The sequence below is a fragment of the Glycomyces tritici genome (assembly GCF_030403505.1).
Window position 1 is genome coordinate 1 of record NZ_JAUEMJ010000013.1, and the last position, 56,940, is coordinate 56,940.

The 56,940-nt window shown below is 67.2% G+C and carries 47 protein-coding genes, 2 tRNA genes, 1 rRNA gene and 1 pseudogene (1 of these 51 only partly in view); 25 read left to right on the forward strand and 26 right to left on the reverse strand.

Annotated elements, in window-relative coordinates; genetic code table 11:
* Together QWI33_RS26920 and obgE are read right to left on the reverse strand one after the other, a co-directional pair.
* A 16S ribosomal RNA gene (locus QWI33_RS26920) occupies window positions 1-903 on the reverse strand; the annotation flags it as partial.
* A gap of 493 nt (window positions 904-1,396) precedes the next feature.
* Window positions 1,397-2,860, reverse strand: a complete 1,464-nt coding sequence (gene obgE / locus QWI33_RS26925) for a GTPase ObgE (RefSeq protein ID WP_289959783.1) — start codon at window positions 2,858-2,860, stop codon at window positions 1,397-1,399.
* 115 nt (window positions 2,861-2,975) lie between these two features.
* Between obgE and QWI33_RS26930 the strand changes: the two genes are divergently transcribed.
* Window positions 2,976-3,051: transfer RNA gene (locus tag QWI33_RS26930), tRNA-Lys, on the forward strand.
* Between the two features lie 92 nt (window positions 3,052-3,143).
* Here the strand turns inward: QWI33_RS26930 and QWI33_RS26935 are convergent.
* Window positions 3,144-3,923 (reverse strand): hypothetical protein, encoded by a 780-nt coding sequence (locus tag QWI33_RS26935; protein WP_289959784.1) that lies wholly within the window; start codon window positions 3,921-3,923, stop codon window positions 3,144-3,146.
* A gap of 159 nt (window positions 3,924-4,082) precedes the next feature.
* Between QWI33_RS26935 and phoU the strand changes: the two genes are divergently transcribed.
* From phoU to pstA, 4 genes are all read left to right on the forward strand, one after another.
* Window positions 4,083-4,730, forward strand: a complete 648-nt coding sequence (gene phoU / locus QWI33_RS26940; RefSeq protein ID WP_289959785.1) for a phosphate signaling complex protein PhoU — start codon at window positions 4,083-4,085, stop codon at window positions 4,728-4,730.
* Between the two features lie 218 nt (window positions 4,731-4,948).
* Window positions 4,949-5,998: a phosphate ABC transporter substrate-binding protein PstS gene (gene pstS, locus QWI33_RS26945; RefSeq protein ID WP_289959906.1), complete on the forward strand. Its 1,050-nt coding sequence runs from the start codon at window positions 4,949-4,951 to the stop codon at window positions 5,996-5,998.
* 94 nt (window positions 5,999-6,092) lie between these two features.
* The gene (gene pstC / locus QWI33_RS26950) at window positions 6,093-7,067 is read left to right on the forward strand and encodes a phosphate ABC transporter permease subunit PstC (RefSeq protein ID WP_289959786.1); all 975 of its coding nucleotides are present in this window, start codon (window positions 6,093-6,095) and stop codon (window positions 7,065-7,067) included.
* Window positions 7,064-7,966, forward strand: a complete 903-nt coding sequence (pstA, locus tag QWI33_RS26955) for a phosphate ABC transporter permease PstA (RefSeq protein WP_289959787.1) — start codon at window positions 7,064-7,066, stop codon at window positions 7,964-7,966. The genes pstC and pstA overlap by 4 nt, the downstream gene beginning before the upstream one ends.
* A 143-nt stretch (window positions 7,967-8,109) precedes the next feature.
* Here pstA and pstB read toward each other — a convergent pair whose 3' ends face one another.
* Window positions 8,110-8,994: a phosphate ABC transporter ATP-binding protein PstB gene (gene pstB / locus QWI33_RS26960; RefSeq protein WP_289959788.1), complete on the reverse strand. Its 885-nt coding sequence runs from the start codon at window positions 8,992-8,994 to the stop codon at window positions 8,110-8,112.
* 201 nt (window positions 8,995-9,195) lie between these two features.
* Here pstB and QWI33_RS26965 point away from each other — a divergent pair, with 201 nt between their 5' ends.
* Complete coding sequence (locus tag QWI33_RS26965) at window positions 9,196-9,582, forward strand: phage holin family protein (RefSeq protein WP_289959789.1); 387 nt, start codon at window positions 9,196-9,198, stop codon at window positions 9,580-9,582.
* Between the two features lie 72 nt (window positions 9,583-9,654).
* On the opposite strand, the gene QWI33_RS26970 is transcribed toward QWI33_RS26965, so the two are convergent.
* A complete protein-coding gene (locus QWI33_RS26970) occupies window positions 9,655-10,128 on the reverse strand; it encodes a hypothetical protein (RefSeq protein ID WP_289959790.1) in 474 nt (157 codons plus the stop codon).
* Window positions 10,129-10,425: 297 nt separating this feature from the next.
* Between QWI33_RS26970 and QWI33_RS26975 the strand changes: the two genes are divergently transcribed.
* Window positions 10,426-11,337 carry a cation diffusion facilitator family transporter gene (locus tag QWI33_RS26975; protein WP_289959791.1) on the forward strand — a complete coding sequence of 304 codons (912 nt, stop codon included), beginning with the start codon at window positions 10,426-10,428 and terminating at the stop codon, window positions 11,335-11,337.
* A 122-nt stretch (window positions 11,338-11,459) separates the two neighbouring features.
* Window positions 11,460-11,633 (forward strand): DUF397 domain-containing protein, encoded by a 174-nt coding sequence (locus tag QWI33_RS26980; protein ID WP_289959792.1) that lies wholly within the window; start codon window positions 11,460-11,462, stop codon window positions 11,631-11,633.
* Window positions 11,634-11,699: 66 nt separating this feature from the next.
* On the opposite strand, the gene QWI33_RS26985 is transcribed toward QWI33_RS26980, so the two are convergent.
* Complete coding sequence (locus QWI33_RS26985; protein WP_289959793.1) at window positions 11,700-12,638, reverse strand: helix-turn-helix domain-containing protein; 939 nt, start codon at window positions 12,636-12,638, stop codon at window positions 11,700-11,702.
* A gap of 363 nt (window positions 12,639-13,001) precedes the next feature.
* Between QWI33_RS26985 and QWI33_RS26990 the strand changes: the two genes are divergently transcribed.
* The 3 genes from QWI33_RS26990 to QWI33_RS27000 all read left to right on the forward strand — a co-directional run bounded on the left by QWI33_RS26990 (window position 13,002) and on the right by QWI33_RS27000 (window position 16,474).
* Window positions 13,002-13,310 (forward strand): hypothetical protein, encoded by a 309-nt coding sequence (locus tag QWI33_RS26990; RefSeq protein ID WP_289959794.1) that lies wholly within the window; start codon window positions 13,002-13,004, stop codon window positions 13,308-13,310.
* A 236-nt stretch (window positions 13,311-13,546) separates the two neighbouring features.
* On the forward strand, window positions 13,547-15,337 hold the full coding sequence (locus tag QWI33_RS26995; RefSeq protein ID WP_289959795.1) for a serine/threonine protein kinase: 1,791 nt from the start codon (window positions 13,547-13,549) through the stop codon (window positions 15,335-15,337).
* Between the two features lie 297 nt (window positions 15,338-15,634).
* Entirely contained in the window at window positions 15,635-16,474 is an 840-nt protein-coding gene (locus QWI33_RS27000) for an NAD(P)H-binding protein (RefSeq protein ID WP_289959796.1), read from the forward strand.
* A 166-nt stretch (window positions 16,475-16,640) separates the two neighbouring features.
* Here QWI33_RS27000 and QWI33_RS27005 read toward each other — a convergent pair whose 3' ends face one another.
* Window positions 16,641-19,613 carry a UPF0182 family membrane protein gene (locus QWI33_RS27005; protein WP_289959797.1) on the reverse strand — a complete coding sequence of 991 codons (2,973 nt, stop codon included), beginning with the start codon at window positions 19,611-19,613 and terminating at the stop codon, window positions 16,641-16,643.
* Between the two features lie 135 nt (window positions 19,614-19,748).
* Window positions 19,749-20,720: a YlbL family protein gene (locus QWI33_RS27010; protein ID WP_289959798.1), complete on the reverse strand. Its 972-nt coding sequence runs from the start codon at window positions 20,718-20,720 to the stop codon at window positions 19,749-19,751.
* A 112-nt stretch (window positions 20,721-20,832) separates the two neighbouring features.
* Between QWI33_RS27010 and QWI33_RS27015 the strand changes: the two genes are divergently transcribed.
* Entirely contained in the window at window positions 20,833-22,101 is a 1,269-nt protein-coding gene (locus QWI33_RS27015) for a zinc-dependent metalloprotease (RefSeq protein WP_289959799.1), read from the forward strand.
* Window positions 22,102-22,128: 27 nt separating this feature from the next.
* Here QWI33_RS27015 and QWI33_RS27020 read toward each other — a convergent pair whose 3' ends face one another.
* Window positions 22,129-22,659 carry a M48 metallopeptidase family protein gene (locus QWI33_RS27020; protein WP_353895563.1) on the reverse strand — a complete coding sequence of 177 codons (531 nt, stop codon included), beginning with the start codon at window positions 22,657-22,659 and terminating at the stop codon, window positions 22,129-22,131.
* A 145-nt stretch (window positions 22,660-22,804) separates the two neighbouring features.
* Window positions 22,805-22,969 (reverse strand): DUF5679 domain-containing protein, encoded by a 165-nt coding sequence (locus QWI33_RS27025; RefSeq protein WP_205327395.1) that lies wholly within the window; start codon window positions 22,967-22,969, stop codon window positions 22,805-22,807.
* A 338-nt stretch (window positions 22,970-23,307) separates the two neighbouring features.
* On the opposite strand from QWI33_RS27025, the gene QWI33_RS27030 reads away from it, so the two are divergent.
* Window positions 23,308-24,606 carry an ABC1 kinase family protein gene (locus tag QWI33_RS27030; protein ID WP_289959800.1) on the forward strand — a complete coding sequence of 433 codons (1,299 nt, stop codon included), beginning with the start codon at window positions 23,308-23,310 and terminating at the stop codon, window positions 24,604-24,606.
* A 66-nt stretch (window positions 24,607-24,672) separates the two neighbouring features.
* Here QWI33_RS27030 and QWI33_RS27035 read toward each other — a convergent pair whose 3' ends face one another.
* The 4 genes from QWI33_RS27035 to QWI33_RS27050 all read right to left on the reverse strand — a co-directional run bounded on the left by QWI33_RS27035 (window position 24,673) and on the right by QWI33_RS27050 (window position 28,146).
* Window positions 24,673-24,894 (reverse strand): hypothetical protein, encoded by a 222-nt coding sequence (locus QWI33_RS27035; RefSeq protein WP_289959801.1) that lies wholly within the window; start codon window positions 24,892-24,894, stop codon window positions 24,673-24,675.
* Window positions 24,891-25,250, reverse strand: coding sequence for a WhiB family transcriptional regulator (locus tag QWI33_RS27040; RefSeq protein ID WP_353895565.1), 360 nt, complete (start codon window positions 25,248-25,250; stop codon window positions 24,891-24,893). The genes QWI33_RS27035 and QWI33_RS27040 overlap by 4 nt, the downstream gene beginning before the upstream one ends.
* Window positions 25,251-25,406: 156 nt before the next feature.
* Complete coding sequence (locus QWI33_RS27045; RefSeq protein ID WP_289959803.1) at window positions 25,407-25,811, reverse strand: hypothetical protein; 405 nt, start codon at window positions 25,809-25,811, stop codon at window positions 25,407-25,409.
* A 184-nt stretch (window positions 25,812-25,995) separates the two neighbouring features.
* Window positions 25,996-28,146: an ATP-dependent DNA helicase UvrD2 gene (locus tag QWI33_RS27050; protein ID WP_289959804.1), complete on the reverse strand. Its 2,151-nt coding sequence runs from the start codon at window positions 28,144-28,146 to the stop codon at window positions 25,996-25,998.
* Between the two features lie 146 nt (window positions 28,147-28,292).
* On the opposite strand from QWI33_RS27050, the gene QWI33_RS27055 reads away from it, so the two are divergent.
* Complete coding sequence (locus tag QWI33_RS27055) at window positions 28,293-28,526, forward strand: mycoredoxin (RefSeq protein WP_289959805.1); 234 nt, start codon at window positions 28,293-28,295, stop codon at window positions 28,524-28,526.
* A gap of 180 nt (window positions 28,527-28,706) precedes the next feature.
* Window positions 28,707-29,660: an EamA family transporter gene (locus QWI33_RS27060; RefSeq protein ID WP_289959806.1), complete on the forward strand. Its 954-nt coding sequence runs from the start codon at window positions 28,707-28,709 to the stop codon at window positions 29,658-29,660.
* On the opposite strand, the gene nudC is transcribed toward QWI33_RS27060, so the two are convergent.
* The 3 genes from nudC to QWI33_RS27075 are packed head-to-tail and all read right to left on the reverse strand — an operon-like array spanning window position 29,657 to window position 33,143.
* Complete coding sequence (gene nudC / locus QWI33_RS27065) at window positions 29,657-30,538, reverse strand: NAD(+) diphosphatase (RefSeq protein ID WP_289959807.1); 882 nt, start codon at window positions 30,536-30,538, stop codon at window positions 29,657-29,659. The two genes, QWI33_RS27060 and nudC, sit on opposite strands and share 4 nt — an antisense overlap.
* Window positions 30,535-31,845 carry a M16 family metallopeptidase gene (locus QWI33_RS27070; protein WP_289959808.1) on the reverse strand — a complete coding sequence of 437 codons (1,311 nt, stop codon included), beginning with the start codon at window positions 31,843-31,845 and terminating at the stop codon, window positions 30,535-30,537. Before QWI33_RS27070 ends, nudC begins: the two co-directional genes overlap by 4 nt.
* Window positions 31,842-33,143: a M16 family metallopeptidase gene (locus tag QWI33_RS27075; RefSeq protein WP_289959809.1), complete on the reverse strand. Its 1,302-nt coding sequence runs from the start codon at window positions 33,141-33,143 to the stop codon at window positions 31,842-31,844. Before QWI33_RS27075 ends, QWI33_RS27070 begins: the two co-directional genes overlap by 4 nt.
* A gap of 276 nt (window positions 33,144-33,419) precedes the next feature.
* Between QWI33_RS27075 and QWI33_RS27080 the strand changes: the two are divergent.
* The 6 genes and pseudogenes from QWI33_RS27080 to QWI33_RS27105 form a co-directional block, all read left to right on the forward strand.
* Window positions 33,420-34,139, forward strand: a pseudogene (locus QWI33_RS27080) (methionine ABC transporter ATP-binding protein); the annotation flags it as partial.
* A gap of 44 nt (window positions 34,140-34,183) precedes the next feature.
* Window positions 34,184-34,837 carry a methionine ABC transporter permease gene (locus QWI33_RS27085; protein ID WP_289959811.1) on the forward strand — a complete coding sequence of 218 codons (654 nt, stop codon included), beginning with the start codon at window positions 34,184-34,186 and terminating at the stop codon, window positions 34,835-34,837.
* A gap of 33 nt (window positions 34,838-34,870) precedes the next feature.
* Window positions 34,871-35,704, forward strand: coding sequence for a MetQ/NlpA family ABC transporter substrate-binding protein (locus QWI33_RS27090; RefSeq protein ID WP_289959812.1), 834 nt, complete (start codon window positions 34,871-34,873; stop codon window positions 35,702-35,704).
* 112 nt (window positions 35,705-35,816) lie between these two features.
* Window positions 35,817-35,889, forward strand: a tRNA-Trp gene (locus QWI33_RS27095).
* A gap of 139 nt (window positions 35,890-36,028) precedes the next feature.
* On the forward strand, window positions 36,029-37,066 hold the full coding sequence (locus tag QWI33_RS27100) for a hypothetical protein (RefSeq protein ID WP_289959813.1): 1,038 nt from the start codon (window positions 36,029-36,031) through the stop codon (window positions 37,064-37,066).
* Entirely contained in the window at window positions 37,063-37,848 is a 786-nt protein-coding gene (locus QWI33_RS27105; protein ID WP_289959814.1) for a hypothetical protein, read from the forward strand. The genes QWI33_RS27100 and QWI33_RS27105 overlap by 4 nt, the downstream gene beginning before the upstream one ends.
* A gap of 1,005 nt (window positions 37,849-38,853) precedes the next feature.
* Here the strand turns inward: QWI33_RS27105 and QWI33_RS27110 are convergent.
* Together QWI33_RS27110 and QWI33_RS27115 are read right to left on the reverse strand one after the other, a co-directional pair.
* A complete protein-coding gene (locus QWI33_RS27110; RefSeq protein WP_289959815.1) occupies window positions 38,854-42,021 on the reverse strand; it encodes an NACHT domain-containing protein in 3,168 nt (1,055 codons plus the stop codon).
* Between the two features lie 658 nt (window positions 42,022-42,679).
* The gene (locus tag QWI33_RS27115) at window positions 42,680-42,961 is read right to left on the reverse strand and encodes a hypothetical protein (RefSeq protein WP_289959816.1); all 282 of its coding nucleotides are present in this window, start codon (window positions 42,959-42,961) and stop codon (window positions 42,680-42,682) included.
* Between QWI33_RS27115 and QWI33_RS27120 the strand changes: the two genes are divergently transcribed.
* Together QWI33_RS27120 and QWI33_RS27125 are read left to right on the forward strand one after the other, a co-directional pair.
* Entirely contained in the window at window positions 42,950-43,459 is a 510-nt protein-coding gene (locus tag QWI33_RS27120) for a hypothetical protein (protein ID WP_289959817.1), read from the forward strand. The genes QWI33_RS27115 and QWI33_RS27120 overlap by 12 nt on opposite strands.
* Window positions 43,460-43,832: 373 nt before the next feature.
* On the forward strand, window positions 43,833-45,734 hold the full coding sequence (locus QWI33_RS27125; RefSeq protein ID WP_289959818.1) for a DEAD/DEAH box helicase: 1,902 nt from the start codon (window positions 43,833-43,835) through the stop codon (window positions 45,732-45,734).
* A gap of 581 nt (window positions 45,735-46,315) precedes the next feature.
* Here the strand turns inward: QWI33_RS27125 and QWI33_RS27130 are convergent.
* Together QWI33_RS27130 and QWI33_RS27135 are read right to left on the reverse strand one after the other, a co-directional pair.
* On the reverse strand, window positions 46,316-47,833 hold the full coding sequence (locus QWI33_RS27130; protein ID WP_289959819.1) for a helicase domain-containing protein: 1,518 nt from the start codon (window positions 47,831-47,833) through the stop codon (window positions 46,316-46,318).
* Window positions 47,776-49,437: a helicase domain-containing protein gene (locus QWI33_RS27135; RefSeq protein WP_289959820.1), complete on the reverse strand. Its 1,662-nt coding sequence runs from the start codon at window positions 49,435-49,437 to the stop codon at window positions 47,776-47,778. Before QWI33_RS27135 ends, QWI33_RS27130 begins: the two co-directional genes overlap by 58 nt.
* A gap of 397 nt (window positions 49,438-49,834) precedes the next feature.
* Here QWI33_RS27135 and QWI33_RS27140 point away from each other — a divergent pair, with 397 nt between their 5' ends.
* Window positions 49,835-51,610, forward strand: coding sequence for a GmrSD restriction endonuclease domain-containing protein (locus QWI33_RS27140; protein WP_289959821.1), 1,776 nt, complete (start codon window positions 49,835-49,837; stop codon window positions 51,608-51,610).
* A gap of 51 nt (window positions 51,611-51,661) precedes the next feature.
* Here QWI33_RS27140 and QWI33_RS27145 read toward each other — a convergent pair whose 3' ends face one another.
* The 5 genes from QWI33_RS27145 to QWI33_RS27165 form a co-directional block, all read right to left on the reverse strand.
* A complete protein-coding gene (locus QWI33_RS27145; RefSeq protein ID WP_289959822.1) occupies window positions 51,662-52,795 on the reverse strand; it encodes a hypothetical protein in 1,134 nt (377 codons plus the stop codon).
* Window positions 52,792-53,322 carry a DUF4365 domain-containing protein gene (locus QWI33_RS27150; protein WP_289959823.1) on the reverse strand — a complete coding sequence of 177 codons (531 nt, stop codon included), beginning with the start codon at window positions 53,320-53,322 and terminating at the stop codon, window positions 52,792-52,794. Before QWI33_RS27150 ends, QWI33_RS27145 begins: the two co-directional genes overlap by 4 nt.
* 228 nt (window positions 53,323-53,550) lie before the next feature.
* Complete coding sequence (locus tag QWI33_RS27155) at window positions 53,551-53,847, reverse strand: hypothetical protein (RefSeq protein ID WP_289959824.1); 297 nt, start codon at window positions 53,845-53,847, stop codon at window positions 53,551-53,553.
* Window positions 53,844-54,125, reverse strand: a complete 282-nt coding sequence (locus QWI33_RS27160) for a hypothetical protein (RefSeq protein WP_289959825.1) — start codon at window positions 54,123-54,125, stop codon at window positions 53,844-53,846. Before QWI33_RS27160 ends, QWI33_RS27155 begins: the two co-directional genes overlap by 4 nt.
* The gene (locus QWI33_RS27165) at window positions 54,122-54,373 is read right to left on the reverse strand and encodes a hypothetical protein (RefSeq protein ID WP_289959826.1); all 252 of its coding nucleotides are present in this window, start codon (window positions 54,371-54,373) and stop codon (window positions 54,122-54,124) included. Before QWI33_RS27165 ends, QWI33_RS27160 begins: the two co-directional genes overlap by 4 nt.
* A gap of 488 nt (window positions 54,374-54,861) precedes the next feature.
* Between QWI33_RS27165 and drmD the strand changes: the two genes are divergently transcribed.
* Window positions 54,862-56,940, forward strand: partial view of a DISARM system SNF2-like helicase DrmD gene (gene drmD, locus QWI33_RS27170; protein WP_435367608.1) — the 5' portion only. 1,032 nt of this gene lie beyond the right edge of the window; 2,079 of the gene's 3,111 nt are visible here — the first part of the coding sequence; it begins with the start codon at window positions 54,862-54,864; its stop codon lies off the right edge, out of view.

The window sequence follows — 56,940 nt, forward strand, 5'->3', positions numbered from 1 at the left end:
TTTGAGTTTTAGCCTTGCGGCCGTACTCCCCAGGCGGGGCGCTTAATGCGTTAGCTACGGCACAGAATCAACCAACGTGACCCCACACCTAGCGCCCACCGTTTACAGCATGGACTACCAGGGTATCTAATCCTGTTCGCTCCCCACGCTTTCGCTCCTCAGCGTCAGAACAATCCCAGAGATCCGCCTTCGCCACCGGTGTTCCTCCACATATCTGCGCATTTCACCGCTACACGTAGAATTCCGATCTCCCCTAATTGCCTCAAGTCGACCCGTATCCACCGCAAAACCCCGGTTAAGCCGAGGCCTTTCACGGCGGACGCAATCAACCGCCTACGAGCCCTTTACGCCCAATAAATCCGGACAACGCTCGCGCCCTACGTCTTACCGCGGCTGCTGGCACGTAGTTAGCCGGCGCTTATTCAACCACTACCGTCAACCCCGCGAATACGGAGCCTTCGTGGTGGATAAAAGAGGTTTACAACCCGAAAGCCGTCATCCCTCACGCGGCGTCGCTGCATCAGGCTTTCGCCCATTGTGCAAAATTCCCCACTGCTGCCTCCCGTAGGAGTCTGGGCCGTATCTCAGTCCCAATGTGACCGACCGCCCTCTCAGGCCGGCTACCCGTCAAAGCCTTGGTGCGCCACTACCGCACCAACAAGCTGATAGGCCGCGGGCCCCTCCCCAACCGCAAAAACTTTCCACCTCGAACCATGCGGATCAAGGTCGTATCCGGTATTAGCCGCCGTTTCCAACGGTTATCCCAGAGATGGGGGCAGGTTACCCACGTGTTACTCACCCGTTCGCCACTCGAGTACCCGCAAGCGGGCCTTTCCGTTCGACTTGCATGTGTGAAGCACGCCGCCAGCGTTCGTCCTGAGCCAGGATCAAACTCTCCAACAAAAACCTGTTGCGCACTGACACCTCACGGCACCAGCGACTTTGGTATGTGTCGAAGCATGTCCTGACCGATTTTCTACGGGGCACCAAGCAAGTGCCCCAAGGAAAAGACAGTCAAAAACAGTACCAACCAGAAACCACCAGCACCTAGGCCAACAATTCCCGATCAGCCCGCACGCTGACCATCCAAACACCCTGTTGAGTTCTCAAACAACACGCACTAATCAGATCTGAAACTTCTTGGAAGTTCCTCTCCGACCGGAGCGGCTCCAGTAACTTACCAGACCGGTTTTCGGGCCGTTTTGGCCCCCCGATCGATTCGTTCGGAGTTTTACCCTTTTGGTTCCGGGTCAGGGCCTTTCGGCTTTCCTGTCCGTTTCCCCCTCGGGCAAAGACAAATTTACGGTACCTGGAAACGGGGTTCGCAAGGGGGGTGCGTGCTCGGCGCCACACCCTTGCGAACTCCACGTTTCCGCAGGTCAATCCGCAATCAGGGCTAGCGCTTGCGGCGTTTGCCCCTGGCTTCCTCTTCTTTCGCGACCCTTTCGAGCACCTCGGCGCGACGCTCCCTGCGCTCGGCGAGGCGTTCGTCGGCGCCCTTGCGGTCGCTGATCTCGAATCGGGCGTCGGTGCCGCGGGGCGCGACGGTCGCGACGATGTTCGGGTCGGTCGGCTGCCACTCGAACTCGTGGTCGGCGATGCGGACGAACGAGCCGGGCACCGCGCCTTCCTTCACGAGCGCGTCCTCCACGCCGATGGCGGCGAGCCGGTCGGCGAGGTAGCCCACCGCTTCCTCGTTCTCGAAGTTGGTCTGGCCGATCCAGCGCTCGGGCTTGCTGCCGGTCACGATGAACTCGACGTCACCCTCGTAGGCCGGCTTCACCCTCTTGACCTTGAAGCCGGAGTCGCCGATGGCGGCCGGACGGATAACGGTGCGGGTCGCCTCGACCGGCGGCTGCGCTTCGCGGTACTCGACCACTTCCTTGGCGAAGGCGAAGTTGAGCTCCTTCAGCCCTTCACGGCTGACGGCGCTGACCGCGTAGACGGGCCACCCGTACTTCTCGAGATCGCCGCGCACGTAGTCGGCGAGCTCGCGCCCGTCCGGAACGTCGATCTTGTTGAGGACGATGATGCGCGGCCGGTCGGCGAGGCCGCCGTACTCGGCGAGCTCGTGCTCCAGGGCGTCGATGTCGGAGACCGGGTCGCGGTCGGACTCGAGGCTGGCGCAGTCGACGACGTGCGCGAGCACCGCGCAGCGCTCGATGTGCCGCAGGAACTGGAGTCCGAGGCCCTTGCCGGCTGCGGCGCCCGGGATGAGGCCCGGGACGTCCGCGATCGTGTAGGTCGTCTCCCCCGCGGACACGACGCCGAGGTTCGGGGTCAGCGTCGTGAAGGGGTAGTCGGCGATCTTCGGCCGGGCGGCCGACATCGCGGCGATGAGCGAGGACTTGCCCGCGGAGGGGAAGCCGACGAGGCCGACGTCCGCCACGCTCTTGAGTTCGAGCACGATCGAGAGCTCGTCTCCGGGCTCGCCGAGTTCGGCGAATCCGGGGACCTTGCGCTTGGAGCTGACGAGGGCGCGGTTGCCGCGGCCGCCGCGGCCGCCGTGCGCCACGGTCACCTCGGCGTCGGCCCCGGTGAGGTCGGCGAGGATCTCACCCTCGGAGTAGATGACGGTGCCGTTGGGAACGGACACCCGGATGGACTCGCCGTTGGCGCCGTCCCGGTTGGATCCTGCGCCCTGCTTGCCATTGCCGCCCTGCAGGCGGGTCTGGAAGTGGAAGTCGAGCAGGGTGTGCACGTTCGGGTCTACGACGAAGACCACATCACCCCCGTGGCCGCCGTTGCCGCCGTCGGGTCCGCCGAGCGGCTTGAACTTCTCACGGTGGACCGACACACAGCCGTTGCCACCTTTACCGGCAATGACCTGGAGATTCACGCGGTCTACAAAACTTGTCACCGCCCAAGCGTAGCCACCTCGGGGACCCCGGGAGACGGAGCCTGCAGCACATGCTAAAGTTTCTCCTCGTGCGAGACACACGGGCGCGAAAGCGCGGTAGTGACTCAAACACCATGCGCCGCTAGCTCAACTGGCAGAGCAGCTGACTCTTAATCAGCGGGTTCGGGGTTCGAGTCCCTGGCGGCGCACCACACAAGAGGTCCTGGTCACAGGGCCTCTTTTTGGTTTCCCCGAAAGCGTGCGAAAAGGGGCCCGGCGGCCTGCGGCCGCCGGGCCCTGCTGCTTACGTGAAGTCGGCGAACAGCTCGCCGGACTGCTCGACGAGGTTCTCCATCGCGGCCTTGGCGGCGGCCTCGTCGATGTTCTCACCGTCCCACAGCGTTGCGGAGACGTAGACGACGAGACTGCCGACGGCGACGTTCATGTAGAGGGACTTCGTGCCACTGGTGGTGCTGGTGTAGTAGCTCCCGGCGTCGCCGTACGCGGTGTACTCGGTGTACTCGTAGTCGGAGTCGGTGCCGTAGTACTCGGCGTCCAGCTCGACCCAGTCCACTGCGCCCTCGGCGTCCTCGTAGTCGTTGATCCGCACGCTGAGCCCGGTCGCATTTTCGTTGTAGAAATTGCAGCTCAAGGAGCCGAGGCCGTTGGTGCTGGTCTCGGTCCGGGACGTCAGGTCCGGGTCGACCGCGCCGAACGCCTCCTCGAAGGCGGACATGTCGAAGGCGTCGCAGGCTTCCGACACCAGGCCCGAGGCCGGGGCGTTGCCGCCGTCGTCACCGCCGTCGTCACCGCCGTTGTCGCCGCCGTCGCCGCCTCCGTCGTCACCGCCGTTGTCGCCGCCCTCGGTGGCGCCTTCGCTCGAGTCGGTGCCGTCGCCGCCGCTGCCCTCGTTGTCGCTCGAGCCCTGCGTGCGCTGCACCACGAGGAGGATCACGGTCATGATGATGATGAGGACCGTCAGTACCGCCCCGCCGATCAGCCACAGGTTGTTCTGCTGTTGCGGCTGCGGGGACTGGCCGCCGTACTGCGGCGTCGGGTAGCCCGGCTGCGAGGGGTAGGTCATCTGGTCGGCTCCATAGGGATCGTTCGTGCGTCGACTTCACTCTAACGCCGCTCGTCCAGGCCTGTTCGCCCGGAGTTTGCCAGCGGGGGCGGCCTCCGGTGGGGCCCCGGTGCCTAGACTGGGCGCATATCCGACCCTTGCAACCTCGATTGGTCCATTATGGCGAATGTCTTCCACGTGCATCTCAACGAGCTGAACGAACTTCTGGTCGAGATGGCCCGCAGGGTCGGCGACGCGGTCGAGCAGGCCGGCGCGGCGCTGCTCGAGACGGACGTCGCCGCAGCCGAGGCTGTGGTGGCGGCGGACGACCAGGTGAACGCCCTGCAGTTCCAGGTGGATGACCGGATCGTGGAACTGATGACGCAGTACGACCCGGTGGCGACGGACCTGCGGTTCGTGCTGGGGGCCGTGCGGATCTCGGTGGACCTGGAGCGGATGGGCGACCTGGCGAAGCACGTGGCGAAGTCGGTGCTCCTGCGCGCGCCCGCACCGGTGATCCCCGATTCGCTGCGGGCGGACTTCGCGGCGATGGGCGCGGCGGCCGTGCACCTCTCGCAGAAGCTGGTGACGGTCCTCGAGGAGCGCGACCACCTGCAGGCCTCGCAGATGGGGCTCGACGACGACGAGCTCGACGCGATCCAGCAGCGCATCCACGACCAGTTGCCGACCCTGGGCTACGGGCCGCAGACGGCGGTGGACGTGGCGCTCCTGGCGCGGTTCTTCGAGCGCTTCGGCGACCATGCGGTCCGCATCTCGCATCAGGTGGTCTACCTCGTGACAGGGGATGTTCACCTGGACCGTTCATAACGGTCCGATCACAACCGGGGCGATACCCGGTAAAACCGCCTGTTCAGAGGGGTGTCCCCCACAGGTCTCTCTTCACTGTTGCGAATCGCGCTCAGTCGTTCACCTTGAGTTCAACTCCAAGTCAGCGGGTGAACACCGGGTCTGGCTTTGATGGTTGCGGACAGTGAAGCAGTAGCCCGGCCGAGCGCTGGGAGACGGAGTAGAGACCAGCTGTGAACATGAAACTGAACCGCAGAGCCATCATCGGCGGCATCACCGCCGGCACCCTCGCGTTCGGCCTGGCGGCCTGCGGCGGCGGCGACGACGAGGGCGGATCCGGCGACCTGGTGTCCGGTGACATCATCGGTTCCGGCGCGAGCTTCCCCGACGCGTTCTACGCCGCCGCGATCGAGGCGTACGCCGAGGTGAACCCCGAGCTGAACGTCACCTACAGCGCCGAGGGCTCCAGCGCCGGCAAAGAGGCGTTCGGGCAGAACCTGAACGACTTCGCCGGCACCGACTCGCTGGTCAAGGACGACGACGGCCCCGAAGCCGGCTCGTTCCAGTACATCCCCACCGTTGCAGCCCCGATCACGGTGTCGTACAACCTGCCGGGAATCGACGGCGTGCAGATCCCCCAGGAGACCCTGGCCGGGATCTTCCAGGGCGACGTCACCACCTGGAACGACCAGGCGCTCGTCGACGCCAACCCGGACCTGACCCTCCCCGCGACCGCGATCACCATCGCGCACCGCTCGGACGGTTCGGGCACCACCAAGAACTTCTCGACCTTCCTCGACGAGGCCACCGACACGTGGACCCTCGGCGCCTCGGACGAGATCGAATGGCCCGAAGGCTCCATCGGCGGCGAGAAGAACACCGGTGTCGCCACCGTCATCACCCAGACCGAAGGCGCGATCGGTTACGTCGACCTCGCCGACGCGAACGAGACCGGTCTCCAGACCGCGCTCATCGAGAACGCCGAAGGCGCCTTCATCGCCCCGAGCCTGGAGGCCTCCACGGCCGCCCTCGAAGGCGCCGAAGTGGCCGACGACCTCTCCTACAACCCGCTGAACGCGGCCGGTGCCGAGTCCTACCCGATCGTCGCGCCGACCTACATCCTCATCCGCACCGAGTACGAGGACGAGAACGTCGCGGCCGGTGTCAAGGAGTTCGTGAACTACCTGCTCACCGACGGCCAGGAACTCGCCAACGGCGTGGACTTCGCCCCGCTGCCCGAGGCGCTGCGCACCCAGGCCCTCGACGCCCTGAACGCGACGATTGCCTAAGCACACCGGAAACCCCGATGACCCCAACGGCCGCGAAGCCGATGGGGTTTTCGGCCGTTCCGCCGATGAAACCGGAGAGAAGATCTTGACCGCAATGGCACCCCCCGAAGCGCCCCCTGAGGTGAACCTCGGTGGCGAAGCCCGCTCCCGCCGCACCGACAAGGGGTTCACCGGCCTGGTGACCCTGGCCGGCCTCATGGTCCTCATCGTGCTGGGCCTGATCCTGGTCACCACCTCGGTCCAGGCCTGGCCCGCCATCAGCAAGGACCCGATCGAGTTCCTCACCGGCTCCCGCTGGTCGCCGAGCGACGAGGTCTTCGGCACGCTCGGCTTCCTGTACGGCACCATCGTCACCTCGGTCATCGCGATGGTCATCGCGGTGCCGGTGTCGATCGGCATCGCGCTGTTCATCACGGAAGTCGCACACCGCCGCAGCCGCAAGTACATCGTCACCATCGTCGACCTGCTCGCCACCGTGCCCTCGGTGGTGTTCGGCCTGGTCGGCAGCATCGTGCTGATCCCGTGGATCACCCCGCTCTACCAGTGGTGGGCCGGAGTGGTCGCCCCGATCCCGGGGCTGTCGGCGATCTTCGACGACACCAACACCGGCCGCAACTACTTCACCGCGGGCCTGATCCTCGCGATCATGTGCATCCCGATCATCACCTCGATCTCCCGGGAGGTGTTCGCGACCGTGCCCGACATCGACAAGCAGGGCGCCTACGCCCTCGGCGCGACCCGCTGGGAGATGATCAAGGGTGCGATCCTGCCCCACTCGTTCGGCGGCCTCGTCGGCGCCTCCATGCTCGGCCTGGGCCGCGCGATGGGCGAGACGATCGCGGTGGCGCTGGTCATCGGCGGCGCGATCGGCGTCAACCCGAACCTGTTCGCGCCGGGCAACACCATGGCGGCGGTCATCGCCCAGCAGTGGGGCGAGGCCGGCGGCCTCCACACCGACGCGCTCATCGGCATCGGCGTGCTGCTGTTCGCCATCACCGTCCTGATCAACTTCCTGGCCCGCGTCGTGGTCCGGCGCGCGGAGATCAAAATGAAGGGTGCCCACTCATGACGACGCTCTCGAACGGCGGCGCGACGCCTCCGGACCTGACGGGGCGCAACCTGTCGCTGCGGCGCTCGTTCGCGGACAAGGGCGCGACGATCCTCATCGGCCTCTGCGTCCTCATCGCCGCCCTGCCGCTCGCCCTGGTGGCCTACCAGGTCGTCTCGCGCGGCGCCTCCTCGTGGAGCCTGGACTGGTTCGTCGAGGAGATCCCGCGGAACTACCGCACGGCGGGCCCGGGCATGGGCCCGGCGATCCTCGGCACGCTGCTGATCACCGGCATGGCCGCGCTCATCTCGATCCCGATCGGCGTGCTCGGCGCGGTCTACCTCAACGAGTACGGCAAGAACAAGCCGCTCGCGCGGTTCATCCGGACGATGGCCGACGTCATGACCGGTGTGCCCTCGATCATGATGGGCCTGTTCATCTACGTCGGCTACGTGACCGTGATCGACGACCGGACCGGTTTCGCCGGGGCGCTGGCCCTGGCCTGCCTGATGCTGCCGATCGTGATCCGCTCCACTGAGGAGATGCTGCGGCTGGTGCCCGATGAGCTGCGGCAGGCCTCGGCCGGGCTGGGCGCGCGCAAGTGGCGCACGGTCATGGGCGTGGTGATCCCGGCGGCGTCCTCGGGCATCACCTCCGGTTCGCTCCTGGCGGTCGCGCGCGCGGCCGGCGAGACCGCGCCGATCATCGTCACGGTGGGCCTGACCTACATCTACAAGCCCGACCTGTTCGACGGCGCGAACACGACGCTGGCCGCGCAGATCTTCCGCAACGCGAGCCAGCCGTTCGCGGCCTCGCAGGACCGCGCCTGGGGCGCGGCGCTGACGCTGATCGCGATCGTCTTCCTGTTCACGATCGTCTCGCGCATCATCGCCTCGCGGTTCGCCATCGACAAGCGCTAGCACTGCCCGGTCTCTACGCCGCGGCCCCGCACCTCACGGTGCGGGGCCGTTGCTTTTTGGGCGCTGTGCGGTGAACGCGGCGTTCACCGCATAGGCGGAAGGCCCCGCCGGATCGGCGGGGCCCGGATTCGCGGCTCGTGCGTCTAGCCGAAGCGGCCGGTGACGTAGTTCTCCGTGCGCTCGTCCGAAGGCGTGGTGAAGATGCGCTGGGTGTCGTCGAACTCGACGAGGACGCCGGTGCGGGTGTCGCTCTGCTCGTTCACCTCGGTGGAGAAGAACGCGGTCTTGTCGGAGACGCGCGCGGCCTGCTGCATGTTGTGGGTGACGATCACGATCGTGAACTGCTTGGCCAGGTCGACCATGAGCTCTTCGATGCGGGCCGTGGCGATCGGGTCGAGGGCCGAGCACGGCTCGTCCATGAGGACCACCTCGGGCGCGAGCGCGATGGTGCGGGCGATGCACAGGCGCTGCTGCTGGCCGCCGGAGAGGGCCAGGGCGCTCTGCTTGAGCTTGTCCTTGACCTCGTCCCAGAGGGCGGCCTTCTTGAGGGAGTCCTCGACGATGGCCTCGCGCTCGGCGCGGGGGACGCCGTGGATCTTGGGGCCGTAGGCGACGTTGTCGAAGATGGACTTGGGGAAGGGGTTGGCCTTCTGGAAGACCATGCCGATGCGGCGGCGGACTTCGACGGGGTCGACGCCGGCGGCGTAGACGTCCTTGCCGTGGTAGGCAACGGTGCCTTCGACGCGGGCGCCGGGGATGAGGTCGTTCATGCGGTTGAGGGAGCGCAGCAGGGTCGACTTGCCGCAGCCCGAGGGGCCGATGAGCGCGGTGATCTCGTTCTTGGCGACGGTGAAGTTGACGTCCTTGACGGCGTTGTAGGCGCCGTAGTAGACGTTGACGCCGCGGATGTCGAAGACGGTGGGGGCGCCCTGTCCGACGGGTGCGTGCGGGACGCCGGGCGCGGTGTTCGCGCCGATGCGGCGGGGGTCGACGGTCCGGCCGAGCGCCGAGTACGACGGGTCGCTCATGGTTTCTCCTTCTGCGCCAGGCAGGTGTGGAAGCAAGCGGGGCTGCCGCGACTGTAGGCCCGGCGGGTGGCCCGGGGTTCGATCCCGGGTGAACCGGGGGTGAATCCGCGGGCCCGTCTCGGTCTCGTCGGTGACGGGTTCGTTTCCGCTCGTCTCGGCGGAAACTGGACGGAGGGCCTCTGGGGCGGCGATACTGGCCGGATGAGATTCCTGGTGCGCTTGGTCTTGACGGCGCTGGCGCTGTGGCTGGCCACGGCGATCGTCGGCGGTATTCACCTGTACGGCGACTCGGTGCTGGAGCGGTTCTTGTCGCTGGTGGTGGTGGCGTTGGTGTTCACGCTGGTGAACACGTTCGTGAAGCCGCTGATCATGCTGATCGGCTGTGCGTTGTACGTGCTGACCCTGGGTCTGTTCGGGCTGGTGGTGAACGCGCTGATGTTCTGGTTGACCGGCTGGGTCTCGGAAAAGCTCTCGCTGGGGTTCTACGTGGACGGTTTCTGGCCGGCGTTCTGGGGCGCGATCATCGTGTCGGTGGCGATGTGGGTGATGGACCTGCTGTCGCCGCGCAAGCCGGCCGAGGAGTCGTAGCGGGCATGGGCAACGGGGGCGGCCTGGCGGGGCCGCCCCCGTTCTCGCGTGCGGGCTCTTGGTCGGTGCCTGTTAGAAGGGCAGTCCGGTCGACGGGCCTGTGGCGGTGTCGCGGACGTTGGCGTCGCGCTTGGCGGCCTTGGTGGAGCCCGCGGCGTTGAAGGGCATGGGGCCCTGCGGTCCGGGGGCTTTGCCGAGGCGGCGGCGCATGATGTTGAGGTTGTGCAGTCCGGCGAGCGCGTAGGTGCGGATGCGCGCGTACTGCTTGGCCTTCTTGGCGGTCTTGAGTCGCTCGACCGCTTTGTAGTGGAGTTTCCTGGCGCGGTCGAGGGCCGCGGCGGCTTCGGTGTCGCCTACGGAGACCGGGGCGATCTTCAGCTGGCTGCCGAGGAGCTCGGTCCAGGCTTCGGCGTCGGTCTTGGCCCTGTTTTTTCGACGGCGCTTGGTGTCGATGATCGAGAGCAGGCCGAGAACGGCTGCGAAGACGAGGACGATCGCAACGATTGCGATGAACGCGATGGTAGAGGTTTCAATGGCGTCTTTCATCGTCACCCCCCGTGACCAGTGCTGATGATGTTGGTACGAATATTATTCCATTCCCGCCCGGCATTTGTGAAAGTCCCCCTGGTTCGGGCGTTTTCATGTGCGCCGCACAGAAATGCCGCGGATCGGACGCTCCGCGCGAGCGGATTTCCGGTTGAAGGTACCCGCTGCATGTGAAGTCGAATCGACCCTGTCGCCATACATGCAATAATGCGCATGTTAGCATTCGGATGCGGAGGGGACCCCACCGCCGAGGCCCGGTCCGCCGCGCCCGCACCGAGACGAAGGAGGCCGCCCTCCATGGGCCACGACCACTCGCACGCAGGAGCCGCCTCGCTCGGCGCACGCCACCGGGGCCGGCTCTGGCTCGCACTCGGCCTCGCCCTCGCAGTGGCGGCCGTCGAGGCGGTCGCCTCCTGGTACACCCATTCGCTCGCCCTGCTCTCGGACGCCGGGCACGTCGCCGGCGACGCCCTCGGGATCGCCATGGCGCTGGCCGCGATCATCGCCGTGCGCCGCTCCGGCGGGCGGCCGCGACGCACCTACGGGATGTACCGGCTCGAAGTCCTCGCGGCCCTGGCCAACACGCTGCTGCTGTTCGGCGTCGCCGGATTCGTCATCGTGCAGGCCGTGCGCCGCCTCGGCGAGCAGCCCGAGGTGCAGTCCGGCCCGATGCTCGCCGTGGCCCTCTTCGGCCTCGCGGCGAACGTCGCCTCCCTGCTCCTGCTGCGTTCGGCCGCCGCCGAGTCGATCAACGTGCGCGGCGCCTACACCGAGGTCCTCGGCGACGCGATCGCCTCCCTCGGCGTCATCGCCGCCGCCCTCGTCATCGCCTTCACCGACTGGTACGCGGTCGACAGCCTGATCGCCGTCGGCGTGGGCCTGTTCATCCTGCCGCGCGCCTACCGGCTGGGCCGCGACGCGCTCCGCATCCTCCTCCAGCACGCCCCCGTCGGCGTCGACCCGAAACGGGTCGAGCACGCGCTCGCTGCACTCGATGGGGTGAAAGCTGTGCACGATCTTCATCTGTGGACTTTGACTTCGGGTATGGAGGTCGCGACCGTCCATCTCGCAGTCGATCCGGGCGCCGACCCCGCCGGCGTGCTCGGCGACGCGCAGCGGACGCTGGCAGAACAATTCGACATCGCGCACGCGACCGTCCAGATCGAGCCCGGCAGCGCGGAGGCGTCCTGCGGCACACCGCATTGGTGAAGCGCGGCAGGGCTTCTGTCCGGTACCTGATATTGACGGATAGTCGACGTTTCTCTTGTCACGCAATGGTTAAGCTCGACACCGTCCTGGGGACTCGAATGCTCCTTGGAAGGAGGAGATCCATGTTGACCCACGCATGGAGGAAGAGCAGCAGGTCAGGCCCCAACGGGGCCTGTGTCGAAGCCAGGCTCGCGGAAGCGGCCGTGGAGATCAGGGACACCAAGCTGACGGTGAGCCCGATCCTGCGCGCCAGCCGAGCCGACTGGCGTTCGCTGCTGCGGACATCCGGCAGGTAATTGAGTAAGGACGGGTAAGGGGGCGGACACGGCGTCAGCGCCGTGTCCGCCCCCTTGCGTCCGGGTCTAGAGCGTCTTGAGGTGCTGGGCCTGCTGCTCGATGAACTCCAGGCTCCGGCCCGGGTCGAGCGCGGCCGACCGGAGGTAGCTGAAGATCTCGTGGAAGGGCTGCACGTCGGCGCCCTCCTCGTAGACGTCGCCGTTGTGGCCCTCGATGTAGACCACGTCGGGGTGGCGGTAGCCGGGGTCGACCTCGCCCTCCAGCGGTCCGAAGCCGAGGATCGTGAACGAGGACAGCATCCCCGGGTAGGCCCCGCCCTCGAAGGGCAGCACCTGGAGGTGCACGTTCGGGAGCGAGCCGAGCTCGAGCAGGTTCTGCAGCTGGTCGAACATGACCTTAGGCCCGCCGAGGACGCGGCGGATGGCGGCCTCGTCGATGACGTTCCAGATCTTCAGGTCCCCGCGCAGGCGCTGCTGGCGCTCCATGCGCAGGTCGATCCGCTCCTTCATGAACCGCTGCGACTGCTCCGGGACCATCCCGAAGGTGGCCGTGGCGTACTCGCGGGTCTGCAAGAGCCCGTTGATGATCAGGCCGTCGTACACGTTCAGGCTGGAGGCGTCCTGCTCCAGGCCGATGTACGTGGCGTACGGCGGGGAGATGGTGTCGGAGTACCGCGCCCACCAGCCGCGCTTGCGGCCGTCGCGGGCCAGGCGCACGAGCTCGTCCACGAGTTCGGAGTCGTCGACCCCGTAGACCTCGACCAGGGCCTGGACGTCTCGGGGTTTGATCCCGACCCGGCCGAGCTCCATGCGGTAGATCGTGGAACTGGTGACTTCAAGGGCTGCAGCGGCGTCGTTGGCGTCCTTGCCGGACTTCTCGCGCAGGTCCCGGAGGATCTTCCCGGCGCGGCGGCGGCGGACGGTGGGGCTGCCGGTCGAAGGCATCGCCTTGCCTCCCAACTTCTTCGGCAGATCGCTCTCAGCGTTGTCGTTCGATGTACCCATTTGACACCCTGATCTCTCCGGATTCGGTGAGGACGCACCGAGTGGTGGAGGACTTCTGGGCCGCTCACCCGGTAACGTCAGCTGTTCTCAAGTGCGGCCCGCCGGCGTCGCCGAGACCGATCGTCCGGGTCTCGCCTGCGCGGCCGCGGGGCGGGAGGAATCGCCACCCGATCCGGTTATACCTCTTGCATCCAAATTCTGCATGTGCAATTCTACTGTACGGAGGGGCTATCCGCCTCCCCTCGACTGTACCGATTCGACACCGCGACTCGGCATCGACCAGGTCACACCGGAGTCAGGCGCCCAGAAACCAAGGGCCACAAGGGATTCCAGCCCATCGAAAGACCGGAAAGGCAGCCCGCGTTGCGCAGTCCGTACACACTCGACAACCCCCCGCCGGATGAGCCGCCCAGCGAAGTGCTGGTGCCGAGCCTCTGGCGCGTGCAGGCGCGCTGGTGGAAACGCCACACACCCGCCCTCGACCAGCGCAGCGTCAAGCACCCCGTGTGCGGGCACTGCAGCCAGTCCTGGCCATGCCACTCGTGGGCGTGCTGGGACGGCCAGCTCGGCCAGGCCGTCGGCGGCCCGGCCGCCCCCCGCGCCCTTCCCGAGCCCGGCCCCGCGACTCCGATGCGCGCCATCGGCGCCGTCGTCGCCGCGGCGAAGTCCTGACGGCCGGCGCCGCGGGCGGACGCGGCGCCGAAAATCCCTCGATCGAGCCGAAGTTCGCCCGACCCAGCGCGTAGCCTCAGCGCCCGCCGTTCGTTAGACCCTCAGAACTGGTCCGACACCGGGCAGAGATGATGGCTCGCAAGCTTCGCCGGAGCTGCGGATCCACAGCTCGCGAGCTTCGCCAAGGCTGCGAATTCGCGGCTTGCGAGCTTCGCCGAGAAGGGGAAAGCCGCCGGATGCTGAGCACTCGCAACCTCAAGGCAGGCGTGGTCCTGGACGGGCGGTACCGGCTCGAACGCCGCATCGGCGGCGGCGGCATGGGCGACGTCTGGGAGGGCGTCGACACCATCCTCTGGCGCACCGTCGCCATCAAGGTGCTCCTCGCCGACCTCGTGGACGACCGGGGCTTCCGCGAGCGCTTCCGCCGCGAGGCCCGCGCCATCGCCGTCATGCAGGGCCCCGGGGTCGTGGAGGTCTACGACTACGGCGAGATCGAGGACGAGGACGCCCAGCTCGCGTACCTGATCATGGAGTACGTGGACGGCAAACCGCTCTCGCGCCTGCTCGGCCTCTGGGGCAAGCTCAGCCCGGCCGACTCGCTGCGCGTCATCGGCGGCGTCGCCGAGGCGCTGCACGTGGCCCACTCCGCCGGGATCGTCCACCGCGACATCAAGCCCGGGAACATCCTCGTGCGCTCGGACGGCTCGGTCGTCCTGGTGGACTTCGGGATCGCCCGCGTCAGCCACAACCTGACCCTCACCACCACCGGCGTCGTGCTCGGCACCGTCACCTACATGTCGCCCGAACAGGCCGCGGGCGAGAACCTCACGGCCGCTTCGGACCTGTACTCGCTCGGCGTCGTCGCCCACCAGTGCCTGGCCGGGTCGCCGCCGTTCAAGGCCGACACCCCGCTCGGAGTGCTCTCGGCCCACCTGCGCAACGCCCCGCCGCCGCTGCCCACCGAGATCCCGTACGAGGTCGCCGAGATCGTGCGGCGCTCGCTCCAGAAGGACCCCGCGGCGCGCTGGACCGACGCCGCGGAACTGGCCGAGGCCTGCAGCGAGACGCGCGCGGCGATGATCGGGGGCCGCACTCCCGCCCTGGCGCGCACCCGGATGCAGCCGGCGCGGGCGGCGATCGGCGGCACCACCGGGGCCGGCACCGTGGGCCCGCCTTCGGGCGCGCACCGGCGGCCGACGCCGGAGGGCGACACCGGGCTCCGCTCGTACCAGACCGGGCCGCAACCGGTCTCGAAGGCCATACCGCCGTCCCCGCCGCACGAGCCGCACCCGTCGTCACCGCCGCCGCACACGGGCGGGCACACGCTGCCGCCGTTCACCGGCTCGCACACCGGGTCGCACGCGGCGGCCCCGCCCGCCGGTCCGACCGGCCCGGGCCCCGTGCCCGCCGCCGAGCACTCCCGCTCGCGTCGGCGCGGACTGTGGCTGTCGCTCGCCGCCACGCTCGCCGCCGTGGGGACGATCAGCGCGATCGCGATCTCGCTGCCGTGGAACGAGCCGGATCGGGGCGGCGCACTGCCGACCGGTGAGACCGGGCTCCACGGCGCCGAGGTCCAGGGCCAGGACGGCGACGGCGGCGTCTGGGACGAAGGCGACTACGACGAGGGCGAATCGCCTTCGGCCGATCCGAGCGAGACCGCTTCTGACGCAGGGGCATCGGAGCCCGCGGCGGGTACGGCCTCGGCCGGTCCCTCGCTCATGCCGAGCGGGACGCCGAGCGCCGCCGAGAGCTCGTCACCGCCGCCGCCCGCGAAGACCTCGGTGCCGAACGTGGTCACGCAGTCCGAGTCCGACGCCCGCGCCCGCATCGAGGAGTCGGGCCTGACCCCTGCGGTCGACTACGAGGGCGAGGGCGAGGCCCGCTGCGGCGTGGTGCGCCAGTCCCCCAGTGCCGGAAGCGAAGTCGAGCCCGGCTCCACGGTGCAGGTGACCGTGAAGCGCGCCGCGGACGCGGAGGGGTGCAAGCCCGAGACCGGCGAGACGGAAGTCCCGCAAGAGGAGCAGTAGCGCTCGATGCCACCGCCGCGTTCGGCGGTGAGGCGAGCGCGGACGATGCCGCTGCCCGGCGTCGCAGCTGCCGGAGGCGCCTCGACTCGACCGCTGACTCATGCGCGGGCCGGCTTTCCGTGGAGCCGCGGCGTGACCGGGAGTCCGGCGAAGCGTTCGTCGGCCTCCCCGGGAGGCGACCAGCGGCGGCTCGTGAACGGACCGGATGCGACCGGGTTCACAGCGGCGTCCTGTCACGGATCGGGCCGGCGATCGATCTTGGAGTCGACACCTGTTCGACGCGAAGGGAACTCCCCCATGATCATCGTCATCGGCGCCACCGGCCCGGTCGGCCGTGCCGCCATCACCATCCTGAACGAGGCCGGGCACGGCGTCGCCGCCGTCACCCGCGACCCCGAGTCCGCGCGGCTTCCGGAGGGCATGCGCGTCATCGGCGCGGACCCGTCAGAACCGGGCTCGCTCGACGCCCACTGGGAAGGCGTCGAAGGCGTCCTGCTCAGCCCCCGAGCGGCCGGACCCGAGGCCGCGAACCTCCTGAAGACCGCTGCGGCCCAAGGCGTGCAGCGGGTGGCCGTGATCTCCTCGGCCACCGTGGTCCATCCCGCGGGCGAGCCGCGGTTCGCCGAGGGCTTCAAGGCCGCCGAACGCGCGGCCGAGGACTCCGGCCTGGCCTGGACGCACCTGCGCTGCACCGATTTCGCGACGAACACCCTCGCCTGGGCGGGGCAGGTCGCCAGCGGCGCGGTGCGCGGGGCGTACGCGAACGCGGCCTCGTCCACGATCCATGAGCGCGACATCGCGGCCGTGGCGGTCAAGGCCCTCACCGAGACCGGGCACGCGGGCCGCTCCTACGTGCTCACCGGTCCCGAATCGCTGACCCAGACCCGGAAGGCGCAGCTCATCGGCGAGGCGATCGGCCGCGACCTCGCGTACATCGAGCTCGATCCCGAGCAAGTGCGGGCCGCGATGCTCGCCCAGGGCCTGCCCGCGGAGATCCCGGCCCGGCTGCTCGGCTCGCTCGCCGACTTCGCCCGCGAGGCCGGGCCGCACACCGACACCGTCGAACGCCTGCTCGGACGCCCTGCGCTGACGTTCGGGCAGTGGGCGGTCGAGCACGCCGCCGCCTTCAGCCGATAGCGACCAGCGACCAGCGACCAGCGACCAGCGACCAGCGACCAGCGACCAGCGACCAGCGACCAGCGACCAGCGACCACAGCATCGCCTCGCCAGTCCGGAGATGCAAAAGCGCCCGGCGACCATCTGGTCGCCGGGCGCTCCTCGCTTCAGTTGCGGGGCAAGGCCGTTACTGGCCCGCCGCCTGCCTCGCGGCCTCGAGTTCGTCGAGCGCTGCGAGCAGTGCGTCAAGGGCCGCGCCCTCCTGCTCGTTCGAGCCGGAGGCCTGCGCCTCCTCGTACGCCGCCTGCGCCTCGAGGACCTGGGTGATGGCGGCCTCGACCTCCGGCGGGTCGGCGGGCGGGGCCTCGGTCGAAGGCGCCTCGCTCGGCGTCTCCGACGGCGTCTCGGTCGGCGTTTCACCGCCGTCCGTCTCGCCCTCGTTCTGCTCGGCCTCGCTCGGCGCGCCGGACACGTACTTCTCGACCACCATCTCGACGGCCTCTTCGAACGTCGGCGCGAAGCCGACGTAGCCGCCGTAGCTGATCGCGACGTTCGTGAGACGCGGCAGGTCCTCGCCCTGGCCGCCCGCCTGCCGTCGCAGGTACATCGGTTCGAGGTACAGGATGCCGTCGCCCACCGGCAGCGCGAGCAGGTTGCCCCATTCGATCTGCGTGCCGGCCTGCGTGGCGTCGCGGAGCGTCGTCACGACCTCCGGGGTGGACGTGATGATCTGGTGGATCTGCCGCACCGACTGGTCGTCGCCGCCCACCACGTCGTAGAGCTGCAGCTTCGGATCACCGTTCTCGTCGTAGTAGCCCGACAAGAGGCTCGCCAGCGCGTTCTCGCGGTTTCTCGGCGTGAAGGTGCTGGTGAGCTGGAAGTACGGCTGCGTCTGCTCCGGGTAGGTCGCGTACACGTAGTAGGCCGGCTGGATGACCGGCGACTGCTGCGACGGGTCCTCCGGGGTCGCCCAGGCCTCGCTGCCCTCGATGAAGGTGCGGGACTCGTCGACGTGGTAGCGCTGGAGCAGGCTGCGCTGGATCTTGAACAGGTCCTGCGGGTAGCGGAAGTGCGCTTCGAGGGACTCGGGGGTCTCCTCCTTGGGCGTGATGAGGTCGCCGCCGTAGATCTCGTTCCAGGCCTTGAGGATCGGGTCCTCGTCGTCGAACTCGTAGAGCTTGACGGAGCCGTCGTAGGCGTTCACCACGGCCTTGACCGAGGAGCGGATGTAGTTGATCTCCTCGGAGGGCTGGTTCGCGACGCCCTGGCCGGAGTAGGTGTCGTTCGTCGCGTCGGCGAGGTTGACCCGGTCGGAGTAGGGGAAGTCGTTGGTCGTGGTGTAGCCGTCGACGATCCAGACGATCTCGCCGTCCACGACCGCCGGGTACGGGTCGGCCTCGACGGTGAGGAACGGGGCGACCTTCTGGACGCGTTCGCGCACGTTGCGGTTGTAGAGCAGCTGCGACTCGTCGTTGATCTGGTCGGAGAGCAGGAAGCGGGGCTCCTGGAACTCCCAGGCGTAGAGGAGCCGGCGTCCGACGGAGCCGATGTCGATGCCGCCTTCGCCTTCGAAGGTGGTGTACCGGTCGGCGCCGATCTCCTCGGCGTCCTCCTCGGAGGAGTCCTCGTCGGCGACCGCGACGTCGATCGGCCGGTCGTACTCGCGCGGCGTCTCGTTCTCGGGGACGCCGACGATCGCGTACTCGTTGTTCAAGAGCCCGTAGTAGATCTGGGGCTTCTCGACGTCGATGATGTCGTTGCCGATCTGGCAGTTGCCCGGGTCGTCGGAGAGGACGCCGGAGGTGAAGCAGGGGGCGCCCGAGTCGCTCTCGGTGGTCGAGGCGGAGACGAAGCCCCAGCCGTGCGTGTAGACGGTGTGGGCGACGGTCCAGTCCTGCTGCTCGTCCGCGAGCTGGCTCGGGTTGAGTTCGCGCAGGCCCACGACGAAGTCCTGGGTGACCTCTTCGCCGTTCTCGTCGGTGTAGGTGTAGCGGTCGATGTCGAGCTTCTCGTTGAAGTCGTAGAAGCTGCGCGGCTGCTGCGCCTGGGTGAACGCGTCGGAGACGACGAACGGGTCGATGAGGCGCACGAACGGGACCGTGGACTGGTCGGCGGCCATGGTCTCGGCGTTGGGCTGGGAGGCGACCGGGTACGTGGTGGTCTCCAGGTCCTCCATGCCGTACGCGTACCGGGTGCCGTCGATGGTGTGCTGGGCGTAGGGGCCTTCGCGCTGGGGGCGGTTGGGCTCGACCTGGAAGTTGCGGACGACGGCGGGGTAGATGCCGCCGGCGGCGATCGCGGTGACCACGACGAGGCCGAGCGCGGCCGCGGGCAGCGCGAGGGAGCGGGTGAAGCCCCAGGAGAAGACGAGGATGACGACGGCCGCGATGAGGGAGACCCAGATGAGCGCGTTCTTGGCGTTCATGAGTGCGGTCATCTCGGTGTAGCCGCCGCCGACGATGCCGGTGACCTGGTTGTCCTGGGTGGTGAAGTCGTAACGGTCGAAGTAGTAGGCGACGGCCTTGAGCCCCAGGAAGAGGGCCACGAGCACCGAGAGGTGGATGCGCGCGACGTTGGTCATGCGGTCGCCGGTGCCGGAGAAGCGCAGGGCGCCGTAGAGGTAGTAGGCGCTGAGGGAGGCGAGGATGCCGACGACGACCGCGGCGAAGCCGAAGCCGATGAGGAACTGCCAGAACGGGAGTTCGAAGACGTAGAAGCCGGCGTCCATGTGCAGGACGGGGTCGCTCTCGCCGAAGCTGCCGCCCTGGCGGAACAGCAGCCAGGTCTCCCAGCGGCTCTGGGCGGACATGCCGGCGAAGATGCCGACGATGACGGCGACGCCGCCGATCCACCAGCCGGCCTTGGGCGAGATGAGCTCGCGGTAGCGCTCCAGGCCTTCCTGCTCGCTCGTGGCGGGCCAGGTGTCGGGGCGGAACCTGAAGGCGAGGTAGAGGTTGAGGCCGCACCAGGCGGCCATCGCCAGGGTGAAGACTCCGAAGAGCCCCAGGCGGGTCCACATCATGGTCGAGAACACGGCGGTGTAGCCGACCGAGTCGTACCAGAGGTAGTCGGTGCGCAGGCCGACGAGCCAGCCCAGTACCGACAAGAGGACTATCGCCCCCACAAGGAGTATCAGGACGTAGCGTCCTCGTCGGCTCATCCGTGGGGGGGTGGGCGTCCGGTTCGCCACTGCAGCAACTCCTTCACATCATGTGCGGTGCAAGCTTCGCCGAGGCTGCTCAGGTACGGCTCGCGAGCTTCGCCGAGGCTGCTTGCGGGTCGTGGATCGGCAGGGTCAGCAGGTCGTGACTTCGCCGCCGGCCGCTAGGGACTCGAGTGCCGAGACCGCGTCCGCAAGCGTCTCGACTCTGACAATAGTCATGTCGTCGGGGGCGACGGTGACGGCGTCCGAACAGTTCGAAGCCGGGGAGAGGAAGACGTCGGCGCCCGCTTCGGCCGATCCGGTGATCTTCTGCTGGATGCCGCCGATGCCGCCGACGTTCCCTTCGGGGTCGATCTCGCCGGTGCCGGCGATGACCTTCCCGTCGGTCAGATCGCCCTCGGTGACCCGGTCGACGATGCCGAGCGCGAAGATCAGGCCGGCCGAGGGCCCGCCGATGTCGAGGGCTTCGGTGTCGATCTCGATGCCGTACGGATCGTCGTGCGTGGACTGGAGATCGGCGTCGCCGAGCGTCACCGCGGGGACTTCGACCGGTGCTCCGGCCCGGGTGACGGTGACCGTGGTTTCGCTGTCGGCGTAATCGGCGAGGTCCTGGAGCGAGGTGACGGCGGTGCCGTCGACGGCGGTGATGACGTCGCCGGCGACGAGGCCGCCGGAGTCGGCCAGGACCTCGATGACGGCGGGCTCGCCGAGGTAGGCGAGGGCGGCCTGCTCGGCGTTCGACTGGGACTCGGCCCAGTCGGCCTCCTGCTCCTCGGCGATCTCCTCTTCGGATTCGCCGGGCGGGTAGACCAGGTCGCGCGGGACGATGGCGTACTCATTGGACGTCCAGTACTTCAGGGCCTGGACGAGGGTCACCGACTGCTTGACGCGCACGGTGGTGAGGCGCAGCTGGCCTTCCGAGGGGTATTCGGTGTCGGCCGTGATGATCTGGTGCTCGACGCCTTCGACCTCTTGGGCGCCGAGGACGTCCTCGGTGGGGCCGGGGCTGAAGACCACGTAGGCGACGTCCATCGTCAGGGCCTGCCAGGTCAGCAGCGCCACCAGGACCGCACCCAACAGGACGGTGATTCCTCGCCTTCGCATGCGCGGAAGCCTACATGCCCTAGCCCACAGGCGCGTTCGGCCCGCAGCGAACAGGGCGTTTCAGATCGGCGGGCCGTGGCCCGGGGCCCCTACTCTGACGTACGGTTGGCCCATGGGCTCCGACATTCCTTTCGGCTTCGGCAACCTGGGCGGCGACCTGCCCGACCCGAACGATCCGCGGGTGCAGCAGATGATGCAGCAGCTGCAGCAGATGATGGCGCAGTCGCTGTCCTCCGGTCCGGTCAACTGGCAGCTGGCCAAGCAGCTCGCCGAGTCCGAGCTGAAGGCCGAGAACACGGTCGGCCCCGCCGAGCAGGCGCAGGTCGCCGAGTCCGTGCGCCTCGCCGACCTCTGGCTCGACTCCGCCGTGAACTGGCCTTCGGGCGTCACGGCCACTGACGCGTGGACCCGCAAGCAGTGGATCACGCAGACCGAGAACTCCTGGAAGCAGCTCGCCGAGCCGCTCGCCGCCCAGATGGGCGAGGCGATGCAGACGCTCGTGCCCGAGGAGATGGCCGGGATGCTCGGCCCCATGGCCGACGTCATGAAGGGCGTCGGCTCGGCCCTGTTCGGGGCGCAGATGGGGCAAGCGCTCGCCAAGCTCGCCGGGGAGGTGCTGTCCTCCTCCGAGGTCGGCCTGCCGCTCGGCAAGACGGGCGTGGCCGCGCTGCTGCCGGGGAACCTCGCCGCTTACGCCGAGGGCCTGGAGCTCCCGGTCGAGGAGGTGCGGCTGTACGTGGCGCTGCGCGAGGCCGCGACGCACCGCCTGTTCACGCACGCCCCGTGGCTGCGCGCGCACCTGCTGGGGGCGCTGGAGGCGTACGCGCGGGAGATCCGCATCGACGAGTCCGCGATCGAGGAGGCCATGTCGGGCATGGACCCGATGGACCCCGAGGCCGCGGCGACCCTGGACCTGAGCGAGGTCTTCAAGACCGAGGACACCGAGCAGCAGAAGGCGGCGCTGTCGCGCCTGGGCACGACGCTGGCGCTCATCGCCGGCTGGGTGAACACGGTCGTGGCCGAGGCCGTGGGCGACCGGCTGCCGACGATCGACCGGCTCATGGAGGCCGCGCGGCGGCGCCGGGCCACCGGCGGGCCCGCCGAGCAGACCTTCGAGGCGCTGGTCGGGCTCGAGCTCGACCCGGCGAAGGTGCGGGCGGCGACGCGGCTGTGGCAGTCGCTCACCGAGGCGCGGGGCATCGAGGGGCGCGAAGCGGTCTGGGCGCACCCGGACCTCATGCCGAGCGCGGGCGACCTGGAGCACCCCGAGGGGTTCGCGACGGTCTCCGAGGCGCTCGAGGACCTCGACATGTCGATGTTCGACCAGCTCGCGGTCAACGACCCGAAGGAAGAGGACGACGAGGAGCCCGGGGACAAGTAGCCCCGGGGCGTGGTGCCGGCTCGCGGTCTACCGCGGGTCGCTCGCCTCGGCGTCCGCGATGCCCTCGAGGTAGCCGCGGGCCCGCTCGGCCTTGGAGTAGCGCGCGACCATGTCCCAGAACGGGCGCGAGTGGTCGGGGTGGACCAGGTGCGCGAGTTCGTGGAGCAGGACGTAGTCGATCACCCATGAGGGCATCATCATGATCCGGCGGGAGATGCGGATCGTGCCGTCCGAGGGCGTGCATGAACCCCACCGGCGCTGCTGGTTGTCGACCCATCGAACGCTCCTGGGGGTGGCGCATTCGGGGTGCTCGGGGTAGTACCGGCGGGCGAGCCTGACGGCCCGGTCTCGTAGGGCCGTGTCGGACGCGCGGCCGTCGCGGGCCTCGCGCTTCTGCAGCCTAGCGAGCATGTGGTCGATCCACTCCTGCTCCTCGGTCTTCGAGAAGGCGTCAGGGATCATGACGACCACGCGGCCTCGTTCTTCGTAGGCCGCTACGGTTGCCCGGCGTCGGGGAGAGCGCCGCACTTCAACGGGGGGATGCACTTTGCGCGCCATGAACGCACACTAAACCCGGGGGGTGACAATCGCATAACGCGGATGTCGCGATTGCGGTGAGAGCAGTGAAATGCCAAGAAAATCCCCCCGCCGATTTCCCGCAGAATGGGATCAGACGAGGGGTTGGGGCCGTCCGGCCCCGAGGTCACGATTCCTTGCCGAGAATCCGGTTCATCTTGGTGCCGCACACCGGGCACGTGCCCTTCGCCATCCGGCGACCCGAGTCCGAGACCACGACGGTGCCCTCGAAGTCACGCTTCTCGCGGCACTTGACGCAGTAGCCGGTGTAGGTCTTCGTCGCTTGAGCCACTGGTTTCCCCCTGTTGTGCGCGAGCCTGTGGTGCAGGCCCTGTTGCGACGATCACTCTGTGCGATCGTCCGGCCTCAGAATGCCACATATTTCACGCCTGTAAGCCCCGCCTCGCCGCTTCACCCGAAGGGTGACATGCGCGGGCTCCCAGGCGCGGGAGGTGTATGGGACGGCGGGGTCGTTTCGAGGGCGCCGGGCGGGAGCGGAGATGCGGCGACATGGCGTGCCCGTGCCGTCGCCAACAGCCGCTTCGCCGTGAGAGCATTGGGAACGTGAGCGACAGGCATGGACCGGCCCATTCGGGTGACGACCTCCCGCGCCGGGCGATCGTACGGGGAATGAAACTCGCCTCGCTGCCCCTGGGGCTGGCGGGCCGGGCGACCGTGGGACTGGGCAAGCGGGTGACCGGCCTGGCCGACGAGATCCTGAGCGAGCAGGCGCAGCGGCGCACCGCCGAGCACGTGTTCAGCGTCCTCGGGCAGCTCAAGGGCGGCGCGATGAAGCTCGGCCAGGCCCTCTCGATCTTCGAGGCGGCCCTGCCCGAGCACCTGGCCGCGCCGTACCGCCAGGCGCTGACGAAACTCCAGAACGCCGCTCCCCCGCTGCCGGTGGCCAGCGTCCACGGGGTGCTGGAGCGGCAGATGGGCGCCGACTGGCGCGACCGCTTCATCGAGTTCGACGACGCGCCGGCCGCGGCCGCGAGCATCGGCCAGGTCCACCGCGCGGTGTGGCGCGACGGGCGGCAGGTCGCCGTCAAGATCCAGTACCCGGGCGCGGGCGACGCGCTCCGCTCCGACCTGCGCCACCTCTCGCGCATGGCCCCCATGTTCAAAGTGCTGCAACCGAACTTCGACGTCAAGCGGATCACCGTTGAGCTGCGCGAGCGACTCCTCGAAGAGCTCGACTACGAGCTGGAGGCGGCCACCCAGCAGCAGTTCGCCGAGGCCTTCCTGGACGACCCGCTCATCGTGGTGCCGCAGGTCGTGCACGCGAGCAGTGAAGTGCTCGTGACCGAGTGGATCGCCGGGCGCCCGCTCTCGGAGGTCATCACCGAAGGCACGCAGGAGGAACGCGACGCGGCCGGCCTGCGGCTGGCGACCCTGCACTTCTCGGCGCCCAAGCGCGCCGGCCTCCTGCACGCCGACCCGCACCCGGGGAACTTCGCGATCGGCGAGGACGGGCGGCTCGTGGTCTACGACTTCGGCGCTGCGGCGCGCATGCCCGGCGGAATGCCGGTGCAGGTCGGGCGGTTGACGCGGCTCACGCTCGACGGCAAGGCCGACGACGTGGTCGCGGGACTGCGCGGCGAGGGCTTCGTCCCGCCGGGCCTGAAGATCGACGCGAAGGCGATGCTCGACCTGCTCCAGCCGATGCTCGAGCCGATCGCCGGCGAGGAGTTCCAGTTCTCGCGCGAGTGGCTGCGCAAGGAGAGCACCCGGCTGACCGGGCAGGGCTCGGAGGCCGCGAAGCTGAACAAGCAGATGAGCTTCCCGCCCGCGTACCTGCTGATCCACCGCGTGACCATGGGCTCGATCGGCGTCCTGTGCCAGCTCGGCGCGACCGCGAAATGGCGCTCGATCCTCGAGGAGTGGCTCCCCGGCTTCGCCGACCCGGAAGGCACCGACCCCAATCGCTGAGCACAACAAAAGGGGCCCATCCCCTCTCAGGGATGGACCCCTTCAGCCAACGCGGTTAGTGCGTCGTCAAAGTCGGCCCCGGCGGCGGTGCCGTCCGGTGTGTCGCGGTGTCCGGGCGTAGCCGGCTTCCTTCCACAGGCTCCGCATCCGGAGTCGTCCGACCCCGCTGAACAGCGAGCCCGTCTCAGTCAGCGGCCGGACCGCTTCGATCTCCCCGCTGAGGAGGACTTCGAGATCCGGAGCGCCGACATCCTTCTTGAGATGGCGGCTCAGATAGTCGACCGTCATGACACCGTCACCCCCGCGAGCGCGAGTTCCCGGGTCCGCTCGGCGAGCTCCGCCTGCGCGGCCTGCTCGATGAGCGCGGCGTCCTTGCGGGGCCGGCCGCGGGGCCGCTTGCGGGCCACGACGTTCCCCTTCTCGAAGATCTCGCCGCCCCACACGCCCCAGGGCTCGTGGCGCTCGAGCGCTCCGGCCAGGCAGGCCAGGCGCACCGGGCAGTCGGTGCACAGGGACTTGGCGAACTCCAGTTCGGTGGGCTGCTCCGAGAACCACAGGTCGGCGTCGTACTCGCGGCAGGCCAGGTCGCCGCCGGTCTCGCGGGCCTGGTCTCGCAGCTCGGGTCCGATGAGGGTGTCGGTCATGAACTCGGTCTCCTCTCTCATCTCGATGGTCTTCTCGACGTTCGGTCGCATCAGTGCTGTCTGCGGACTCAATTGCTTCGCAATCTGTCTCGTCTGTCTTCTACTGGCGGGCCGCGACCTCGTCGATTGATCCGCAAACGTCGTGTGACGTGCGTTTCAGCCATACAAAAAGGCCGCGATCCCTGGGGCGGGATTCGCGGCCTCGAGAGTTCCGAGCGGGCTTAGCTGTAAGCCCTTTCGATGATCTCGAGGCGGTCTCCCGCGGGTGGCGCCATGACGCTTCTCGGAGCCGTTGACCGGCTGCCAACCGAGGCCCGCGAATGCACGGCCACGTCCGAGGACGGTCTTGGCGCCCATATCGGTGTTGTCGATGGTCTGCACAGTGCTCAGCGTCGCGATCTGGACGGCGCCGGGCAGAGTGGTGCCACGAACCGGGGCGGAGACGGGCGCGATGTGCCGATAGACGGCGGCTGCGAACGCCACGCCGAGCGGCGTCGTGCTCTTGGTTTCGTTCATCAGATTCATGGTCAGTCCCCTCCCTTCGGGTTTCGTGGTCAACATGGCGTCTTCATCTCCTTGTACCGGGCGCGGTCACAGCTCGCAAGCTTCGCCGTTCTCTCGCCTTGAGGCGCACACCTCACCCGGCTCGAGCAACGCTACGCCCGTCTCGCTTGGGAGCGCAACGTCTTTTTCTGCGAGTCTCGCGAGAAAGTTTTTGCCGTGAGATTTACCGGTCAAGTGCCGGTCAGGACTCGCTGTTGCACATCGCGATGGCCTCCGTCACTTCTCCGCCGTTGACCAGGTGCAACACCGCCGGACCGTATTTGTCGAGTTTGGACTTACCGATGCCGTGGAGGGCGGCGAGCTCGGTGTCGGATCCCGGACATTGCTCGGCGATAGCGATCAAGGTCACATCCGTGAAGACCGTGAAGGCGGGTTTACCGTCCTGCTTGGCCACGCTGACGCGCCACTCGCGCAGCCGCTCGAACAGGCCTTCATCCATAGTGGCGGGACAATCGTCGCAATGCCCCAGCTTGCGGTCCCGCGCGTCGGTGAGCGGCTTGCCGCAGCCGGAGCAGTCGAGGACCTTGGCCTTCTTGCGCTCGCGCGGTTTCGGCGCCGCCGCACCGGGGTCGGACGGCCGCGGGAAGCCGCCGAGGCCCAGCGGCGCGAGGAAGCGGCAGAGCCGCCGCTCGCGCCCGCCCGCGTTCCGGGCGAGCCCGTAGGAGAGCTGCAGGCGCTCGCGGGCGCGCGTGATGCCCACGTACAGCAGGCGCCGCTCCTCCTCGAGCGCGGTCTCCGTGCGGGCGAAGGTGGTCGGCAGCGTGCCGTCGGCCAGGCCGACCAGGAACACCGCGTCCCACTCCAGGCCCTTGGCCGCGTGGAGGCTCGCGAGGGTGACGCCCTCGACGGCCGGCGCGTGCTGCTCGGCGGCCCGCCGGGAGAGCTCGGCGCAGAACGCCTCGAGGTCCGGATCGGGCTGGCCGTCCTCGTCGGGGTTCGCCCGGTGGTGCTCCAGGAACTGCTCGGCGAGGGCCGCGATCGCGGCGACCGCTTCGTACGCTTCGCGCTGCGCCCCACCGGAAGGCGCGGCGTCCGCACGCCAGCCGACCGCTTCGAGCGCGGCGGGCACCGCCTCGGCCAGCGGCATCGCGCCGATCTCGGTCTTGGCGGCCGAGCGCAGGGCGACCACGGCCTGGCGCACCTCGGGCCGGTCGAAGAAGCGCGCCGCGCCGGTGATCACCGTGGGCACGCCGTAGGAGGCCAGCGCCTCTTCATACGCCTGCGACTGGGCGTTGGTGCGGTAGAGGACCGCGATCTCAGAGGGGCTCAGGCCGTCTGCGATGAACTTGGAGCAGCGGCGGGCGATCATGTCCGCCTCCTCCGCCTCGTCGGCGAAGACCTCGGCGGTGACGGCGGGGCCGTCCGGCCGCTGGCCGACCAGTTCGAGGCGCATCTTCGCCTCACGCCCTTTGGACTCGCCGATGATCTGGTTGGCGAGGCCGACCACCTGGGGGGTGGAGCGGTAGTCGCGCACGAGGCGCACGAGCGAGGCGTTGCGGTACCGGCGGGTGAAGTCGAGCAGGTTCCGGGAGCTGGCGCCGGTGAAGGAGTAGATGGTCTGGCTGGCGTCGCCCACGACGGTGATGTCGTCGCGGTCGCCGACCCAGGCGTCGAGGAGCCGCTGCTGGAGCGGGGTGACGTCCTGGTACTCGTCGACGACGAAGAACCGGTACTGGCTGCGGATCTGGTCGGCGGTGGCGGCGTGGTCGGTGATGAGGTCGGCGGTGTACGCGAGCACGTCGGCGAAGTCCATGACGCCGGCGCGGCGCTTCGCCTCGATGTAGGCGGCGTAGACCTTGGCGACGTCTTCGGGGGCGGCGGGCGCGTCGCGACCGAGGGCGGCGATGGCGCTCACGTAGTCGTCGGGGCCGATGAGCGACGAAGCGGCCCATTCGATCTCGGTGGTGAGGTCGAAGTTCTTGGCGCGGGAGGTCTGGAGTCCGGCGCGGGCGGCGGCGATGGCCGTGAACTTGAGGGTGGAGTCGACGAGCTCGGGGAGCTGGCCGCCGAAGCGGCGGGTGCCGAAGTAGCGGAGCTGGCGCAGCGCCGCGGAGTGGAAGGTGCGGGCGTTGACGCCGGCGACGCCGAGGCCGCGGAGGCGGTCGCGCATCTCCCCCGCCGCGCGGGCGGTGAAGGTGACGGCCGTGACGTGCTGGCCGCGCATGTCGCCGCGCAGCACCCGCCAGGCGATGCGGTGGGTGACCGCGCGGGTCTTGCCGGTGCCGGCGCCGGCGAGGATGCAGACCGGCCCGGGCGGGGCGGTCACCGCCTCGCGCTGTTCAGGGTCGAGTCCGGAGAGGAGTTGTTCGATGGCCTGATCGCGTGCGGTCATCCCCCCAGTCTCCCAGAGGCGTCCGACAGGAACTGCCGGGCCGCTGGCCCTCGGTCGGGGAACGTGAGGACCGCCACGATGATCTGCGTCGGGAAGGAATGCCCCCGGGCGGGCCCGCGTTAGTGTCGATAGACGAAGGAGGATCGATGATCACCATGTACAGCACCACCTGGTGCGGTTACTGCAAGCGGCTGAAGTCGGCGTTCGACCGGGAGGGCGTGCTCTTCAAAGAGGTCAACATCGAGGAGGACCCCGAGGCCGCGGCGTTCGTCATGGGGGTCAACGGCGGCAACATGACCGTCCCCACGGTGCTGTTCGAGGACGGCAGCGCGCTGACGAATCCTTCTCTCGCGCAGGTGAAAGCGAAGATCGGCGCTTGACCTGTGCCACATGCCGAGACTATGGTCACGTTTAGGACACAAAGCCGGTACGATGCCCTATAGTTGACTCGTCAAGCTTGCTTAGCGACTTCGAGGGGTGGTCGCTAAGCATTCAAGGCCCGGGATGGATCCGTCCCGGGCCTTTTTTCATGTGCACTGTTCGTGAGCAATGGAGCCCGTATGTCGTCACCCCGCGCCGCCCTCGGCGTCACCCTCGTTCTGGCCGCATCGCTGTTCTTCGGCGTCTGCGGCCCCTTCGGCAAAGTCGTGATCCAGGCCGGACTCACCCCGATCCAGGTCACGTGGCTGCGCATCTGCGGCGTCGGCCTCATCGCGGTCGCCGCCGCCGTCGTGCCGCTCCTGCGGCTGCGCGGCAATGGCGAGCGCCTCCCCTGGCGCGCGCTGGTCCTGTTCGGCCTCACCGCCATCGCCGCGGTGCAGGCCTTCTACTTCATCGCGGTCGAGCGCCTGCCCGTCGGCATCGCGCTCCTGCTGGAGTTCATGGGTCCCATCGTGGTCGTCGCCTGGGTCCGTTTCGTGCGCCGCACCGTGCTGCCGCGCGCCGCGGTGATCGGCACGCTCCTGAGCATCGCGGGCCTGTGCATCGTCGTCGAGGTCTGGTCGGGCCTGCGGCTCGACGCGGTGGGCCTCGTCGCCGGTTCGGCCGCGGCCGCCTGCCAGGCCACGTACTTCCTCTCAGGTGAGCGGCTCACTGCGAAAGTAGACGTGCGGGTGCTGCTCGCGGTCGGCTTCGCCGTGGGCGCGGTCGCCTTGGCGCCCTTCGCCGCGCCGTGGGCGCTCGACTGGTCGGCGCTGTCCTCGCAGGTCGCGCTCGGCGGCGTCGAGACCACCGGGCTGGTCAGCGTGCTCCTGCTCATCGGCTGCACCGCGCTCGCGTACGGGCTCGGCCTGAGCGGGCTGCGCTTCATCACGGCGCCCGTCGCCGGCGGCATCGGGTACGCCGAGGTCGTGGTCGCCTCGCTCTCCGCGTGGGCGCTGCTCGGCGAGGCGCTGACGGTGCCGCAGGTCATCGGCGGGTTCGTCGTGATCGCCGGGGTGTTCACCGCGCAGCGCGCCGTGTCGGCCAAGACCGTCTCGGACGAGACGGCCGAAGCCGCGGTCACGAAGGTCTAACGTTCGGCCAGCCAGCCGTCGATCAGGAAGCGCGCGATGGAGATCCGCACGGCGCTCGGCGTCGTGTCCTCCGTGTCGACCCACATCTGCCGCACCTCGTCGCGGGTGAACCAGCGCGCGTCCGTGATCTCCTCCGCCTGGAGGAGCAGTTGCTGCGCGGGGTCGGCGGTGGCGCGGTAGCCGAGCATGAGCGACCGCGGGTAGGGCCACGGCTGGCTCGAGACGTACTCGAGCCGGTCGATCTTGATGCCGATCTCTTCGCCCACCTCGCGGTGCACGGCGGCCTCCGCGGACTCGCCGGGCTCGACGAAACCGGCGATGCACGCGTACCGGTTGCTGCGGACCGCGGCCGGGCCTGTCTTGGGGGTGCCGGAGTAGCGGCGGTGCTGGGCGAGCAGCACGCGGTCGGCGCCGTCGTCGATGAGGACGATCACGGCCGGGTCGGTGCGCGGGAAGACCGGGCGGCCCGACACGGCCTCGAGCTCCCAGCCCGCCTGGCGGGCGGTGAGGGGCTCGCCGGTGGTCGGGTGGAACCGGTAGGTCGCGTGCCAGTGGCCGATCGCGATGGCCTGCACGGCGATCGCGAGGTCGCGGCGGTCCCAGTCCGGCCTGATCCAGCGGCCGGGGAGGCCGTCGGGCAGGTCGGCGAGGACGGTGAACACGGGCGGGCCGTCGCCGCCGAGGTAGACCCGCTGGCCTTCGGGCGCGGTCGCCGCGTCGAAGTAGTGCAGGCCGTCCTCGTCCGCCGCGATGCGCTCGTTCACCGGGTCGCAGACGACGATCTGCGCCTGCTCCCAAGCGGTGGCGAGCCATTCGTCGTCGCCGCGGTGCTCGCCGAACCGGTCGAGCACGTCGATCGCCAAGGGCGGGTGGCTCATGCGGTCTCGATCTCCCCGAACTCGCTGAGCGATTCGCGGATCTCCCCGCCGTCGCCGAGCACCACGGTGACGGCGCGGTCGGGGTCGAGCCGCTCGGCCGCGACCCGCTGGATGTCGGCGGGCGTGACCTCGCGGATGCGCTCGGAGTGCTCGGCGAGCCAGGAGAGCGGGAGGCCCGAGGCGGCGAGCACGGAGATGTAGTTGGCGATGCCGGCCTGGGTCGCGGTGGCGAGCTTGACCGAGCCGAGCGCGTAGCGGCGGGCCAGGTCGAGTTCGTCGGCGGCCGGCGGGCGCTCGGCCATGCCGCGCAGTTCGGCGCGGACCTCCGCGAGCGCGGGGCCGGTGACCTCGGTGGCGACGTCGACGGCGGCGAGCTGGATCGAGCCGGCCGGCGAGTGGTCCACGCGCGAGCGCGGCGAGTAGCCGTAGCCCTTGGTCTCGCGCAGGTTCATGACCAGGCGCGAGGAGAAGTAGCCGCCGAAGACCATGTTCGCGAGGTGCTGCGCGGCGTTGTCCGGGTGGGTGCGCTCGACGGCCGGGTAGGCGACGCGGATCGCGGACTGCACCGAGCCGGGCCGGTCCACCAGGACGAGCGGTCCCGGGACGATCCCGGGCAGCGGCTCCATGAGGCGCGGCGCGCCCGCGCCGTTCCAGTCGCCGAGGGCCTTCTCGACGGCGGCGAAGGCCGCGTCGGTGTCGATGTCCCCCACGATGACCAGGCGCGCGCCGGCCGGGTGCACGCGCGAGGCGTGCAGGGCGAGGACCGCGTCGCGTTCGACGGCCTCGACTTCGGCGGCGGTCGGCTGCTGGTGGCCGTACGGGTGGCCGCTCCACAGGCGCGCGTCGAGGACGCGGTTGACCTGGAAGTCCGGCTGCTGCTCGGCGACCGAGAGGCCGTCGATGATGCGCGAGCGCTCGACCGCGAGCGGGCCCTCCGGGTACTCGGCGGCCTTGAGGAGGTCGCCGAGGACCTCCAGGAGTTCGGGCAGGCCGGTGGCGAGGCTGTTGCCGGACAAGGCGATCCGGTCCGGGTCGGCCCCGGCGCCGAGCGCGCCGCCGACGCCTTGGAGGCGCTGGGCGATCTCGGTCATCGAGGCGGTCTCGGTGCCGGAGAACAGGGCCGCGGAGAGCAGGTCGGCGACGGCGAGGTCGGCGTGCGCGGCCGGGATCGACAGGCGCACCTCGGCGAGCGGGACGCCGGGGCGGCGCGTGAGCAGCACCCGGAGGCCGTTCGGGAGGGTCCGCTCGACCGGGACCGGCAAGGACAGCGGGACTTCCGGCGCGAGACCGGGAATGACGTTGCTCACTGCGCTCCTCCAGGAATGACTTCGAGAACTGCGCGGCGGTTCGGCGTCAGCGCCGCCGCCGCTCGGGCGACGGCCTCGGCGGTGACCTCGCCGAGCAGGACCGGGAAGCGCGTCGACATCGCGGCGTCGCCGTGGAAGATCTCGGCGGTCGCGAAGCGGCGCGAGCGTCCCATCACCGAATCGTCGCCGCGCAGCAGCTGGGCGGCGACGCGGGCCTTGACGCGGTCGAGCTCGGCCTCGTCGACGCCTTCGGCGATGCGAGCGAGCTCCTCCTGGATCGTGCCGAGCACGGTGTCGACGGCGTTGCCCGGCGGCAGGAACGCCTGCACGAGCATCACCGTCGGTCCGCGGGACGCGAAGGGCTCGGCCATGAACGTGGTGTGCGCGGCCACGGCCGTGGCGGTGCGGTCGGTGTGGATGAGCCGCTCGACCAGGCGCGAAGCGTCGCCGTCGGTGAGGAGCTCGCCGAGGACCACGTACGCCAGGAAGTCGTCGAGCTCGGTGACCGGGTCCGGAACGCGCCAGGCGACCGCGACGGCCGGGAGGGTCGCGCGCTCGTCGGTGTACGAGACGCGGCGTTCGGCGCTGAGGTCCGGTTCGGCGAACGACGGGTGCACCGGCGCAGTGCGGGCCTCCACGTTCCCGAAGTGGCGTTCGACCAGCTCGCGGGCCTGCGCTGGGTCGAAGTCGCCCGCGACCGAGAGGACCGCGTTCGAGGCCGGGTAGTAGGCGTTGAAGAACGACTGCGCGTCCTCCACCGTGGCGGCGTCGAGGTCGACGAACGAGCCGTAGCCGTCGTGCGAGTTCGCGAAGGTGTCGAACATGACCGGCGGGAGCTTGATCCACGGGAAGCCGCCGTAGGGGCGGTTGAGGACGTTGACCCGGATCTCCTCCTTCACCACCGAGACCTGGTTCGCCAGGTTCTCCTCGGTGATCGCCGGGCCGCGCATGCGGTCGGCCTCCAGGAACAGCGCGAGTTCGAGGCCGTTGGACGGCAGGAGGTTGAAGTAGTCCGTGTAGTCGATGTGGGTCGAGCCGTTGAAGGTCCCGCCCGCGGACTGCACGTGCCGCATGTGCTCGGCCTTGCCCACGTTGTGGGAGCCCTGGAACATCATGTGCTCGAACAGGTGGGCGAATCCGGTGCGGCCCTCGGGCTCGGAGCGCATGCCCACGTCGTACACCACCGCTACGCCGACCACCGGTGCCCCGGGGTCCGGCGCGAGGACCACCCGCAGCCCGTTGCCGAGCTTGAACCGCTCGATCGCGAACGCCGGAGCGGGAATCGTCGCAACAGTCATGGCCGAACCCTATCTCAGCTCGGTGTACCAGCCCCGCCAAGCAATGGCCCGCAAGCCGCGTCGGCCGCGCCGAGGAGTTCGCGGCGTTCGTCACAAGCGCTTGGAAACGGCACGAATTCCTGCTTGACTTCTGGGCTATGAACTCGGAGCACATCGAACGCCTCAGCGCCGCCCGCGGCGCCGCGTCGTGCTGCCGAATGTGCGCCTGCTGAGGGCTCCTGCACCGCCGCGCCCCGAAGCGGCGATCTCCCACAGCGAAAGCGATCTTCCTTCCTCATGGAACCAAGACCCGGTATCCGCCTGTCCGGCGTGACCAAGCGCTTCGGCGATCTGGCCGCCCTCGACGGCATCGACCTCGAGGTCGCCCCCGGCGAGATCTTCGGCATCCTCGGCCGCTCCGGCGCCGGCAAGTCGACGCTCCTGCGCACCGTCAACCTCCTCACCAGGCCCGATGCGGGCACGGTCGAGGTCGACGGCGTCGAGCTCACCGGCCTGCGCGGCCGCGAGCTGCGCGCGTCCCGGTCCAAGACCGCGATGATCTTCCAGCACTTCAACCTCCTCTCGAACCGCAACGCGGCGTCCAATGTGGCCCTGCCCCTGCGCTTCCGCCGGGTGCCGCGCGCCGAACGGCGCGAACGCGCCCTCGAACTGCTGGACCTCGTGGGCCTCTCCGACAAGGCCAAGGCCTACCCCGGGCAGCTCTCCGGCGGCCAGCGCCAGCGGCTGGCGATCGCCCGCGCGCTGTCCACGGCGCCGGCGGTGCTGCTCTCCGATGAGGCCACGAGCGCGCTCGACACCGACACGACCGACGAGATCCTGGACCTCCTCTCGCGGCTCAACCGCGAGCTGGGGCTCACGATCCTGCTCATCACCCACGAGCTCGAAGTGATCACCCGCATCTGCCACCGCGCTGCGGTGATGGAGGAGGGCCGGTTCGTCGAGATCGGCGCCGTCCCCGAACTCCTCGCAGACCCGGGCTCGCGCCTGGGCGGTCAGGCCCGGCGTCTCGCGGCCCGCCTGCTCGGCGAGGAGGTGGCCCGATGACGGACCGACTCGTCGAACTGCTGACCGAGGCGTTCTGGGAGACCCTGCACATCGTGGCGGTCGCGGGTGCGTGGACGCTGCTGGGCGGGCTGCTGCTCGGCACGATCCTGTACATCACGTCCAAGTCCGGCCCGAAGCCGATCACGCTCGTCAACGCGCCGCTGGGCCTGGTCGTGAACATCGGCCGGAGCGCTCCGTTCGTGCTGCTCATGGTCGCGGTCGTGCCGCTCACCCGCCTCATCACCGGGACGAGCATCGGCACTGAGGCGGCGATCGTGCCGCTCGCCGTGGCGTCCATCCCGTTCTTCGCGCGCCTCGTCGAGGGCGCGCTCCTCGAAGTCCAGCCGGGCCTCATCGAGGCGGCCCGCTCGATGGGCGCGGGGACTCCCGCGCTCGTGTGGCGGGTCGTGCTCCCCGAGTCCACGCCCGGCCTGATCCGCGGTTTCACCGTGACGCTCGTCGCGATCGTCTCGTACTCCGCGATGGCGGGCATCGTGGGCGGCGGCGGCCTCGGCGACCTCGCCTACCGCTACGGCTACCAGCGTTTCGAGACCGAGTACATGATCTGGCCGCTGGTCATCCTCGTCGTGCTCGTGCAGCTCTTCCAGATCCTCGGCGACCGGTGCGCCCGCACCCTCGACCGCCGCTGAAGTTATTTCCCTACCTTCCTTAGGAGCAACACCATGTTCAATCGTCGTGCCCTCGTGGGCGCATCCGTAGCGACCGCAGCCGCTTTGACCCTGGCCGCTTGCGGCGAAGACGGCGGCTCGGAGGCCACTGAGACCAACGGCACGGTCGTCGTCGCCGCGACCTCCGTCCCCCACGCCCAGATCCTGCAGTTCGTGCAGGACGAGCTGGCCGAAGAGGCGGGGCTTTCCATCGAGATCGAGGAGTTCAGCGACTACCTCCAGATCAACCCGTCGACCGCCGACGGCTCGACCGATGCGAACTTCTTCCAGCACCTGCCTTACCTGGAGGAGGACAACGCGGCGAAGGGCACCGACCTGGTCGAGATCGCCCCGGTCCACATCGAGCCGCTGGCCCTGTACGCCAACACCGCGACGTCGATCGCGGACATCGCCGACGGCGCCCAGATCGCGATCCCGGGCGACCCGTCCAACGGCGGCCGCGCGCTGGCGCTGCTGCAGGACGCCGGCCTGATCACCCTCGCCGACGGGGTCGACATCACCACCGCGACCGAGGACGACATCGCCGACAACCCGCGCAACCTGGAGTTCGTGGCCGTAGAGGCCGCCCAGCTCCCCCGCACCCTCGAGGACGTCGACGCCGCCGTCATCAACGGCAACTACGCCCTCGAAGCGGAACTGAGCCCGGCCGAGGACGCCATCGCGAGCGAGTCCGCCGAGAACAACCCGTACGCGAACTACCTGGTCACCACGGCCGCGAACGCTGAGAACGAGGACATCAAGAAGCTCGGCGAGCTCCTGCAGTCCGACGAGGTGAAGCAGTACATCCTCGAGACCTGGACCGACGGCTCGGTCATCCCGGCCTCGTAACCAGTCAGAACATTGCCCAACGGCAGTGTGCTGGCAGCCGCCAACCCGGTTGCACCGGCCTGGAAGCGACACGTAAGATAGTTGCGGCCAGGCCGGGTGACCGAGCTGGTGAAGGGGTGTGGCGCAATTGGCAGCGCAGCGGCCTCCAAAGCCGAAGGTTGCAGGTTCGATTCCTGTCACCCCTGCAGATTGAGATAAGCCCGGACCTGGTGGTCCGGGCTTTCTCCGTTCGTCGGCGACCTGCGAACTCTCAAGTGAGCGGTTGCCGGGGACGGCGATGAGCCGGAACACACCAACTGTCGCGACCCACTTAAAATACGTTCTATGCCCCCTTCTGATCAAGATCATGACCTTCCCGAGTACTTGCGGCGAGGCCAGGACCTCTCAAAGCTTCTTGGCGGGGAGAGCACCCCCAAGACTCGCAATCGCGCTAAACGATGGTTTGGGAAGGGAAAACTGATCGCGGCGGCCGTAGCGGTCTCACTCGTCACAATCACAACCTTGGCGAATGGATCCTTCGATCTTTGGGGGAATGCCAGTGGAGCGATGAATGGGTCTTCCAACGAGATCGACGTCGATTTCTCAGAGAGCGGGCCGTCAAATCTGGGTGGACCGGCTGGTGACACGGAGGTGTGGACGGACGAAGATTCGAGCTGCCGGCAGACGTTCGGCGAGGTCGCACCTCTCATAGCCGAATCGGATGAAAGCGACATAGCGGCCATTCCGCCCGGAGAACTCGAACTAGGCGGATCTGAGAGTACGGATGGCGGAGTCGCCGTGTGGAGGCATGAGGATGAGATAGCGCTGCCAGAGGGAGCCTACACAGAGACGGAGTTCCGTGACATCTTGGATGGCGGCTGGTCTCAACAGGGCGACAGGGTCGTTGACATCCGAGTGGGAAACCGTACCGCGGATCCCCTTATAATAGCGAACATCTCAATTGAGGTCGAGCGGATAGCGCCCCTTGCCGGGACCGCGATCGAGCTCTTGGGGGGCGGATCCACCCTGACAACAGTCGTGGGTTTCGACCTCGGCGAGGAAGTACCCGTCGCACGTATCAGGGAGGGTGAAGACGCATCGACGCCGTGCGCATTGGGAGGCCCCTTCTTCGAGAGCTATCAGATACACGTAGATCCCGAAACCATCGAGACCATCAAGGTCGGGATACTCGGCACCGAAACCTTGTGCCTGGTGCGACTCAAGATCGAATTCTGGCATGAAGGCGAGTGGAAGAGCATGACGTACCCGACCGAAAGCAATGAGCCCATTCATGTCGTCAGCCCGCCAGTCGGTTATCAGACGGATCGCACATATCTCGCAACGCCGGGCGAGGATGGCCTTGAATTGACGATCGCCGAATGAACCGATATTCGACTGCCCGATTCTTCAAGAAGTCCGTCGCCGCGGCAGCGGTGTCGCTCAGCCTCGTCTCCTGCACGGATCCCGGATCAGGGTCGGACAGTACCTCCAGCTCTGCCGAGCTTGACTCTCCTCAAATCACCTTCCGAGCGTTCGAAGATGCCGAGCCGGGCCTGCCTTTCGAGGGTGAGATAGGCTTTGTAACGGGTACCGAGGATGATACGTCGATCAACGACAGGATCTACGACCTCATCTTCGACGACTACCAAGCAGTTCACGAGTCGTGCTCGAATATCGCAGTCGGCGACACGGTCGGCAATTATAGTATCAACCGCGAGGCATCGACCGCTCTGGCGAATCAGACGTTTGCTAGCGTCATCCTCCAGGTCGAAGCCTCCTGCGCCGGCGGGCGCATATCCACTTCATGGATATCGTTCGCAACCGCAATCGACCCTACGGTGGAAATATTCTTCACCGACCTCCTCGATGCGTCACAGTCGAAAGCCCACGACATCATCGCCCTAATCATTCTCGGAATCGATAACACTCCAAACTGCGTTGGGGAATTTACTGATTCACTTCAGCAGCGGCTTTCCGATGATGACTTCACGGCGTGGAACTCGGTGTTCGAATTCGCGGTGACGACAGATGGTGTGATGCTGGGATTCAACCAAGGCTCCATGGCTGCTACCGCCTGCGGCGCTGGGTCGGCAGTCATTCCCTGGGCAACCCTCGAAGGAAGACTCAGCGAGTTCGGCGAACAACTGCGAGGATCCATTGAGTAGATCGGGCGATGCACTGAAGGCCGAGTTGACTTACCGAGCGCCAATCCGAGATGTGTGTCGCGTTCTGGTCGATGCGGCCCTAGGTGCGCCTATCTCTTTGCCTACCAGCGAGCCTGGGGTCCTACGCCCGCACCGTGGTTCGCATTGCCGACTCATACTGACCGCGATCGAACTCGAACGGTCCGAGGCGGCTCAGGTCTCAGACTGGTCAATGCCCGTACCTGAACTTCGGCCATACCACTGTCGCGGCAGAGACGTGAACCTCGGCGAACAGGGGCCAGCACCCCCTATCACCGCAACTACAGCCGAGCAGCACCGTCTCGCCGTCATCAGATCCCAACAACGATGGGGATCCTAGGAAGTGCAGGCTCGGCCAACGGACGGCCTCGAGCCTCGTGAGGCCGCTGTACGCTCCAGCGAGGTGCTCCTTCCAATCGGCGAGCCGATTCGAGTTCGACCACACGGATGCTCTTCCAGCGCCACCCCGTCGAACTTGATCTTCAGACGAGGCTCATCTCCGGCCGCAACGCTGAATTTGACGCGGTTCATGGCCTCATCGTATTGACCAGAGCGAATCACGGGTCGTCAGGCACCTCGCGAAAAACCGGGCCGCCGAGAGCGCTAGCCCGCGACCAGGTGGACATACAAGCCTGCTACCTGCGGATACAAGTTCCCATAAGCCTCGATGATCCCTGCAAGATCATTACCAGTGGATACAGTTCCTGACCTGCATCAAGACAGGTCAGGGACTGTTCCTTTTGGACTTCTGGCTAAGTCCGGCTGGAGCGGCCAAATCCGGCCCGTACGGCTGGTTCCCCGAACACGCCCCAAAGTTTTGACGCCCGTCGCCGACAGGAGATATACGTTCCCACACGATAATGCGATGTCTGTCGCGGTGTGCGGCTTTGGTGACGGCGTCGCCTGTGGCAGGAATCGACGGACCTCAGCGCAACATTGCGGCTGTCGTGGAAGCATCAGGCAAGCAATGGTTATTGCTCCCTGTGGTCACGCTCGGGCGAGCCGAAGGTGCTCAAGAGGGACCATCCCATCGGCACGCAGTTGGAGAAGGCTGACACCAGCGGCGATTGCGCGGTATTCGTCGGCGATCTCCGTCATCCCTCCGGCGCTGACCTCCGCAGCGAGTGCCAGCGCGGGAATACGAATGGTGGCCGGCGATGTGAATTTGATCGAGACCTGTCGGGTGAACAAGGGATTCGCACGGAGCACGAGCAAACCGGCGACATGTTCGCCCCAGGGGCTGAAAGTTCTGCTGAAAGCGATCCTCTGGCTGGCTCGCTCCAGCGAGGCTGCAAGACCGTCGAGGTTGACATAGGTCTTGTATACGTGGTCGAGTCCCGCGTTCTGAAGGATGGTCGCGGCGAAAACCTCGATCACGTCGGCGTGTTTGCAGTTCCTGCCCTTGTCACTCAGCAATCCTTCGGCGGCCGCGAGCGCCTGAGACAGCGAGTTTCCCATGATGTTCCGGCGAACCCAGTGGTGAGGCTCGACTTGGAACGTCCGGTCGCTGTCGTCGTACTTGCGGTTCAAGGCGGTCTCGGGGTCGCTTCTGACGAAGCCTGAGATCTCGATCGGGGCCGCGAATCCCTGGCCGGCGTGCGGCGTCGGGGAGGAGGTGAGGAGCTCAGCGAGCAGCCTGTCAAGCTCGGTTGCGAGTGCGCTGGCTTGAGTCAGCTTGCGGTCGATCCGACTGTCGCGTGACATTTTGAGGACTCTCGCGTGGGCTCGTTCCAACGACAGGTCTTGGTCGAGAGTCGACACGAGGGCTCGAATCCGAGGCCAGGTCTCCGAAGGCACGCGGTCGTAGGCGGTGATGAGGAGTTTGGAGAGCTTGAGGTCCATGATGAGCGCCTCGATGAGGCTTTTGAGCTGCTCGCCGGAGAAGTTCCGGCTGCGCATGTACGTAAGGCTCGACGTTCGGGAGATCTCGTTTCCCAGCGCTCGTGCGCTCTCGGTCGCCAAGGACAGCAGGATCGGGCTGTTGAAGGCATCGCTTGCAGCGTGCCGGAGCACATCCTCGTATTCGACTTGGTGTGGTTGCCGCCCGTTGCAGGCCCAGGGCAGCGGGGTCGGGTTCACACCTGGGTCGAACGTCCACACTGCCTCCGAGGCGTCACCGCCACGGGTGGGCGGTAGAGTCTCCGGCAATTGCTGTACCTCCAGGAGGTTCGGAAGCCGGAGGCCGTCCTTCCCGATGTCCGCCATGATCGCGTTGATCCACTCGATGAATCCTGTGACGTCGCTCATCCAAGGTCCCTTGACAGGGTCTCCGGGGCTGGGTCGGAGTTCGAGGGAGCAGTCTGGGTAGGGCTTCTTCCTTTCCTGGCAGTACAGCCAGTAGAGATCCGCGGACACCGGGAGCGGGCAGATCAGGGAGCCGTCCTTGTTCATCACGAACGTGCTGGACTGCTTCGACGCCAGGACGCTCGCGACGAGCCTGCGGTGCTGTTCGCTGGATTCGGAGGCGAATGCGTTCTCCTTGAACGATTCGAGCTTGTTCCGGAGTCCAGGTGCGAGTGACCCGTGGCTCTCGACACAGTCGAATGCCAGCCCCATGGCCGCATTGGTACCCGACTGCAGGCAGGCTTCCACGATCCCGTCCGCGTCGTTGTCAGCCACGTACAGCAGCGTGACCTCGCGCCACCAGGTGTCGTCGACCCCTTCGAAGAGCACGGCTTCCAGGTGGTTCTCCCGAATGTGCTTGGCGGCGAGATACTCCGCGATCGTCAGATGAGCGAAGGAGTAGAGGTTCCGTTCGCGTTCGATGAGAAGTCCGCTGGACAGCACCCCGCTCAGATAGGTTTCGCAGTCCGCGCCGGGGGCGAACCGCTCCAACATGGGCTTGATGACCTCGACGGCCGGTTCCTTGGCGATATCCCGCACACGGCCGCGCATCATGCTGAATGCGAGCAGCGCCAGTATCCGCTCGCGCTGCGCTCCCGTCACTCCGTCGGTGTCCGCGAGGCCCTTCGAGTCGTTTCTGCGCCAGAGCATGACCTCGCAGATCTCGCTGTAGAGGTCGATCCTTCCCGCTGGGAGGGCCCGGCGTTCCCGGTGCACGAGCACGATCATGGTGAGCAGGAGGGGATTGACGGTGAGGTCGTAGAGGGCCGGCGCGGCGGCCAGGCGCTGGGCCAGATCGTCGCTCTTCTCATCCGCCAGCATCTCGACGTCCGGGCCGGACGCACCCGTCGCTCGGCGCTCAGCCGAGCGGTACCAGTCGCGAACGAACCGGTGGACCTGGTCAGGCGTGAACGCGCAGACTTGAAAGACGTTCGCCTGGGGAATGGACGCGGTGCGGTACCCGTGTGGTCGGGACGTGATCACGAAGTCGTTCTTGGGATATCGGTCGATCTGCGCTTGGATCCAGTTAGTGACGGCAGTGCGGTCGGATTGCAGTGCGACCTCGTCAAGGCCGTCCAACAGGATGAGGCACTTCCCTTGGCCCAGTATCGATTCCCACCAACCCGGTGGCTCAGCGACAGTCAGCTTGCGGACACTGGAGCGTACGAGTTCGGGGAGCGTGATCGAGTCATCGGCTGCGATCTGCCCTGAGAGGTCGCGTAGGACGAGGAGTACGGGCACATGTCGCCGCTGCCTCTTTCGTCCCCGGATCGTGTTCCGCGCCAGGTAACGCAGCAAGGTGGACTTCCCGCTGCCGGGCGCGCCGACCACTGCGAGCACGTTCGGTTGTTCTTGGCCGATGAACTTCTGGATGGAGTTTCGTTGCACCCGATCAGTAGGGGTGCTTGCGAGCATCCCGCTTGGAACCTGGTGAGGGGCGCGCTGCACGAGGTCGACGTCGACATAGATCGCGTCGAGCTCCGGCGTGTGCGCCCCGGCGTACGCGAGGTCCTTGGAATCGATGAAACGCTGCCGCGAAAGGACGTACTCTCGGTACCGGCGGGCGTACCGCGAGAACCGCCTACCCAGTGCGCTGTTACATGCCTCGGCCATCTGCTTCATTCGGCTGTAGACGGTTTCGCCGGCGACTTGCATGCCGATGACCCAGATCGCCAGCAGCCCCTCGGCAACCAGCACGCCGAGCAGGGTGAGAATCGGGTGCTGGAGGGCAAAGTCCCTCGCGGCGGCTACAGCGGCGATCGGCCCGCAGGCCGCCACCAGTCCTAGCAGTGCCCTGCTTCTGAACGTCACAGTGTCTTCCCTGCCTGAACGTGCGACTGACCTGTGGGGACGATCGGCCGACGTTAACAGCCTCAGGTTCAAGATCACAAGATCCAGATGGGCCGAATCCCGATCACGATTGAGAATCGTGCCCCTCGCCTGCCTGGGGCATCGCCGATTCAGATTACGCCGCATTCGTTCTATGTCGAAAGTTCGATCAAGGGACGTACTACAAGACATTGGATGGGCTCGCGATGCAGGTGCTACCGCAGCTGCTGAATCGGCGACGGGATCCAACATCTCACCGCACTCGTGCCGCGACAAGGCACGATTGTCACATTGGCACCCAGGCCTGCATGAATCCAGCTCATGCAAACATCCCGAATTGGCAGAACACGACCCGTATTGGGGTTCCTGGTCCAGGCAACCGACGACAGGACCCGCGACGAGGTTTCTGCCAAGGTGACCGAAGCGTGACAGCCCACTGGCGGAGAGAGCGGATTCAAAAACGAAGGTGGGGAGGGCGCACTGCGCCGTCCCCGCCAAGGATTTGCCTCGATCAGTCCGTCACGTCGGGTGGCAGGAGTCGGCGGATCGCGTCCGCCGCCGCCGGAACGGCCTGACCTCGCCTTACCCAACCGACCGATCAGCGGCCGAGGCCCTTCCGTACCTCAGCCGTTTTCCTGTTTCACCGCAACGAAAGCAAGCACTGCAAGATCAGCATTATCCGAACACCGGGCCGTGATAAACGGCCCGGTGTTCGTGGTTTCGGGCCCCAATGACCGCGTTGTTCGGGCAGTAGGGGCACGAACGGCGACCGGATCTCGTCGGCACCGACCTTTGGCTCGCCAGTCGCGTCATCGACGTAGACGAGCAGCCGCTTGAAGAAGGGCCTGTGGAAGGTCTTGTGGAAACCTTCCGGCACCAACTTCAACAGCCGCCGAGGATCATCCAGCAGTTGCAGCAGCATCGCGATCGCCTGACCAGTGCGCCCCACCTTGGCGTCGCCTACCTCGGTCAAGCGCTCGTCAATCGCAGCCAGCTCATCGCGAAGCCGCCGCATCTTGACTTCGAGCCGGCCCTGCGGCCATTCAGGATTCCCGACCAGATCGAGCAGAGAGGGAAGTTGAATGAACGCTCGACACGACCGCTCCCCGGCAGGGCCGACTGCCGCGCCGCTAACGCGGCGCGGCGGTCTGCTCATCTCTCCGCCCTGATCGCCGTCGACGGGCATCGCATCGCTATGACCTGGCTCCCGCTCACCGGATCGGTCCTGGTCGACTTCGTCGACGTCGAATCGAAGCGGATCGGCACCGTGGTCATGCGCGAATCGGGGCCGGGTTTCGTCGCACAGCCCGGGCATTCCAACTGGCTGCGGTACGAGGAGCGGAAAACTCGGCTGCTGTGCGCCGCGGCCCGGCGGCGCGAGGTCGTCGCCTTCGAGTGGCAGACAAATCCGTGTCCGTGACATAACTTCGGGTTATCATGCTCTGACCACTGGATGGTTTCCCCCTCTGGAAGAACAAGAGCCGCCCATGAGCACTCCGCCTCTCGCCGCGAAGCAGAAAATCGGCGAGCACGCCCGAAGAGTCGCCGAACAGGCCCGATCCATCGCCCAACGCGGACAGAGGCTCCGCGCCCTACCCGGACGGATGCAGGAATCGATCCGGGCCCAGGTCGCCATCCTCACCCGCGAGCAGGTCGAAGCCCGTCTCGCGGCGGTGTCAACGAGCGACCTGAGGCGGATCGTCAGTCGCGGTCTGCGACTCGGCAAGCTCGAACAAGCCGGGTTCGACACCGCCGCGAAGATCCGGGGCGTCTCACACCATCGGCTGCTCCAGGTGCCCGGTGTCGGCGCCCAGACCGTCGAAGAGGTAAAGGCCGCCGCGGAGAAGGCCGCCCAGCAGATCGCCGCCGAAACTCGGCTCCGCATCGACGTGGACGCGAAGGGCCCTGGCCAAACCCGGCTCCTCGCCGCGCTCGCCGCCGAACGGAGTGCCACGCACCTCTTGGCGGAGCTCGGCGACCCTCTGAACCGCTACGAACAGGGCGTCCGGGTAGCAATGCCAAAAGCCGATAAGGCCGCCAGCCGGTGGGGCATGTTCTGGTCGGGCCGGCGCCGCAAGGAAGAGGCGCTGGCGGCTCTGTCCACTCTCGAATCCGTCGTTTACGGACCCGATACCCGCGCTCTCATATCGAAACTCGACGACGCGCTCGCGCGCTGCGACCCGGACCGGATGGACCCTGCCTGGCTGTGGCGTTCCTACGAGGCCGATACGGCCGAGTACCACACCGCATTGGCCAGGATCACCGGCACTGACACCGCGGCCGCCGAATCCGTTGAGGACTTCATCGGTGAGGAACTGCAGCAGCGAATCGATGCCGTCCCGTTCGACGCGAGCCTGCTCAAAACCGACCTGCGTATGTACCAGCTGTTCGGAGCCAAATACGCGATCCACCAAGAGCGGGCGATCATCGGCGACGAAATGGGGCTGGGCAAGACCATCCAGGCGCTCACCGTCTGCGCGCACCTGGCCGCCAAGGGCCAACGGCGGTTCCTGGTGGTGTGCCCGGCAAGCGTCCAGGTCAACTGGATCGCCGAGATCGCCAAGCACACCCGGTTGTCCTCATACAGCCTGCACGGCCAGGGGCGAGAAGCCGCGGGGCGGCGCTGGCTGCGGCTCGGAGGTGTCGCGGTCACGACGTTCGAGACGCTTGCGCGCCTCCAGTTCCTGAAATCGGACGCAGTCGAGCAGGCAGTTCTCATCGTCGACGAGGCCCACTACATCAAGAACCCCGTGGCGAAGCGCACACAGGCTGTCGCGGCGTTGAGCCGGCGGGCGCAGCGGGCGCTGTTCCTCAGCGGCACACCGATGGAGAATCGGGTGGAGGAGTTCCGCAGCCTCGTCGGCTACCTCCGGCCGGCACTGGCCTCCAGGGTCGGCAACGGCGAGACCATCGCCGCGGCGCGGGCGTTCCGGCGGCTCGTCGCGTCGGTCTACTTGCGCCGCAACCAGGAAGACGTGCTCACCGAACTGCCCGAGAAGATCGAGGTCGAAGACTGGCTCCGGCTGACCTCTGGCGGCGAGGCCGCCTACCGGGCCGCCGTTCAGGACCGAAACCTCATGGGCATGCGGCGCGCGGCCTCGGCCATGCCGGGCTCAGAGAAACTCGACAGGTTGGAGGACCTGGTGGAGGAGGCGGTCGAAGACGGACTCAAGGTCATCGTCTTCTCGTACTTCCTGGACGTCCTCAAAGCCGTCGGCGAACGCCTCGGCCCGGTCGTGACCGGCCAGATCAGCGGCAGGATCCCCGCGGCCGCCAGGCAGGACCTCATCAACCGGTTCACCCGGATCGATGGGCCCGCAGTGCTCGTCGCGCAGATCGAAGCGGGCGGCGTCGGACTAAACATCCAGGCCGCCTCGGTGGTCGTCATCTGCGAGCCGCAATGGAAGCCGAGCACCGAGCAGCAGGCGATCGCCCGCGCGCACCGCATGGGCCAGGCCCGGAAGGTGCAGGTCCACCGGCTACTCGCCAAGGACTGCATCGACGAGCGCATCCGCGAGATCCAGGAGGACAAGGCCCTCCTGTTCGATCACTACGCCCGCCGAAGCGAAGCCAAGGAGGTCGACGGCATGGCCATAGCAGCCGGATACGCGAGGCCGGTCCCGCTCGACGACGAGTCGGTTCCGCTGAAAGAACGCGTCATCGTCGCCGAGCGGATCCGGCTGGGGATGGACTGATAGCTGAAGCGCGCTGAACAGCCACACTCTGATGTGGATCTACTCCGCATTTCCCAACGCCGCGAACGCGGCGGATCGGACCTCTAGCGCGCGCTGAGTATGGAGCTCGACGTCACCGCTGAAACGCCCATGACGATTGTCCGAAAATACAAAGAGTGACGACCCACGCACGCCTCACGTTCTCCGCCGGAAAAGTCGAAATACTCGACGGCCCCCAAGCAGGTCAAGAATTCGACGCTCCGTCCACGGCGGGTATGAATGTGATCCTGTCTATCAATCCAAGTGTCACCGGACAGCGGCTAGCTTGAATTTCCGAGATTGGCTTTCAGAGCTGCAGAAATGTGGTACTAATTCGACTTCTGTGAGCAGTTCCTCGCGCCAGGCGCCCCCGAACTGGGCCGGTGAACGGAAGCCCAGGCACTGTCGACCCGATCTGCAGTTGCGGCTTCACCTGGCGAACGACCCGTCCGCCCGGTGCGCGGACGAGTTGATGACGACGCTGAAGGCCGGGCCCGGCCGCCTCAGGCCACGTAGCGAAGATCCACTCAGGTGAAGGAGGTGCAGTTCCGCAGTCACTGCGGTCAGATTTCGGGTCGGATGTGTTCCGCTCCGGGGCCTGACCAAGTGCCGTCCTCGGGCCAGGCGAGGAAGACGTCGAAGATGTTCTTCAGCGCCTTCGTCGTCCAAGGTTCGTCCGGAGGTTGTTGGGATACCAGCACCTTGATGGCTTTGCCTCCTTGGCAGTACATGTAGGCGACCTCCAGCAGGTCGACTGCGCCTCGGCGGAATTTCTGGTAGTCGAAGCCACCGAGCTCCAGCACCTCGAACACCGTTGTGACACCATCGAGCTCGTACCAGGCGTCCACTCCATCTTCTTGGCCGGCTTTGCCTCCGTCTGCTTTCCTCCGTCGCTGCAGATCGAGGTACATCTGCGACCGCAGGATCTCGTGGTCAGGGTCATCGCGTTCGGCTTGGATCCGCTCGGCGATCTGCATCGCTGCGAACTCCTCCGCGGTCATGGACGACCAGTCAACGACATGTTTGTTTTGCATCAGCGGCTCCTCTTCTGCAACCCCCTTGGGCGCCTCAGGCTGGCGAGCGGGAAGGGCATCGGATTGACGCGGCCTCACACCGGCCGCGAACTGCTCGTAGGTGAGGTCTGGTGACTTGGTGTCGTATCCGAGGACTTCCCATGCGACAGCGTTGAGGACAAGCCGGAAGCCCTGGTGCTCGGCTATGCAGCAACGGCCCGGAAGTCGGTGCACCCGGCCGTGCTGCATGATCTCGGTGGCTACTCCGCGGAGGGCCGCTTGGGCCGTTGCGGTCGAGCCACCGTGGTGTTTGACGTACTGTGCTCGGGCTCCACCGGTTACTCGCACCTTCGCCGGCGGTTCCGGAAGATCCGAGAGTTCGAAGTCCGCGAGAGGTCCGTCCTTCTCAAGCGGCCGAAGCCTGCGGTTCGATCGCGGCGGCGGTGTCGCCCTGGTGAACCCTTCGCATCCGCTTACGCGGCACCATCCGTCGGGATGCACGCTCGGGTTCCCACACCGCACCCCGTTGCGATGGAACCGGAGGCACCGGCCTTCAGCAGACGCCCTGGCGAGGCGGTCGGACTCGTTGGCCAGCGCTTCCGATCGCAGCACGCTCGGAAGATCATTGCGGTGCAGGACCGTCAAGGTCTGCGTGGATCGGGTCAATGCGATGTAGAGCTCCTGCTCCCCTGAATGCGAGGCCGGGATGAACGATTGCGGCTCCACCACCACCACGTGATCGAATTCGAGGCCCCGTGCCTCTCGTCCAGTGAGCACCGAGACCGTCGCACCTGGAGGCTTGGGCCCGGTGTGGAAATGCTGCAGGGCTCCACGAACCTCGCCTGCCCAGTCCTTGGCGTCCCGGCCGCGGGGGGTGCTCGGTACGATCACCGCGACGCTCCGCCGTTCACCGTGCTTCCGCAGCAGTTTGAAGGCCCGTTCAGAGGCGGCCGCTACCGGGTCGAAGTGCCGTTCGATGGCGACCGGGTTTCCGTCCTGGGGCATCACGGCTACCGGAACGGCGGTTTCCGGTGACAACTGCCTGCCCAGGGGGGCCGCGAGGTCCATGATCTCGGCAGGGCCCTGAATCCGATGCAGAGTTCGACGACCTTGATCGCCTTGCCCGGCGCAAGTGTGCGAGCAAGCTCCTGCCAGTCGAAGTACGAATAGGGTGCGAGCCGCTGTGCCAGGTCGCCCATGACCGTCATCGAACCGCTCGGGCACCGACGTGCGAGCTCCCGTGCCTCCATCGGCGTCACGTTCTGAGCTTCGTCGATCACCAGATGGTCCCATGTGAGCTCGGGGTCGGGACCTTGAAGCAGGTATCGGAGCTCCTGCAGGCAGACCCTGTCCTCGTAAGTCCACTGTCGCCGTTGGTACCGCGTCGTCCGGTCACGCAGCTGCCTCAGCTCGGCATCGGTCGCAATGCCCGAGCAGACTCGCTTCAGGACGACCTCGCTTGCCAGCAGCCGCTGCAGCACCTCTCCCGGTTTGAGTTCGGGTGCCACAGCGTTGAAAAGACCGGTCTGTTCACACATCCTGTGGATCTGGTCTGAAAAATCCTCCTCCACCCGCGGGTGGTCCCTGCGGAACGCCTCGTGAAGCAAGCCGACAATTCGGCTTCTGCACCGCGCAGCCCGTACTTCGTAAGCTGCTTCAGCTGACATCTCCTCGGCGGTAATCGAGAAAAGACTCGCGGCGGGCACTTCGGTGCTTGATCCCCCGAATGAGAACGAGAAAAAATTCCGGCCCTTGCAAACCCGGGCCAATGGCACCTTCGGATTGGAGATGCAGTCTTCAACGGCACGAGACAGCACTGCAGCCATCCGCGGCCCCGCCTTGAACCCGGCTATAAGCCCGAAATCGTGCTCCGCCTCGCGAGCGTTCCAAAGCGCGGGCAAGTCGTTTCGGGGAACGTCGCCGACCCCCAGGGAGGCGAAGGCTCCCGCGATGTACTTTACGAATTCCTGGCTTGGTCCGAGCACCAGAATCCGATCGGTCTTCAGCAGAGAGCCTGATCGACCCAGCATTCTGGCAATGCGAGGAATCCCTACAGCGGTCTTGCCGGTTCCGGGGCCTCCCTGGACGACGAGGACACCCTGGTGCTGGTCGTCGACGATGGCGAGCTGCTCGCGTTGGATGGTCTCGATGATGTCTCGCATGGAACTGTCGCGTCCACGAGCCAGTTCGGCGAGCAGGGGATCGACCCAGCCGAACTCCTTGTCCGGAACCCTGCCTTCGACCATCCCAACGGCACCCGGATCGCTGCCGAACTCGTCGGTGTACCCGGTGACGATGTGCTCATCACACCGCAAGATCCGTTTGAACAAAACCCCTTCGCGGTCATCCGCCCGTGCGTAGAGCCACCGATAGCCTTGATCTGACTCCCAGTTCACGACGACGGCTTCTCGGTCGTCATCGTGAACCCGCCGACGCCCCACGTAGTAGCTGCGGGGGCCGTCCTCCTCAGGGGCAACAACCCGGGCGAAGACAAGCCGCTGCCCGTCCAGGTCGAAACTCCGCTGTTGGTGCGCCCCCGTTCCAACGAGAGCGTTTCCTGACTTCGGTCCGCCACTGGCGGCGGCGAACGCACTCAGCGATGGAGTCGATGCCCGCATCGCCGTAAAACAGGCATAGGCATGGTCGACACCGACTTGCTCGGACTCGACCACGGAGTTTCGAGTACCTCGCAGAGGTGCGGAGGGAGGGGAAGTATGTGCATCCACTCGTGGAGGGGCCTTTCATGTGAGGGTGCAACAGGGTTCGACTGAGCGGACCAGGGCCTTCGACGATGAATCCGGCTCGACTGCCGACGACCGGTAGGGAACCGGTCACCTTACTCGATAGTGTAAGCGGCCCAACACGGCCGGCCAGTGTCCGCCGCGTACCAATGGGCCGGCTGACTGGGTCGGGGGCGATCTCGGCGATGGTGGTTCCGTCTGCGTTGCATGCGATACTTGAACGCCGCAGCGTCGTTCGGCCCGACGCGCCGCAGGCCCACCCTTCAAATGCCGGAAGGAACCCATGGCGGATCTTTTTCGCAGCGACCAGGAGTCCATCAAGTCGTTGATGGATCAGATTCACCAGGGGAAGCTGCAGTTGCCCGACTTCCAGCGCGACTGGGTCTGGCCCGTGGACAACATCATCCGGCTCATAGCCTCGATCTCCAAGGGCTTCCCGATCGGCTCGATCATGACGATGGTGACCGGCGGAGAGGTCAAGTTCGCCGAGCGCCCGATCGAAGGCGCCCCTGCGTCCGGCGCCCGGGCGCAGAGCCTCATACTCGACGGCCAACAGCGGCTCACCTCGCTGTACCAGTCCCTGTGCCTCGGCCGCCCGGTGCAGGCCCAAGACCACAAGAAGAAGCGGCGCGACGGCTGGCTGTACATCGACATGCGCAAAGCGCTCACCCCGGAGTTCCCCCGCGAGGACGCGATCCGGTTCATCGGCGCCGACCGGAAAGTGCGCGACTTCCGCGGCGAGACCATCGAGGACTACTCCACCCCGGAGGCGGAGTACGAAGCGTTCCTGTTCCCGCTGAACCAGGTCTTCGACTCCGATGCCTGGGAAGACGGCTTCCGTGACTACTACGAGGATCGCGCGGACCGAAAGGTGTTCACCGATCGGCTCAAGGACTTCCGCAACAAGGTGCTCGCAGTCATCCGCGGTTACCAGGTCCCGCTCATCGAACTCAAGCAGGAAGCCGAACGCGAAGCCGTCTGCCAGGTGTTCGAGAACGTCAACACCGGAGCCGTGCCGCTCAACGTCTTCGAACTCCTCACCGCGACCTACGCGGCCGCCTCCTTCGACCTGCGCAGCCACTGGTCTGCGTGCAGGCGTGAACTGAGCGACCCGCTGGTTCACCGCCTGCTGACCGACGTGTCCTCGACCGACTTCATCCAGGCGGTGACGCTGCTGTCGACGATGGAACGGAACGCCGAGGCGCTGCGCGGCGGGATCGACGCGGCGAACGCGCCGCGCGTCGGCTGCCGCCGCATCGACATGCTCGACCTCGGCATGGACGACTACCAGCGGTTCGCGCCCCGGGTCGTCGAAGGCCTGAAGACCGCGGCCCGCTTTCTGTTCAGCCAGAAGCTCTTCGAGGCGAAGTACCTGCCCTACGGCAGCCAGCTCATCCCCTTGGCGGCGATCTTCGCGCAGCTCGGCGAGGACGCCGAGAGTTCACAGGCCCAGGCGAAGATCTCGCAGTGGTACTGGTGCGGCGTCTTCGGCGAGCTGTACGGCGGCTCGACTGAGACCAGGTTCGCCGCGGACCTGCCGGAGGTCGTCGCCTGGGTGCGCGGCGGCTCCAAGAGGCCGCGCACGGTCGACGAGTCACAGTTCGCCTCATCCCGGCTTTCGACACTGCGCACGAGGAACAGTGCGGCCTACAAGGGCCTGTACGCGCAGCTGCTCGCAGCCGGTGCGACCGACTGGCGCACGGGCAAGGCGGTCGACGTCGACACCTATTTCGGAGAAAGCCTGGACATCCACCACATCTTCCCCAAGCGGTGGTGCGAGGAACGCGGCATCGATCCGAAGGTCTACAACGGCATTTCGAACAAGACCCCGCTCTCGAGCCGGACCAACCGGAAGGTCGGCGGCAACGCGCCGTCCAAGTACCTGCCGACCCTGGGCCCTGAATCCGTGGTCGACGAAGCGCTGCGGTCCAGCCTGGTCGACCCGGTGCTGCTGCGCGCCGACGACTTCGAGCGGTTCATGAGCGTCCGCAAGGAGGCCTTGCTGCGGATCATCGAGCAGGGAACGGGAAAGCCCTGCTATCGGGACGAGGTCGGGGCAGTCGACGACGTCGACGACGCTATGGACGACACCGACGACGAATAGAGGGCGCAGCAACGGACTCGGGTTCTAGTCACACTTACACACCCCGCTCGCTCAATCTTGCTGTACCTCGAATCCGTCCGATCCCAGGTACAGCCGCAAGCTGGAGTTCTCCAGGTGAAGTTCGCCCTGAGCTCGGACTGGTTCGCTTGCGCGGTGAGCCTCGATGGCGCGGTCATAATCGCTCTCGGTCACAAACGCCCAGAGGGTGCCGTCGTACTGTTCTTCCCCAGCCTGTATGCGGCCCTTGATCTGCACCCGACGTCGATATCCGGCTTCTTCGGTGTACAGACCGATGACCTTGCCTTCGATGACTGCGCTTCCGGTCTTGGCGAGTTCCTCAAGGCGCACACCGAAATCATGGATCTTTGCCGCCATGCGATCGGTGAATCGCAATGCAGAACCAGGCGGTGATTGTGCGCGCCCGAAACCCCAGTCGAAATCGATCTCGAAGGGGCGGTCATGATTCGATCCACCCAGGTCACCCAATGCCTTGCAGAAATTGGCTGAGAGACCTACCTCTGCGAGATCGCTTATCTCTCTGCGCTCCAGCAATTTCTTTGCGACGGCGTGCGCTTGGTTCACAGCACCATGAAGTCGTACAACGATCTCGTGGTCCGAAAGAGCCGCTGTATCCGTAGCCGCTTCGAGCTCGAACAGCGCTGATTGATCGCCGTCAGTCCTCGCGGCCTTCGCAATGCTGGTCGTGAAGATGTAGCTGCCGGGAGCCGTGAGCCCAAGCTGGACGCGGTCGAGGAAGCGGTACACCGGCTCAGAGGCGCGATCTTGATAGAGCAACTTATGGCCTTCATCCACATTTCTGCCAGAATCTCTCAGCAGATGGTAGATAGCGTCGATCGCTTTGCGCCCATCGATGAAGGGAATCGTGCCCGAAGGCGTCGGCGGGAACAGCCGGAACCGCTGCGTGTCGGCATCGGGTGCTTCCAGTTCGCTGAGCAGGTCCTCAAGCGGCCGTTCCTCTACCGCTGCCAGATCGACAATGGCACGCTTCAGCAGACGCCGCACGGAACGCTCGTCCCCTTCAGCGGGCACCAGCACCTGGTCGGATTCGGGCACGTCCCGTTCCCAGACGACCATGCCTCGCCAGGTGTCGACAGGCCTCCAACTGCGCGACCGCAGGTACGACGAGAAGTGCTCGGGAGAGATCGACTGCTGCCGGTCCGTCATCGGCTCCCACCTCCCCCGTCTCCGTACCTTCGGCGCCGATCGTCTTCTGCCGCTTCTTCGAAGAGCTTGATCAGCACTTCCTGTGTCAGCAGATTAGCGCGTGGGACCGATATCGTCCGCGACGACGTGTTCCGGCGGCCGTCGCCCATACCCTTGAGCGACATCCAGTAGATCGGGGCATTGAAGCCCGGGCCCGAGTCGGTCGGGTCGGCGAACTTTTCCGAGTCTGGAGGCACTCGGACCAGGAGGAGATACTGCGGCGGTCCAACCGGGTCCTCGTCGCTGAGCTGTTCGAACGCGTCGGCGTCAAGCGCGTAGGGCCAGCAGCCGTTCCGTTCTACCAACGTGCTGCAGCTCTTGACCTGCACCTCGATGCACGGCGCCCGCCGGTGCTTCCGATCTCGCTTGGTGATGACGAAGTCGATGCCGTCGTCAACGTCGTAACGCGCGAGGTTGAATCCGGCGGCGATACAGAAGGCCCGCACCACCGCTTCCCCGAAGTCGCCTTGGTGCTGCTGCGGGTTCACACCGTCGAGCGGCTTCTCACCGGGAGAACGAGCCGGAGGTCCGTGCGGCAGGGGTTTTCCTCCAGTCGATTCCACTAGAGCTCTTGGGTTCCGAGGACAACGCGCTTCATAGTAGACGGACTCGCGTTCCGGGTCAACGCAAGCGCGAATCTGGGCAGCAGACCCCTTCTGGCCGCCGGCCCGGCACTCGCCATCGCGATCCCCCTCCATCGATGGCGAGTGCCGTGGTCAGCCTTCGCAATGTCGGAAGACGCGGTCCTTGGTGCGCCAGAGGTCGATTGCGTGGTCGAGGACGGCTCGGGTGCGGGCCGGGTCGTCTTGGCGGAGCCAGGCGAGGTTGTCGGGGGCGGCGGCGAGGCGCGGGAGGCCGTCGAGGTGGGTGACGTGGCCGATCAGGTTCGGATGGTGGTCGGCGAAGGTCAGTCGGAGGGCCGGTTCGTGCCATACCCAGGCAAAGGCGAGGGCGCGGCCGTCGATCTCGCGGTAACCGAGGACGGGCAGGCCGTCGGTGAATCGCAGGGTCATCCTTCGACCTCCGCCTCGTGTCGGGCGGCGTGGTGCCAGATCGCGGTGGCCTTCGATTTCGCGGCGCGGCGCAGTTCGGTCGGCCATTCGGCGCGGTAGAGGTGGAGACGGCTGAACGGCGAGCCGATGCGGTTGATGTAGCCGAGGTCCACGGCGGGTTCGGGGGCGATGCGTCGCAGGCGGACCGAGGTGGTGGAGCCACCCGCGAGTTGGTAGATCTCGATGCGGCGGTGCTCCAGGTCGAAGCGGCCGAGGACGATGCGTTCGGGGTTGATCATGCGGCACCGCCCCAGGAGAACCCGATGAGGGTGGTGAGCACGTCGCGCAGCGAATCGGAGGCGATCCGGGAGGCGAGGAGCTTGACGGCGGAGCGCCGCTTCGGGCAGCCGTGGGCGCCCCACTTGTGGTTGCACCACTCGCAGCGCAGGCGGCCGAGGCCGAACCAGGTGCGGTAGGGCCGGTGCAGTTCGAGGTCGATTTTGACGGAGGCGGGAACCGGGTCATGGCGTACGCTGAACGAGACCACGAGAGGTCTCCTCTCTGGTAAGGGGCGGGCCGCCGGATTTCTGCCAAGGCCTCAGGCGGCCCGCCGCGTTTCGAAATTCAGTTGGAATTGAAAGACGCGTGATGCACGCGTACGGCAACGTTTGCACGCCGAACCCCGGAAATCAAGACACGACACGCACAGTGTACGAAAACGTCTAGATGAACCACTGATTCCCTTGCGCCGCAAGCGTTTCCAATTTCATCCCAACGCACTTCCAAGAGCCCGGCCGGCGCACCCCGGGTGTCACTCCAGTTCACAGGCGAGAACACCTCACACCAGCCGTCCTTGTTAGAGTGGACCGCCGGTCCCAGAGCGCGCCCACGGCCTGGAATGCGCCTCGGACCTGCGATGACACTCAAGGAGCGGACCTCGTGGCGAATCAGGCGGCATCCACACCCGGCGGCACCGGCCTGCCCGAACTCGGCCAGGTCGTGTCCGTCCGCGGCTCGACCTGGGCTGTGACCGACATGCGCGAGCAGACGGCCTCGGCCGCCTCCGGATACGGGCCGCCCCCGGAGCCGACGCACGTGGTCACCCTCCAGTCCCTCTCCGAAGACCACCTCGGCACCGAACTGCGGGTCGTATGGGAACTGGAGGTCGGGCACAGCCTCCTCGAAGCGCACGGCCTCCCCGAGACCCTCAGCCCCGAGACCTTCGACGACCCCAACCGGCTCGCGGCCTTCGTCGACGCCGTCCGCTGGGGCGCGGTGACCTCCGCCCGCTCCGACGCCTACCAGTCGCCGTTCCGCTCCGGCGTGAACCTGGAGCCTTACCAGCTCGAACCGCTGCGCCGCGCCCTCGACTCCTCCCGCACCAACCTGCTTCTCGCCGACGACGTGGGCCTCGGCAAGACCATCGAAGCCGGGCTGGTCGTCCAGGAACTCCTCCTGCGCCAGCGCGCGAAATCGGTCGTCATCGTCTGTCCGCCCAGCCTGCGGCTGAAATGGCAGGACGAGATGCGCGACAAGTTCGGGCTCGACTTCACCATCGTCGACTCCGAGCTCATGGCCCGCGTCCGGCGCAGCCACGGTCTCGCCGCCAACCCCTTCCGTCTGTTCCCCCGCACCATCGTCAGCCTCGCCTGGCTGCCCACGGCCCGGGCCCAGCGGCTGCTTCGCGAGGTCTACGCCGACGCGCGCGGCAGCGAAAGCCGGTACGCCTTCGACGCGCTGGTCGTCGACGAGGCCCACCATGTCGCCCCCGCCAGCCCGAACAGTGTCGCGGGCGCCCGCGGGTACGCCGTCGACAGCAAGCGCACCATCGCCGCCCGTGCCCTCGCCGAGCAGTGCGAGCACCGGCTGTTCCTCTCCGCCACCCCGCACAACGGGTACAGCGAGTCGTTCACCGCGCTCATGGAGATGATCGACGACCGCCGGTTCGCTCGCGGCGCGAACCTCGACGAGCACGCGCTCGAAGAAGTCGCCGTCCGCCGCCTGAAAACCCAGATCAAGGAGATGGACTTCAAGGCCCGCGAGCTCAAGTCGATCGAGTTCGAGCCGACCGACGAGGAACAGGAGCACTTCGCCGAACTGGAGCGGATCCTCACCGAATCCGCCCGCAGGAACGGCAAGGGCCGCGCCGGGGACATCATGTCGATGCTCCTCAAGAAGCGGTTCCTGTCCAGCCCGTGGTCCTTCGCGCTCACCTTGCAGCAGTACGAGGACGGCCCCGCCGCCGGGAAGCTCGACGAGCAGCGGGAGTACTTCCAGGACGTGCTCGGCTCGGGCCAGTCCGACGAGGAGGAGGGCGAGGCCGACCAGCCCGAGGCAGAGACCCTCCGCGCCGGGAAGCGCTCGGCCCCGATCTCGGCCGCGTCCAAAGCCGAGGTCGCCGAGCTCGTCCAGTGGGGGCGCAGTTTTCAGTACCGCCCCGATTCCAAGCTCACCGCCCTCATCGGCTTCCTCACCGCGATCTGCCGGCCCGACGGGAAGCTCTGGACCGACGAGCGGGTCGTGGTCTTCACCGAGTACGCGCGCACCCTCGACTGGATCCAGGAAAACCTGGCGCAGGCCGGCTTCGGCGACCGGCTCGCCGTCATCCAGGGCTCCACCTCGCACGAGGACCGCGAGCAGATCAGGGCCCGCTTCTCGGCACCGCCCGAGAAGGACCCGGTGCGGGTGCTCCTGGCCACCGACTCCGCGGGCGAAGGCATCGACCTCCAGGCCCACTGCCACCGGCTCGTCAACTACGACATCCCGTTCAACCCCTCGCGTCTCGAACAGCGCATCGGCCGCATCGACCGGTACGGGCAGCGCCACACGCCCGAGATCTTCCAGTTCCGGCCGCCGCAGTCTTCCACCACATACGCGGCCGACGCCGACTTCATGCGGCGCATCGCCGAGAAGGTCGGCACCGTCGCCGCCGACCTCGGCTCGGTCAATCAGGTCGCCGACACCGAGGTCGAAATCGAGGACCACTTCACGAGCACCGCGAGCCGCCGCAAGGTCAAGGTCGCCCCCGAGAACGGCAGCGAGGTCATCGGCCGGGCCCTCGCGGGCAGCACCGACCTGCGCCGCGAACTCGCCAAGCTCGCCGAAGACCACGAG

Excerpts from the sequence above, each read along its gene's own strand:
- QWI33_RS26935 (WP_289959784.1), bottom strand. The coding sequence starts at position 3,923 with ATGACCTACCCCTCGCAGCCGGGCTACCCGACGCCGCAGTACGGCGGC.
- phoU (WP_289959785.1), top strand. The coding sequence starts at position 4,083 with ATGGCGAATGTCTTCCACGTGCATCTCAACGAGCTGAACGAACTTCTG.
- pstS (WP_289959906.1), top strand. The coding sequence starts at position 4,949 with ATGAAACTGAACCGCAGAGCCATCATCGGCGGCATCACCGCCGGCACC.
- pstC (WP_289959786.1), top strand. The coding sequence starts at position 6,093 with ATGGCACCCCCCGAAGCGCCCCCTGAGGTGAACCTCGGTGGCGAAGCC.
- pstA (WP_289959787.1), top strand. The coding sequence starts at position 7,064 with ATGACGACGCTCTCGAACGGCGGCGCGACGCCTCCGGACCTGACGGGG.
- pstB (WP_289959788.1), bottom strand. The coding sequence starts at position 8,994 with ATGAGCGACCCGTCGTACTCGGCGCTCGGCCGGACCGTCGACCCCCGC.
- QWI33_RS26965 (WP_289959789.1), top strand. The coding sequence starts at position 9,196 with ATGAGATTCCTGGTGCGCTTGGTCTTGACGGCGCTGGCGCTGTGGCTG.
- QWI33_RS26970 (WP_289959790.1), bottom strand. The coding sequence starts at position 10,128 with ATGAAAGACGCCATTGAAACCTCTACCATCGCGTTCATCGCAATCGTT.
- QWI33_RS26975 (WP_289959791.1), top strand. The coding sequence starts at position 10,426 with ATGGGCCACGACCACTCGCACGCAGGAGCCGCCTCGCTCGGCGCACGC.
- QWI33_RS26980 (WP_289959792.1), top strand. The coding sequence starts at position 11,460 with ATGTTGACCCACGCATGGAGGAAGAGCAGCAGGTCAGGCCCCAACGGG.
- QWI33_RS26985 (WP_289959793.1), bottom strand. The coding sequence starts at position 12,638 with ATGGGTACATCGAACGACAACGCTGAGAGCGATCTGCCGAAGAAGTTG.
- QWI33_RS26995 (WP_289959795.1), top strand. The coding sequence starts at position 13,547 with ATGCTGAGCACTCGCAACCTCAAGGCAGGCGTGGTCCTGGACGGGCGG.
- QWI33_RS27000 (WP_289959796.1), top strand. The coding sequence starts at position 15,635 with ATGATCATCGTCATCGGCGCCACCGGCCCGGTCGGCCGTGCCGCCATC.
- QWI33_RS27005 (WP_289959797.1), bottom strand. The coding sequence starts at position 19,613 with ATGAGCCGACGAGGACGCTACGTCCTGATACTCCTTGTGGGGGCGATA.
- QWI33_RS27010 (WP_289959798.1), bottom strand. The coding sequence starts at position 20,720 with ATGCGAAGGCGAGGAATCACCGTCCTGTTGGGTGCGGTCCTGGTGGCG.
- QWI33_RS27015 (WP_289959799.1), top strand. The coding sequence starts at position 20,833 with ATGGGCTCCGACATTCCTTTCGGCTTCGGCAACCTGGGCGGCGACCTG.
- QWI33_RS27020 (WP_353895563.1), bottom strand. The coding sequence starts at position 22,659 with ATGGCGCGCAAAGTGCATCCCCCCGTTGAAGTGCGGCGCTCTCCCCGA.
- QWI33_RS27030 (WP_289959800.1), top strand. The coding sequence starts at position 23,308 with ATGAAACTCGCCTCGCTGCCCCTGGGGCTGGCGGGCCGGGCGACCGTG.
- QWI33_RS27035 (WP_289959801.1), bottom strand. The coding sequence starts at position 24,894 with ATGACGGTCGACTATCTGAGCCGCCATCTCAAGAAGGATGTCGGCGCT.
- QWI33_RS27040 (WP_353895565.1), bottom strand. The coding sequence starts at position 25,250 with ATGACCGACACCCTCATCGGACCCGAGCTGCGAGACCAGGCCCGCGAG.
- QWI33_RS27045 (WP_289959803.1), bottom strand. The coding sequence starts at position 25,811 with ATGTTGACCACGAAACCCGAAGGGAGGGGACTGACCATGAATCTGATG.
- QWI33_RS27050 (WP_289959804.1), bottom strand. The coding sequence starts at position 28,146 with ATGACCGCACGCGATCAGGCCATCGAACAACTCCTCTCCGGACTCGAC.
- QWI33_RS27055 (WP_289959805.1), top strand. The coding sequence starts at position 28,293 with ATGATCACCATGTACAGCACCACCTGGTGCGGTTACTGCAAGCGGCTG.
- QWI33_RS27060 (WP_289959806.1), top strand. The coding sequence starts at position 28,707 with ATGTCGTCACCCCGCGCCGCCCTCGGCGTCACCCTCGTTCTGGCCGCA.
- nudC (WP_289959807.1), bottom strand. The coding sequence starts at position 30,538 with ATGAGCCACCCGCCCTTGGCGATCGACGTGCTCGACCGGTTCGGCGAG.
- QWI33_RS27075 (WP_289959809.1), bottom strand. The coding sequence starts at position 33,143 with ATGACTGTTGCGACGATTCCCGCTCCGGCGTTCGCGATCGAGCGGTTC.
- QWI33_RS27085 (WP_289959811.1), top strand. The coding sequence starts at position 34,184 with ATGACGGACCGACTCGTCGAACTGCTGACCGAGGCGTTCTGGGAGACC.
- QWI33_RS27090 (WP_289959812.1), top strand. The coding sequence starts at position 34,871 with ATGTTCAATCGTCGTGCCCTCGTGGGCGCATCCGTAGCGACCGCAGCC.
- QWI33_RS27100 (WP_289959813.1), top strand. The coding sequence starts at position 36,029 with ATGCCCCCTTCTGATCAAGATCATGACCTTCCCGAGTACTTGCGGCGA.
- QWI33_RS27105 (WP_289959814.1), top strand. The coding sequence starts at position 37,063 with ATGAACCGATATTCGACTGCCCGATTCTTCAAGAAGTCCGTCGCCGCG.
- QWI33_RS27115 (WP_289959816.1), bottom strand. The coding sequence starts at position 42,961 with ATGCTGCTGCAACTGCTGGATGATCCTCGGCGGCTGTTGAAGTTGGTG.
- QWI33_RS27130 (WP_289959819.1), bottom strand. The coding sequence starts at position 47,833 with ATGGACCTCGCGGCCCCCCTGGGCAGGCAGTTGTCACCGGAAACCGCC.
- QWI33_RS27140 (WP_289959821.1), top strand. The coding sequence starts at position 49,835 with ATGGATCAGATTCACCAGGGGAAGCTGCAGTTGCCCGACTTCCAGCGC.
- QWI33_RS27145 (WP_289959822.1), bottom strand. The coding sequence starts at position 52,795 with ATGACGGACCGGCAGCAGTCGATCTCTCCCGAGCACTTCTCGTCGTAC.
- QWI33_RS27155 (WP_289959824.1), bottom strand. The coding sequence starts at position 53,847 with ATGACCCTGCGATTCACCGACGGCCTGCCCGTCCTCGGTTACCGCGAG.
- QWI33_RS27160 (WP_289959825.1), bottom strand. The coding sequence starts at position 54,125 with ATGATCAACCCCGAACGCATCGTCCTCGGCCGCTTCGACCTGGAGCAC.